This window comes from Pseudoalteromonas sp. 19-MNA-CIBAN-0066 (assembly GCF_040308705.1).
Taxonomy (GTDB): domain Bacteria; phylum Pseudomonadota; class Gammaproteobacteria; order Enterobacterales; family Alteromonadaceae; genus Pseudoalteromonas; species Pseudoalteromonas nigrifaciens.
This window is the reverse complement of record NZ_JBEONZ010000021.1, coordinates 1-57,671: the sequence shown is the minus strand read 5'-3', so window position 1 is coordinate 57,671 and position 57,671 is coordinate 1. Positions and strand designations below refer to the sequence as shown.

At 40.5% G+C, this 57,671-nt stretch carries 43 protein-coding genes and 1 pseudogene (1 of these 44 running past the window's edge); 18 read left to right on the top strand and 26 right to left on the bottom strand.

Annotation, left to right across the window (positions count from 1 at the left end; genetic code table 11):
* From AAEZ18_RS12595 to AAEZ18_RS12575, 5 genes are all read right to left on the bottom strand, one after another.
* A protein-coding gene (locus AAEZ18_RS12595; RefSeq protein WP_350594898.1) for a diguanylate cyclase domain-containing protein crosses the window boundary here: on the bottom strand, positions 1-21 show its 5' portion. 855 nt of this gene lie to the left of the window's left edge; 21 of the gene's 876 nt are visible here — the first part of the coding sequence; its start codon is at positions 19-21; its stop codon lies off the left edge, out of view.
* 182 nt (positions 22-203) lie between these two features.
* Positions 204-839, bottom strand: a complete 636-nt coding sequence (locus AAEZ18_RS12590; protein WP_089369325.1) for a methyltransferase family protein — start codon at positions 837-839, stop codon at positions 204-206.
* Positions 840-982: 143 nt separating this feature from the next.
* Positions 983-3,910, bottom strand: coding sequence for a TonB-dependent receptor (locus AAEZ18_RS12585; protein WP_339685229.1), 2,928 nt, complete (start codon positions 3,908-3,910; stop codon positions 983-985).
* A 260-nt stretch (positions 3,911-4,170) separates the two neighbouring features.
* Positions 4,171-4,944, bottom strand: coding sequence for a thiol:disulfide interchange protein DsbG (gene dsbG / locus AAEZ18_RS12580; protein WP_339685230.1), 774 nt, complete (start codon positions 4,942-4,944; stop codon positions 4,171-4,173).
* 9 nt (positions 4,945-4,953) lie between these two features.
* Positions 4,954-5,775 carry a prolipoprotein diacylglyceryl transferase family protein gene (locus AAEZ18_RS12575; protein WP_339685233.1) on the bottom strand — a complete coding sequence of 274 codons (822 nt, stop codon included), beginning with the start codon at positions 5,773-5,775 and terminating at the stop codon, positions 4,954-4,956.
* A gap of 160 nt (positions 5,776-5,935) precedes the next feature.
* Between AAEZ18_RS12575 and AAEZ18_RS12570 the strand changes: the two genes are divergently transcribed.
* Positions 5,936-6,607, top strand: coding sequence for a response regulator transcription factor (locus AAEZ18_RS12570; protein ID WP_283708927.1), 672 nt, complete (start codon positions 5,936-5,938; stop codon positions 6,605-6,607).
* Complete coding sequence (locus AAEZ18_RS12565; RefSeq protein WP_350594901.1) at positions 6,607-7,923, top strand: histidine kinase dimerization/phospho-acceptor domain-containing protein; 1,317 nt, start codon at positions 6,607-6,609, stop codon at positions 7,921-7,923. The genes AAEZ18_RS12570 and AAEZ18_RS12565 overlap by 1 nt, the downstream gene beginning before the upstream one ends.
* Before the next feature lie 215 nt (positions 7,924-8,138).
* Here the strand turns inward: AAEZ18_RS12565 and AAEZ18_RS12560 are convergent, their stop codons facing one another.
* The 5 genes from AAEZ18_RS12560 to AAEZ18_RS12540 form a co-directional block, all read right to left on the bottom strand.
* Complete coding sequence (locus AAEZ18_RS12560; RefSeq protein ID WP_179808104.1) at positions 8,139-8,393, bottom strand: YfhL family 4Fe-4S dicluster ferredoxin; 255 nt, start codon at positions 8,391-8,393, stop codon at positions 8,139-8,141.
* A gap of 335 nt (positions 8,394-8,728) precedes the next feature.
* A complete protein-coding gene (locus AAEZ18_RS12555) occupies positions 8,729-9,817 on the bottom strand; it encodes a cell division protein FtsZ (RefSeq protein ID WP_283708924.1) in 1,089 nt (362 codons plus the stop codon).
* A 74-nt stretch (positions 9,818-9,891) separates the two neighbouring features.
* The gene (locus tag AAEZ18_RS12550) at positions 9,892-10,866 is read right to left on the bottom strand and encodes a helix-turn-helix transcriptional regulator (RefSeq protein WP_350594903.1); all 975 of its coding nucleotides are present in this window, start codon (positions 10,864-10,866) and stop codon (positions 9,892-9,894) included.
* Positions 10,867-10,881: 15 nt separating this feature from the next.
* Positions 10,882-11,499 (bottom strand): hypothetical protein, encoded by a 618-nt coding sequence (locus AAEZ18_RS12545; RefSeq protein WP_076921943.1) that lies wholly within the window; start codon positions 11,497-11,499, stop codon positions 10,882-10,884.
* A gap of 51 nt (positions 11,500-11,550) precedes the next feature.
* Positions 11,551-13,569, bottom strand: coding sequence for an AAA family ATPase (locus tag AAEZ18_RS12540; RefSeq protein WP_350594907.1), 2,019 nt, complete (start codon positions 13,567-13,569; stop codon positions 11,551-11,553).
* Positions 13,570-13,795: 226 nt separating this feature from the next.
* On the opposite strand from AAEZ18_RS12540, the gene AAEZ18_RS12535 reads away from it, so the two are divergent.
* Entirely contained in the window at positions 13,796-14,437 is a 642-nt protein-coding gene (locus AAEZ18_RS12535) for a hypothetical protein (protein WP_086993292.1), read from the top strand.
* Between the two features lie 45 nt (positions 14,438-14,482).
* Positions 14,483-15,409 carry a hypothetical protein gene (locus tag AAEZ18_RS12530; RefSeq protein ID WP_350594909.1) on the top strand — a complete coding sequence of 309 codons (927 nt, stop codon included), beginning with the start codon at positions 14,483-14,485 and terminating at the stop codon, positions 15,407-15,409.
* Positions 15,410-15,675: 266 nt separating this feature from the next.
* On the opposite strand, the gene AAEZ18_RS12525 is transcribed toward AAEZ18_RS12530, so the two are convergent.
* The 6 genes and pseudogenes from AAEZ18_RS12525 to AAEZ18_RS12500 form a co-directional block, all read right to left on the bottom strand.
* A complete protein-coding gene (locus AAEZ18_RS12525; protein ID WP_350594911.1) occupies positions 15,676-16,338 on the bottom strand; it encodes a hypothetical protein in 663 nt (220 codons plus the stop codon).
* 94 nt (positions 16,339-16,432) lie between these two features.
* Positions 16,433-19,776: pseudogene (locus AAEZ18_RS12520) on the bottom strand (type I restriction endonuclease subunit R).
* Between the two features lie 59 nt (positions 19,777-19,835).
* Entirely contained in the window at positions 19,836-21,575 is a 1,740-nt protein-coding gene (locus tag AAEZ18_RS12515) for an SWIM zinc finger family protein (RefSeq protein WP_350594913.1), read from the bottom strand.
* A 24-nt stretch (positions 21,576-21,599) separates the two neighbouring features.
* Positions 21,600-21,758, bottom strand: a complete 159-nt coding sequence (locus AAEZ18_RS12510) for a hypothetical protein (RefSeq protein ID WP_176359677.1) — start codon at positions 21,756-21,758, stop codon at positions 21,600-21,602.
* A gap of 51 nt (positions 21,759-21,809) precedes the next feature.
* Complete coding sequence (locus AAEZ18_RS12505) at positions 21,810-23,369, bottom strand: restriction endonuclease subunit S (protein ID WP_350594915.1); 1,560 nt, start codon at positions 23,367-23,369, stop codon at positions 21,810-21,812.
* A gap of 86 nt (positions 23,370-23,455) precedes the next feature.
* Complete coding sequence (locus AAEZ18_RS12500; RefSeq protein ID WP_502935383.1) at positions 23,456-24,280, bottom strand: PDDEXK nuclease domain-containing protein; 825 nt, start codon at positions 24,278-24,280, stop codon at positions 23,456-23,458.
* Here AAEZ18_RS12500 and AAEZ18_RS12495 point away from each other — a divergent pair.
* The gene (locus AAEZ18_RS12495) at positions 24,263-24,643 is read left to right on the top strand and encodes an AAA family ATPase (protein ID WP_350594919.1); all 381 of its coding nucleotides are present in this window, start codon (positions 24,263-24,265) and stop codon (positions 24,641-24,643) included. The two genes, AAEZ18_RS12500 and AAEZ18_RS12495, sit on opposite strands and share 18 nt — an antisense overlap.
* A 101-nt stretch (positions 24,644-24,744) precedes the next feature.
* Positions 24,745-25,629, top strand: a complete 885-nt coding sequence (locus tag AAEZ18_RS12490) for a LysR family transcriptional regulator (RefSeq protein ID WP_011329784.1) — start codon at positions 24,745-24,747, stop codon at positions 25,627-25,629.
* Between the two features lie 79 nt (positions 25,630-25,708).
* Here the strand turns inward: AAEZ18_RS12490 and trhP are convergent, their stop codons facing one another.
* The gene (gene trhP, locus AAEZ18_RS12485) at positions 25,709-27,115 is read right to left on the bottom strand and encodes a prephenate-dependent tRNA uridine(34) hydroxylase TrhP (protein ID WP_011329783.1); all 1,407 of its coding nucleotides are present in this window, start codon (positions 27,113-27,115) and stop codon (positions 25,709-25,711) included.
* A 229-nt stretch (positions 27,116-27,344) separates the two neighbouring features.
* On the opposite strand from trhP, the gene ndk reads away from it, so the two are divergent.
* The 9 genes from ndk (at position 27,345) to der (ending at position 37,823) form a co-directional block, all read left to right on the top strand.
* Entirely contained in the window at positions 27,345-27,776 is a 432-nt protein-coding gene (gene ndk, locus AAEZ18_RS12480) for a nucleoside-diphosphate kinase (protein ID WP_011329780.1), read from the top strand.
* Positions 27,777-27,945: 169 nt separating this feature from the next.
* The gene (gene rlmN / locus AAEZ18_RS12475) at positions 27,946-29,076 is read left to right on the top strand and encodes a dual-specificity RNA methyltransferase RlmN (protein WP_086998182.1); all 1,131 of its coding nucleotides are present in this window, start codon (positions 27,946-27,948) and stop codon (positions 29,074-29,076) included.
* Between the two features lie 146 nt (positions 29,077-29,222).
* Complete coding sequence (gene pilW, locus AAEZ18_RS12470) at positions 29,223-30,965, top strand: type IV pilus biogenesis/stability protein PilW (RefSeq protein WP_086998185.1); 1,743 nt, start codon at positions 29,223-29,225, stop codon at positions 30,963-30,965.
* On the top strand, positions 30,962-31,825 hold the full coding sequence (locus AAEZ18_RS12465; protein WP_350545661.1) for a RodZ domain-containing protein: 864 nt from the start codon (positions 30,962-30,964) through the stop codon (positions 31,823-31,825). Before pilW ends, AAEZ18_RS12465 begins: the two co-directional genes overlap by 4 nt.
* Positions 31,826-31,830: 5 nt before the next feature.
* On the top strand, positions 31,831-32,949 hold the full coding sequence (gene ispG / locus AAEZ18_RS12460) for a flavodoxin-dependent (E)-4-hydroxy-3-methylbut-2-enyl-diphosphate synthase (RefSeq protein WP_086998188.1): 1,119 nt from the start codon (positions 31,831-31,833) through the stop codon (positions 32,947-32,949).
* A 179-nt stretch (positions 32,950-33,128) separates the two neighbouring features.
* Positions 33,129-34,409, top strand: coding sequence for a histidine--tRNA ligase (hisS, locus tag AAEZ18_RS12455; protein WP_011329775.1), 1,281 nt, complete (start codon positions 33,129-33,131; stop codon positions 34,407-34,409).
* 47 nt (positions 34,410-34,456) lie between these two features.
* Positions 34,457-35,077 (top strand): YfgM family protein, encoded by a 621-nt coding sequence (locus tag AAEZ18_RS12450; RefSeq protein WP_011329774.1) that lies wholly within the window; start codon positions 34,457-34,459, stop codon positions 35,075-35,077.
* Positions 35,078-35,087: 10 nt separating this feature from the next.
* Positions 35,088-36,266, top strand: a complete 1,179-nt coding sequence (gene bamB, locus AAEZ18_RS12445) for an outer membrane protein assembly factor BamB (RefSeq protein WP_011329773.1) — start codon at positions 35,088-35,090, stop codon at positions 36,264-36,266.
* Positions 36,267-36,359: 93 nt separating this feature from the next.
* The gene (gene der, locus AAEZ18_RS12440; RefSeq protein WP_011329772.1) at positions 36,360-37,823 is read left to right on the top strand and encodes a ribosome biogenesis GTPase Der; all 1,464 of its coding nucleotides are present in this window, start codon (positions 36,360-36,362) and stop codon (positions 37,821-37,823) included.
* Positions 37,824-37,912: 89 nt separating this feature from the next.
* Here der and AAEZ18_RS12435 read toward each other — a convergent pair whose 3' ends face one another.
* Positions 37,913-38,500, bottom strand: a complete 588-nt coding sequence (locus AAEZ18_RS12435; RefSeq protein ID WP_089369092.1) for a DUF4202 domain-containing protein — start codon at positions 38,498-38,500, stop codon at positions 37,913-37,915.
* A 216-nt stretch (positions 38,501-38,716) separates the two neighbouring features.
* Here AAEZ18_RS12435 and AAEZ18_RS12430 point away from each other — a divergent pair, with 216 nt between their 5' ends.
* Both AAEZ18_RS12430 and AAEZ18_RS12425 read left to right on the top strand, forming a co-directional pair.
* A complete protein-coding gene (locus AAEZ18_RS12430; RefSeq protein WP_024605507.1) occupies positions 38,717-40,444 on the top strand; it encodes a DUF885 domain-containing protein in 1,728 nt (575 codons plus the stop codon).
* 134 nt (positions 40,445-40,578) lie between these two features.
* Positions 40,579-41,898, top strand: coding sequence for a DASH family cryptochrome (locus tag AAEZ18_RS12425; protein ID WP_089369091.1), 1,320 nt, complete (start codon positions 40,579-40,581; stop codon positions 41,896-41,898).
* A 29-nt stretch (positions 41,899-41,927) separates the two neighbouring features.
* On the opposite strand, the gene AAEZ18_RS12420 is transcribed toward AAEZ18_RS12425, so the two are convergent.
* Positions 41,928-42,998 carry a YeiH family protein gene (locus AAEZ18_RS12420; protein WP_089369090.1) on the bottom strand — a complete coding sequence of 357 codons (1,071 nt, stop codon included), beginning with the start codon at positions 42,996-42,998 and terminating at the stop codon, positions 41,928-41,930.
* Between the two features lie 121 nt (positions 42,999-43,119).
* Here AAEZ18_RS12420 and AAEZ18_RS12415 point away from each other — a divergent pair, with 121 nt between their 5' ends.
* Positions 43,120-43,998: a LysR family transcriptional regulator gene (locus AAEZ18_RS12415; RefSeq protein ID WP_089369089.1), complete on the top strand. Its 879-nt coding sequence runs from the start codon at positions 43,120-43,122 to the stop codon at positions 43,996-43,998.
* A 146-nt stretch (positions 43,999-44,144) separates the two neighbouring features.
* On the opposite strand, the gene AAEZ18_RS12410 is transcribed toward AAEZ18_RS12415, so the two are convergent.
* The 7 genes from AAEZ18_RS12410 to tnpC all read right to left on the bottom strand — a co-directional run.
* Positions 44,145-45,278, bottom strand: a complete 1,134-nt coding sequence (locus tag AAEZ18_RS12410) for a DUF2971 domain-containing protein (protein WP_350594922.1) — start codon at positions 45,276-45,278, stop codon at positions 44,145-44,147.
* 183 nt (positions 45,279-45,461) lie between these two features.
* Positions 45,462-45,920, bottom strand: coding sequence for a thioredoxin family protein (locus tag AAEZ18_RS12405; protein WP_089369087.1), 459 nt, complete (start codon positions 45,918-45,920; stop codon positions 45,462-45,464).
* A gap of 94 nt (positions 45,921-46,014) precedes the next feature.
* Positions 46,015-47,961 (bottom strand): hypothetical protein, encoded by a 1,947-nt coding sequence (locus AAEZ18_RS12400; protein WP_350545648.1) that lies wholly within the window; start codon positions 47,959-47,961, stop codon positions 46,015-46,017.
* Positions 47,962-48,151: 190 nt separating this feature from the next.
* Positions 48,152-49,831: a dihydroxy-acid dehydratase gene (ilvD, locus tag AAEZ18_RS12395; protein ID WP_350594924.1), complete on the bottom strand. Its 1,680-nt coding sequence runs from the start codon at positions 49,829-49,831 to the stop codon at positions 48,152-48,154.
* 147 nt (positions 49,832-49,978) lie between these two features.
* A complete protein-coding gene (locus AAEZ18_RS12390) occupies positions 49,979-51,469 on the bottom strand; it encodes a glutamate synthase subunit beta (RefSeq protein WP_350594926.1) in 1,491 nt (496 codons plus the stop codon).
* A gap of 20 nt (positions 51,470-51,489) precedes the next feature.
* Positions 51,490-56,097, bottom strand: coding sequence for a glutamate synthase large subunit (gene gltB / locus AAEZ18_RS12385; protein WP_350594928.1), 4,608 nt, complete (start codon positions 56,095-56,097; stop codon positions 51,490-51,492).
* A gap of 459 nt (positions 56,098-56,556) precedes the next feature.
* The coding region (tnpC, locus tag AAEZ18_RS12380; RefSeq protein WP_350594930.1) for an IS66 family transposase at positions 56,557-57,671 on the bottom strand (1,115 nt) is incomplete at its 5' end.

The following is a 57,671-nucleotide window of genomic DNA, read 5'->3' as shown; positions in this document are numbered from 1 at the left end:
TATTAACTCATTTTTTGTCATACTATGTTTGCCTCTAAAGCAAGGTGAAGCTAGTTAAGTATTCAATATATTAACGTTAAAATATACTTGTAAAAATAGCAATAAATTGCTTTTGTAATCATGATTTTTTGTAGCAAAAGTAAAGTATTACTCATTGGTAGTTAAACTAAAACCCTCATTGCTGCAAAATAACGGAGTAATTATTATAACCAACGTGGTACTAATTCTTTATATTTTTTATATTGGGTGTTAAATATGCTCACTAAATGCTGCTCTTCAATCAACACCTGACGATATAACGCAGTAAGCCCAACCAGTAAACACACTAAGCTAAACACACTCGGCAATGCTAAAAAAAAGCCTAACTGCGCCGCAGCAACGCCTAAATACATAGGATTACGAGAATACGCATAAAAGCCGTTTACTTTTAGCTCATCGGGCCCTTGTGGGTCTATTCCTGAACGCCAAAGTGATGCCATATTAAAATGCACCACCATAGTTAATATAAAACCAACAGTTAATAAAGCATTACCTAGCATTACGCCTGGCCATGTATTTAACGGCACAAAAATTCCGAGGTAGTTATCGGTTGCAGGTATAAATACTCTTACAACACACACCAACCAAATAGCAGCTCTAAAAAAACGAAAAACGAAGTGATTCCACCAATTAGCGCAATATTTTGTCCCTGTAAAAATCACTCCCGATGGTGTATTGCTGTTTTTATAGAGTATTCTAACGGTGTAGAACCCCGCTACAAAGGTATAAAAAACGGCTAAATAAATGCGGGTAAATTCGATTAAGGACGCAGAGTCATTAATTAAAGGCTGATAGGTTATCAATATTAGTTACTCGCGGTGATTACTCAATTTTAATTATAAATTCATCATAGTATTCATACCGTTAAGAAACAAGGTAAACACAAATAATAAGCCAACTTTATGTTTAAGCCGGCTTATTAAAAGTTGCTTTAGGGAGCAGTTCAAAAGCTGTAGTTAAACCCCGCGTAATAACGCCTGCCCGAGTAGCTTGAGTTTAATAACCGTGCGTCACTATCATTACCTAAACGCGTAACCGACTCCGATTTGGTTAAGTTTATAATTGCTGCGGTAAAACTAAGGCCTTCGTATAAGTTAATTGAGGCATTAACATCAACTTGATCGTATGGGTCTTGGTACACGTTTAAGCCACTATTTAAGCCCAGTACCGTTTCGCCGCGCTTATTATATGAGGCACGTACGTTAAAATTGTCACCTTCAAAATAAACCGAAGTATTATATTGATACTTTGCACTGCCGATCAGTGGCGATTGCCCAAATGCTTCGCCGTCTACGGTTACTTCTGCTTTATTTGTTTTGTTATAAGTGTAGTTAGCGTAAAAACCAAAGCCGCTATCAAAGGCATGTTGCAAAAACACCTCGGCTCCTTTAGATACCGCGTTAGTGCCATTACCTACTGTGCTGTAAGGAGTAATATTTATATTACCCGCCTCTACTATACCGTCTTTACCTGCAAAGTTTTGTTGGGCGTTAATGACCACTGGTACTACAAAGTTATCAACTTTTTTATGAAACAGCGCTAAGCCAATTGCTGAGCCTTCAGCGTAATAATATTCGATAGATAAATCGGCTTGTACCGATATAAACGACTTTAAGTTTTTATTACCGCCACTGCCACTAAAGCCAGGTTGCTCGTTAAAATCGGCTCTGTCGGCTGCCCACTCGTCTGAAATATAACTAATGCGTTGCTGCGCGCCTAAATCTGCATAATCGGGGCGCGACATTACTTTAGCAACCGCGCCACGAATAACTAAGTCATCTGTGGCATCCCAGGCAATATTAAAGCTAGGCAGTACTTGGGTGTCAGTGTTTTGTTGCACTATAAGTTGGTAATCCTCTACTGAGCGATCATCACCGGTAACAGGCTCCCCTGTTTCATCATTGGTATGATCTAAAAAGTAGGTATATAAATCGGTAGAAGCACTCATGGTTTTGCTGCGTACAACCCGTACCCCTAAATTACCTCTAACTTGATTAAATTCAAAGTCACCTTGCAGATAAAAAGCCGCTATTTTTTCTTCTATATCGTATACAAAGTTGTCTTCCATACGGGTGTAAGGCACGTAGTTACTGGTAATCATATCGCGGTATTTATCCCAATCAATACTGGGCATTTGGTTTATATTAAAGCCCCCTGCAATATTGCCTTGGTTAATAAAAACATCTTGCGCTGCCGGCATACCGTTATTCCACTGGTAACTATCAAAGCGGGTTATGCCGCCCTCTTTGGCTTCCCCGGCGGCAATATCAAAACGAGGATCTAAAAAGAAGGTATTACCGGTTTCGCGGTGCAATGTGGCTTCGCGGTATTTTACGCCGGTTTTAATGGTTGTTAAAAAACCCCAATCGACGTAAAAATCCAGATCGCCTTGGTAGTAACTTTCTTCAAGCTCGCTGCGTACAAAGCTTGAGTTTGATGAACCCGGATCGCGCCCACCGCCTACGCCACTGAGTAAATTAGCCAGTGTATTTGGGTCTATATTGAGGGTTACATCGTTTTTACCAAGTTGCCAACCAGCATTTTGCGCTGCGTTTTCAATGGTTGTTGGGTTTTCGCTGGCATTTGAGCTTTTATAGGCGGCCTCCCAACTTTCTTCTGGGCCGCCTTTTGAGCGAGTATTGCCCGCAACAAAGCGCGCTTTAAAATCATCACCTTCGTAAGTTAAATTAAAATCGAAGGTATCTGAACTCGACTCCTCACGAACATAACTGCCACGCATCCACGGAAACTGCATGTCACCTTGTGCGCCACTCGCTGTAGCATCAAACTGCATACCATTAACAATCGTGCCCGATTCATCCAAGTTCACATCGGTTAGGTAATCGGGATTTAACGACCACTCTGGCATATCAATAACCGACTCAGTTCTGTTTTGCCCCAGCGTAAAGCCAAAATAGTTTAATCCTATTTCTACACGATTGGTTGGACGCCACTGCGTACTAAACTGTATGCCTTCACGTTCACGTTTTTCATTAAGTACCGAGCCGCGCACGACTTGTGGAAACCACACGCCATCATAATTATTACCATTGGTATCGGTAATTGTATCCCAACTATTATTGTTATTGACCGCGTTACCATTTACATCTACCGGTTGACCATCACCTGTGTAGCGCCATACATTGGCATCGGTGCCACCCGAGAGGGTACGATTGGTGCGTTCTTGGCGAGTATAACCCACTAAAAAGCCAAGCGTTTCGGCATCGTTTTTCCAAGAATATAAACCGGTTAGTTGTGGCTCACTGTTTTGCGTTACGTCACTGTATGTCCCTTCAACATTGAGCACTCCAGAATTTGCCTCCATGCTGAGCGGCTTACGGCTATGCATTAATACTGTGCCACCTACACCGCCTTCATCTAAACGCGCTTCGGGCGATTTATATACCTCAACACTGGCTATCATGGCTGAAGGGAGTAGCGTGTAATCAAACGAACGCGAAGGCTCACCTGGTGACGAGGCAATAAAATTACCGTTAAGCTGAGTAAAAGTAAGCTCAGACGACAAACCTCGAATACTTACCGATGCGCCTTCGCCGCCATCACGTTCAATCATTACCCCTGGTATACGTTGCAATGAGTCGGCTACGTTTTTGTCTGGAAACTTACCAATATCTTCAGCGGTTATGGCATCAACAACTGAGCTAGACATACGTTTAATGTCGAGGTTTTCGGCCATACTGGAGCGAATACCGCGTACTTCTATTACTTCTATATCGGCATTATTTTTAACAGGTATGGCTGGTTGCGCCGCATACGCGCTACCTATTGCAGATAAAACAGATAAACACAGCGCTGATTTTATAAATGTTAATGCTGGTAGTGAAAAGGGGCGATTATTGCAAGTACTCATGACAGTGTGCGGTTCCGTTTTATGCGCTTTTGATACTTAGCGGCAGCGCTATCAATAAAGGTCAATAGCGGGTCAAAAATTGCTGCTAAGTCTACAGCGCCAAACTTAATGGCCGATTAATAAAGTCGATAACTTACTGAATAGCTTATGTAAATAACAAAGTGTAACAATGTTTAACGTTATTTATAAAAAAGCCGGTAAAACTTTTACCGGCTTGACGTTGCACACTATGTACTAAGTTGGGTTTTTACTTGGTTGGCTTACTTGGTTGGCTTACTTGGCAGTGGGCCAAGGATCTCAGTCATTAATGACGCAGGCGGTAAACCCATTTGCATTTTTACCGCCCCATTAGCATCGTGATAAAAAGTAGCGGGGGTTGCTCTGGCACCAACACTCATCATTATTTGATGGTTTTTCATTAATTGCGCATTTATCTGCTCAGGGGGATTTTTTAGCGGCTGTAATGTACGCGCTAAATTATCGTTTTCAAACTTTTTTAATACTTCTTCAGGGTTACTGGCACTCATAATAGCCGCCGCTTTGCCTAAACTGTCGGCTTTTAAAATACCCACTAAAATATGGCGTATTTGTACCTCTCCCGCATCCACCCAAGGACGCGCATTTTGCCAAAACTGTCTGCAGTAAGGGCAATTGGGATCGGTGAAGGTATAAATTACTCGCTTTGCCTTGGCTGAACCATCGACTATCCAATGGCTACTCTCTAATGTTTGCCAGTCTTTTTGCGCTTTAGGGCCTGTAGCGTAGTCGTTTGCCGCTTGCTCTCCTACATTATTACCATTGGCGTCAAGCATAGGGCCGGTAAATAAATATTGCTCGTCGGCGGTGATATATAAAGTAATAACTTGGCCTTTAAAGTCGGCAACATAGCCTTTCATGTTGGCAGGCGCTGCAAACTCGCTGACTATTTCGCCACCTTGCTCAGTAACTAACTTAAGGGGTGCTGGCAGTGCTTTTTGTTGAGCCAATATGGGCGAGGTAAACGCAAGTAATGGCAATAAATAAATTAACTTCATGAGGCATCCTTATTGTGCAGACTGTTGATTTATAGCTTGCATGTAATAACGCAAACTCGCGTGTGAGAGCTCTCCCATGTGACTGGTTACTAATTTGCCATCACTGCTATAAAAAAGCGTGGTTGGTAGCCCAGCAGCTCCGGATTCACGACTTACATTACTGTTTTGATCAAAAAACACATTGCGTAAGTCGAGCTGCTCAGCATTAATAAATTTTTGTACCGTAAATAAATCCTCTCCTTGGTTAACAAAAACAAAAGCTATATTAGGATTGTTTTTTTGCGCAGCCTGTAATACCGGCATTTCTTTACGGCACGGTGGGCACCACGACGCCCAAAAGTTAATAACGACAGGTTTGCCTTTAAATGACTGTAAATCAACCTCTTTACCACGCAGGTTATATACCGCAGATTGTGGCAGCTCAACCCCAGCTTTATAAATAGAGGCAGCAAAGGTAGGCACCATAATGGTAAGCAACGCGACAATAGCCGCTATGAAATAGGTTTTCAGCACTACTTTTTTGCCTCGCGCATACAGCGCCAACACAAGCGCACCCGCCACCCAGCCATAGGTAGGCATAAAGCCGCCATCACTTATATTAATAAGTTGCCACCAGTTTTCTTGATACGCATCCCACATAATCAAAACAAACATTAATCGCGCAACAATAAAGCCCACTACAAATGCTTTAAATACAGTGTCTAAAATTGCTTTTTGCTGTGGTTGCTTACGAGTTTGTAAATAAGTAAGCAACCAAAATACGCCTAAGCCTAATAAAATAATAAGCTGCGAAATGGCAATAACAAACGGCCCGAGTGAAATACTTAACATGGCTATAAATCTTCTTTAAATACGGTTAGCCGCTATAGTATACAAAGCGTTAATTAAGCCAATATTAAGAGCAAAAATTAATAGTAAATAAACACATAGCAGTTACTTCACCAATGGAAACAGGTATTCTAGCTAGGGTATTTTAAACAGGGTAGCGAGTATGTTTGTATTGTTAGTGGAAGATGATGACGTAATAGCCGACGCTATTTGTACTTACTTAACCCACCAAGGGCTAGCCGTTGAGCACGTTAGTACACTAAGCGCAGCCACTACTTATATGCAATCGAGCAATTTTGATTTATGCATTCTTGATTTAAACCTACCCGATGGTAATGGCATTAACTGGTTAAGCCGGCTGCGTGACAATCGTTTTTCGCTACCCGTGCTTATTCTTACCGCGAGCAATACCATAGATGACAAAGTTATTGGATTAAAAAAAGGCGCCGACGACTACCTGGTAAAACCTTTTGATTTAAGAGAGTTATTAGCGCGGCTATTAAGCTTAAAGCGCCGCGCAAGCGATAGGCTCAGCAATACAATTACTCACGGCGCACTGCAATACGATTTAGAGCAACATAAAGCATTACTCAATGGCACGCTTGTTTGCTTGTCACGTAACGAGGACTTATTACTGCAAACCTTTTTAAATAGTCCGCAACAAATTTTAACCCAAAGCCAGTTAAAAAATGTACTTTATGGCGTGTGCGATGATGTAGCGAGTAACGCACTTAACGTACATATTTTTAATTTACGTAAAAAACTAGGCGCACCGGCAATAGAAACCATACGTGGCCTAGGCTTTAGATTAGGCACAATAGAGGTGAGCCACTAATGAGCTTGCGGTTACGGTTAACGGTATTGGTTGCAGCGGTATTTTTAGGCTTTTGGCTTATCGCCAGTGTGTGGATGATATCGGGGTTAAACAATAAGTTAGAGGTTAACTTTGATCAGCGCCTGCGCTCAACCGCTTTTATGTTAGGTAACATTTTAGCCCACGTACCCAAAGATGCGCTCAGTAAAAGCCTCCCTGATATTATAAATGCCAGTGGGGTAAACACTGAAAAAAGCCTAACCTGTCAAATTAGCTCCCTGCAAGGCAGTATAATTGCCAGCAGTAACAGCCAATCGTTTCCCAATCAGCCTAGCTTAAACCAAGGTTTTAGTTATTTAAGCTCTGAGCAAGCGCAGTGGCGTACATTCACCTTAATTACTGCGCAATATAAAATTACCATTGCCGATAAAGTGGCCGAGCGCGATGTGCTCTATCACGACTTGCTCATTAGCATACTCATTCCACCGGCGTTAGCTATTTTTGTTGCCCTAATATTACTTTGGTTTGCAATTGGCACAGGAATACGGCCAATAAAGTTATTAATACACGCGCTTGAAAAACGCGGCAGTCACGACTTAGAACCGATACAGTTAAACCAGCCTTTAAAAGAACTGCAACCGCTTATAACTAGCCAAAATGCCTTAATGGCCCGCTTAGCAAAAGGGATCAGCCGCGAAAAACACTTTACCAGTAATGCCGCGCATGAGCTAAGAACCCCACTAGCGGGTATTTTAGCGCAAATACAATTAGCTGAGCTTACGCAAGATACCACCCAGCAAAAAGCACTAGGGCAAGCTAAAAAAAGTGCGCATAGATTAAATACTATTTTAGACAATCTACTGGTGTTAGCCCATGTAGATGCCGACACGCCGCTAAACATTACAGAGCCTTGGGAGCTTGATTCGTTAATTACTACTGTGGTAACAGAATCAAACAACAATAACGCCCGCTTAACCTATAATATAACAGCAAGCCAGCCAGTGTACTGTATTCCCAGTGCCATGCTCACTATAGTGTGTCGTAATTTACTTGATAACGCATTTAAGTACAGCAAAGCGAATACACCAGTCATTTTAGCCGCTAATTTAACAGCCACAGCACTAAAAATAACCATTAGTAACCACGCCTATATTAACCAAGCTGACTTAGCTAATATGGCAACTCGTTTTTGGCGTAAAGGCGCAGCAAACGGCGCTGGGCTTGGCCTATCAATTGTGGCCAGCATCGCCGAAAAGTACCAAGGTTCGCTCACCCTTAAAAATAATAATGCGTTATTTATTGCCGAATTTACCGTGCCCGTTAAGGTAAATAACTAAGTTACGAAGTAACCTGATGTAACAACCTTCCTTTTACTGCATGTTTTTTTTTAAGCTAATAGCTGTTTTATTAAAATATGCTGAGCACTTGCTAATACATGCTCAGCAACCCGCACACTATCTCGCGCTAAGTACTAGCTGCGGCCAATATTATTAATAAAAACGAATATTACTAAGCGTACTGTTAATCAGCTTTAAAACAGTACGCTTAGCAGTTAGCCACAACTACTAGTTAACCTTACGTACTTATCGGCAAGCTCATCAATAGTTTCACTATGGGTTGGGTCTGGCTTAATACAATCAATTGGGCAGACACTTACGCAAGTAGGCTTATCATAATGACCTACGCATTCAGTGCATTTACTGGGATCTATTTGATATATTTTAGCCCCCATATAAATAGCCTCATTAGGGCACTCTGGATCGCACATATCGCAGTTAATGCATTTACTATTTATGAGTAGAGCCACTTTTTAGCCTTTCCAATTAAAATCCATATAAAACATATAGATAAAATAAAAACAGATGCAATTAGACTGATTTTAAAACAACTTTAGTTTAATAAAAACCACTGTTTTTCATTAAATCGTAGCACACATTCGTAACACACCATTTTATTTTTGGGTGTAAATTACAGCCGCGGATTATGCCTATTTTTCTCTGTTGCTTTGTTGATCTTAATCAATAAAAATCGCCACAAGGCCTTTACTTGTAAAGGTTATAGCAAAGCTAATAAATTTTTATCTAAATCGTCCTGTGGTAGCGCTTACACATAGCTATATACCGCTGTCTTTGCTTACAAAACCTATAAAGAGCTTTTACTAGGTGGTGCAGATTGATTTCTTATAAAAGCAGGGATATCAAAAATATCAGATGCTTTTGGCTTAGTGGTAACTACTTTAGAGCTTGACTCACTTTTAGTGTCATCAAGTATCATTTTTGAACTCGCGCCCGTAGCAATAACCAGTAGCTCATAATTGGTTGCTAAGCTTTCTATTTTTGACACACCACAAATAACTAACGCGTTTGGGCTAACCTGCTGACGCACGGTATCGGTAATGAGGTTATAACTACCCAGTGAAATTTCATCTTTGCAGTTTACTTGCACAATAACGCCAGTACTTGATGACATATCAACTTGGTTAACCAGCGGGTTGTTAAGTGCCCCATCAAGCGCAGTAGTTAGCTCGCTTTCTTCATCGCATTTACCGACACCTAATACCGCATCGCCCTGGCAATCCATAATTTTAGCAAAGTCATTTAAATCAACGTTTATTAGGCCTTGAAAGCAAAGCATATCGATTAGTGACTTGATCAGTGAGTGAAGTATTTGGTTTGAATGTTTAAACGCATCGAATAATCCTATATCGTTACCAAGCACCTCAATCAGTTGATCGTTAGGGAGCGTAATAACCGCATTAGCATGCTCTTTGAGCTCATTTAGACCAGCTTGCGCTATATTATTTCTAAACTGCCCCTCACTACTAAATGGCAATGTAGCAACAAATATAATGGGCTTACCTTGTTCATTAGCAAGTTGAGCAATATACGGGCTGGCGCCAGTCCCAGTACCGCCACCCAACCCTGTTGCACACAGAATTATATCGCAGCCATTAATAAGCGTTAAAAGCTGCTCTTTACTCTCTTCTGCCGCTTGCAGCCCAACTTTAGGGTCTGCTCCAGCACCGTAACCATGAGTGAGCTCTTCACCTATAAGTACCGCTTCATCACTTTGCGTATGCTCAAGTACAACTTTATCGGTATTTACGCTGTACAAGAATGCCTGATCAGACTCGCGTTGTTCAAAAATACTGTTAAGCGTATTACAGCCACACCCACCAATACCAAATACACCGATTGATAAACCATCATTTTGCTGAATTAATTGAAACATAACTACTCCTTAACTTTTAAAGGAGCATAACAAATAGGTGCGTCAACTTTTGACGCACCTAAGTTTGAAATTAATCAAAGATAGTTTGTAGTAGCAGCTTTAAGCTTGCTAACAATTCTTTGCCGCAGCTTTTCAGGTTTAATAACTTCCAGCCAATGTGCACATTTAAATAGCTCATCAGTGAGCTGCTCGGTATTAATAGTTTGGTAGGTAAGTAATACGTTTTTATCGTCAATCTTTTGCTTATCAGTCAGCTCCCCAAGCTCAATAAAGCCTTGATTAACCGCCGAATGAATAGGTACTTTTACAATTAACTCAATCGCTTCTTGCTTCATACCTTTATTAATCGCACTGCGTAACGATTTTAATTGCTCAGTGCTTGGCTCACGTCGTGTCTTTTGCAAAATGTGTACATTACGAATGCGGTAAACCGGCATTTGATAACACTTATCGTGAAGCGTCCCCACCATAAACTGCGCCATTAACACACCGCCTTGCTCAACTATGTTATAAAAACTCAACTCAGCAAACTTTAACCAATGTGCCTCATCGTAAAGTACTCTATAAAGCTCAGCGCTCACTGCACGCTTATACTTAATCGCATGCTCAATTTGCTCAACTAACTGAGTATCAATATTCACTTTTAAAGACGGTTTTTGAAGGGTTGCAAGCCAATCAGGTACATGGCCATTAAAACGCTTAAGAGCCTGCTCTGCTTTAGTATGCACAGAGCGTTTAACATCACTCGGGACTGATTGCGGTAGTAACTGCTCCAACAACAAATAATGCTCTGCCACTTCGCTGCTCATTACTTTTGAGTTACTACCTCTCCACTGCGCATTGATTGACCAACCATAGGGCTTACTACGGGTATCTTTTTCAAGGCCAAAACAACCTTGATCGTAAAGTGATTGTAGGTCTCGCTGGAGCATCCGAGTTGTTACTTTAAAGCCTTGATTTAGTAGCATAAGCTTCAGCTCAGAGGTTGACCTACGAAAAGGTCTAACGGGTATACAATCTAAAATAATTTCGTATCGTAAAACTTGCATGATTGATTCTATAAATTAAATACTTATACTAAAGACACTAATTAACAACTTTTCTTGGTCATCAAAACCATATGGTTGAGCATCTTCTAACAAGCTATATCTAACACTAACTTTTGCTTTACCTTCTAACTGTGTACTAAGGTAATCTAATCTTTTGTCTATTAAATCACTTGCTTTTGTACTTTTTAGAGTTTCTTTGAGGCGCCGAACACTAACGATATAGCCCGTTTGTAAACGCTTAGATCCATGTTCGGCATCCGCCAAAGTATAAATCCTCTTTGCCTCTTTCAACAATTCCTTTTGACTAATGGAGCGTTTAACTTCGATAACATGCCTTATTCTTTTTGATTTACGACTGACTATTGCTATGTCAAACTTACCACCAATTCTTAAATCTTGATCGTTGCTGGTTTCGATAAGCCCAAAACTCCCTAATACTTCTCGAACTGGTATCTCTAATCTATAGCCAAGATTTGGGAATTTATCACATAACGCATTTACTATACTCACATTAAGAAAATACTCTGGCATTTGCCTATATGTGACCCCCGTTAATTGATGCGCTTTTTCTAAACTGTCTTGAATTGAGTCTAAAATTGTATCCTGAACTTGTATCTTAGTTGCTTTAGTCATTATTCTTCCTTTGAATTGATTTTTTAAAATATCACTACACTTTAATAATAGTTAAACAAACCCAATTCTTTGCTTCCCACCTTCTTTTAGGTCGTTTTGCTCTTGTAAAATCGATAACATTCGCTCTTGAGTCATGCGCTTTTTTGAAAACTTCATTTGCCTTTTTACAATCGCAAAGTCACCTGGTGTGAGCTTTGTAAGCTTGAATAACTCATGCATTAGATGCTTATTTAACACTCCAGGACCTAATGTATCTTTAAATAATTGCTTAGCCTGTAGCGGAGTCAAATAGGTTAAACTTAAATTAAAATCAAATCGCCTCATTACCGCTTTATCTAAATTTTTAGCAAAGTTAGTTGCGGCAAAAAGTGGGAGTTGAAATTGCTCCATATAGCATAGTAATTCATTAACTGTTTGCACTTCCCAATTTGCCGTTGCTTGTTCGCGGCTGCACAACAAACCATCAGCCTCATCAATAAATATTGCACTTCCTTCTTGTGTAGCTTGTTTAAATAGTTGAGCAATATTTTGCTCACTTTCGCCAACCCACTTGCTTAATAAGTCTGATGCTTTAACTGAAATAAGTTTGAAATCAGCTTTTTCGCATAAATAATTTACAAAAGCTGTTTTACCTGTGCCTGGCGGGCCAGTTAGTAGAGTTCGTGAACTCGAATACTCAATTACAGCCTCTTCTACCTGTTCGAGTGATGCATATTCAGACTCTATATTCACCATTTTAGGGTTAAACTTTTGCGCTGCTTGATAAGTTAATTCATGAGCCGAAAAGCCGCATGCAGTTAAGGTATCTTGAATATTCTCTTCTATGCATTCACGCGCGGTTTGTGCTTTAAATCCGCATAACCTAGCTACATGTACAGCTTTAGCGATATGAGCTGGAAGTAAGTTTTGTTGAGCTGCTAATTTGCTAATAAAACTGTTACCAACACTTAAGCCTTTAACATATTTACCGATCATTTTTTCTTTAGTCGTTTTACTTAGTTCAGGAATTTCGTAAACAATATTAAATCGCCTAATAACGCTTTGTGGTAAATCCTCTAAATGATTAGTGATCCAAATACTCACTACAGGGTGATTTTCAATGTAAGTATGAAGTAATTCCTTTGAGAAGCTTTTAGAGAATAAATCACGCTCAAAAATATTTTCACACTCATCCAGTAACAGCATTGTTTTTTTACGCTTGCCAACCAACTTACTCACCACATTAAAGTGCTCTAAACGCAACTCAGAACTTGCACTTCGGCTATCGAGCTCGTTTGTTGGGCTTATTAAATTACTACCTTTAGCTTGCACCTTAAGCAACTGCGAACCACACGCTTGCGCTATATATTTCGCCAATGAAGTTTTACCCGAACCTGGCACACCATAAAATAAAATACTTAATGCTTGCCCACCCGTCTTAGTCGCATGTTGCGTAGCTTTAAGCAAAGTATTTAAATCTAAGTGAGATAAATCAGCAGCGCTAAGCTCAGAAGCTTCACAAGGAGAGACCAAGTTAGATAAAATATCACTTTCACTATTTAACTTACCCTCGAGAAGACTTTTAGCAATTGCGTTTGGTAATATTAGAAACTCATCTTCCCCAGCAAATATCTCCATATCCATTGAATACATGCCAGATTCAATAATTAATCCAATTTGCTTGTTGAGTAGTGCTTCATCAATACCAATCACATAAGCTATTTTTTCTAAAATAACGCTCGCGTAATCGTCACGTAAGTATTCGACAAGTTCGCGCAATGGCTTACTGAGCGTCATACAGCAAGAAAAAATAACTAATGGAGTTAACGCTTTTGGTAGATCAAACGCTTTACAAAATATATGCACATTTTTTTGTAACGTTTTAGGCATTGTGTTTATTGCTAAATGATCTAATCGCAAGATCAAATCATCAGCATCTAAGCCCTGTAAATTTGTATAGCTAAAGCCCGAAATGTTACATAAAGCCTTTTTAAATAGCTTATCTTGCCAAAGCTCTTCTACGTCGAACTCTTCTAATAATTCAGTGGAAAAGTGTGCCACAATACGTTTTAATTGAGGGGTTGTGTTCATGCTATGTACCTAGTTATTGTTAATCAATGAGTACATAGTAGCTGGGTGAAATATTTTTAGATCACGTAAGAAAAGCAAACACAAAACGGCATAAGCCATTGAACTTAAAGTAAATAAAAAAGGTTTTTCTTTTTTTATTTAGAAAAACAAACGTAAAAAAATAAGTGTTTGTTTTATAATGAATATTATAGCAATATACAGACTATAACGTTGAAATGGACTTTATATGGAAGAAGTTAATTTAAAACCAGGCTCGGTAGATAACCCTATTGTTTTAAAGAATAAGCATCAAAATACTAAGCTCACCCAAAAGCATCTAAAAAATAGTAAAATCTATATACATAGACCACTACTTCAAAAATATACTAAAAATAACAATGGTGAGAAAGGGTTTTCTTTTGACAAAGCTCCCGATAGTTTTGAATCTTTTACCAATAACGTGATTTCAAATCCCAATTTGAAACCTATTGATATTAAAGTAGTTTTAGGATTATTTAATATCTTGGATCAAATCAGTGCAGGTGAAGGAGTTGTTTTTATTTGCAGTACAAATGAACTTGTATATCAATATTATGGTGAAGATAATTTAGAGGTTCACTTTACAAATATGCACACCGCCGATATTGAACTGACTCCGCTTCATGAACTCATATCAAAAAAGCTCAACTCAAAAATTAGTAACGACAGCTTAAACAAGGTTTTAATTAGACTTGATAGCTTTCACTATATAAATGTCACGCCCATTACTTACCAAAATTCGGAACTTGGTATCAACGATAAATCATTAAAAAAAGGAAAAGCATATCTAAAATTTATAGAGATTAACGATATGATGAACTCTAAATGCTTAGAAAAAATTTGGATTTAGGGAAGTATTTAAACTTTATTCGAATTACATGAAAGGACACGAAATATGAACATAGATGAATCAAAATTATCAAGTAGTGAATTAGCAGCAGCTTGGTTTAGAGCTAACCCTTCTTTTGAAAAATCCAGTAATTTATTGGCTATTCATATATCTACTTACTATAAAGCAGGTACTAAAAAATGGCGTCGTGATTCACCAGTAAAAATAGTCTTTGGTAATAATGGAGAAGCTGGTCGTATTTCTGTGACTCCGAAACCTAATCAAAATAAAATAAAAGTAAGATTTGTACCTTTAAATAAAGAGGATCGAATTACCTCATTCATTGATACAGCTAGGTTCCAATCTATTGATATTTCACTTACGAAAGGTCAAAGTAAAGATCTTTCTACGATTGAATTAGTTACGCCAATTGACCATACATCATTAACTGAATCTTTGAATATGATAGATCAGATTATTAATAACTTTGACTTCAGAGACTTCGATAAAAAAAATCTAGAATTTAGCACTATGCTTAAACTTAATGAAGAGGCAATTACAGATGTTATTACTGCTACAGAAATAAGAAGAAAGTGCCCAGAATTTAATACAATGGTGTTAAATGAAGCTCAAATGGAACAACGTTTTCAACAATGGTTACAACGTCAAAATATAAAATGTAATGCTCAAGATCGTGATGGCTTATTTCGCAGAGATGTTACTTTCACAAAAGGCGATATTTACACAATTGCAGAGTTAAAACATACAAGCTCAACTAGACAAGACATTGAAGCCGCAATAGGCCAATTACTGAGATATCAGCTGTATCCATTAGCACAAAAACCAGGCGATGAATTATTGATAGTTTCCGGTAACATTCCTGAAAAAGAAGATATTCAATGGCTTAAACTAATTAAAGAAAGGTTAGACTTACCTCTATCTTTCTTATACGAGTCAGAAGGTAAGAACGATTTTTTAAGCGTTGAAGATTAATATCTAGTATCAATATCCAACCACATAAAAACCACTCCTGGTATTTAGCTAATTAATATAAATTAGCTAAATACTTTTATAAAACAGCCTCCGATGAGGATACCCCAAAAATATTGAATGTATTTGCAAATATATGAGAAGCTTAAAATAGGTACACGGTATTGAGAAACTTTCGTGGTACTTACAGTACAAATATTAAGACAGTATTATTTCATGTTGTAGTTGCGTAACTCTGTTGCCGAATGCATGCAGCAGAGCATCACTATTTAAACCCCAACGACCACTAAAAAAGGCACTACAATTAGCAAACTCTTGTCTATTTTACTCCAATATAAAGTACGCTTTTCTCCTGTATCTACTGTGATAATTTCACTTTGAATCGAGTCAACACCATCAGCACCGGCAAAGAACATTAGGAAATCCTTTAAGTAATTTACCCCTGTGCAGATAATTAGTTTTGGCTGATACTGTTTACGAAGAGCAACATAAAACGAGAAGCGATTAAAAAAACACCAGTTATTAAATAGGTATTTACTAGCAAACCCCGTTACTGTATCAAAGCCATGTTGATGCCATAAATCGTCAGCAGTAGAATTAAATGCGATAGGATATAAATTAAGCTTAAACAACTCTTTACCTGATAACTGCGCTACATTTCGATAAGACGCTAGTTGCTGGTGTTGGATAACCTGATAAAGCTTAGCAAATCTCACTCCATAGGGGTAACTAATACTATCTTCCCAGTCAAAATCTGTTTTTTTAACTGGTATAGCACTTCCTTGCATCTGCAACTTCAGACGCTCATAGTATTCATACGCAGCGGCTGACTCTAGCCCCCACTCTATACCACACAACCAAATATCAGCTTCTGGATTACCACCATCACAGCCGCTAAAAGAGCAAACCCAGGGTTTTATTTTTTCCAACATTACTTATCTCCAAAGCCCTTTTATTACGTAGTAAAAAAGTTAATACTAAAATCAGCCCTAGCTATAAAGTATTTCCCTTTCAAGTTATAAAGATCTACGCCTCTTTATTCGCTTTCACATTTTGCGCTTGCTCAAATATTTCTTTATAAACTTCATCGCGGCTAATTGGCGGGTACTTAAATTTAGCGAGTATTAAAATCAGCTCTACTTTGAGCGATGATTTAATATCATCGCGGTTATTCCAATCAACAAATTTTACCTTGTCGTCTACAATTACTTTTACCGCTTGGGCGAGCTCTATTAGCTTATCTTCGGGGTAGTCAAAGTCGTATTTAACGGCAAGTGCTTTTAACGCGTCGTAAAAGCCTTTTTCTTCAATATCAATACCTAGCTCATCACCGGCGTTCATTTCGTCGCGTACGCTGTAAATCATATCAACCATGCTTTCTGAAAAGTCATCAAGTACGCTACTTACCAGTACGTCATCTTCTTTTCGCTCGTTGTAGCGCTGTACCAGCGATTCAAAGCGTTTAGTAAAGTCGATACCTTGGGTTTGGTTTACTTTTTTAAGCTCGCCTATGGCTTTGGCTAGCATTTGTTGCAGTATTTTTATTTTGGTATTGGGGAGTTTTATTTTTTCTATTTTGGCGATGTAGTCGTCATTAAAAATGTCGATTTCGCCGCCGTCTTCATTGCCGAGTTTAAATACCTCTTCTACACCGTCGCTTTGCAGGGCTTCGCTTATCATTTCACGAACTTTGGCGTTCATTTGCGCAGTATCGGGCGCCTCACCTTTAGTTAGTTTGTAAATAATGGAGCGAATAGCAAGGTAAAAGTGAATGTGGTTACGCTCACTTTCGTTTATTTTTTCACTACCACAACAAACATCGTAAGCGGCTTTTAAACGCTTAACTAAATCCATAAAACGCTTTTGGCGTTTTTCGGTAATAAGTGCAAACTCAGCGGCGTGGTTTAAGCAATTAAGCTGTGCAACGGCTTCACCGGTAAAGTATGGGCTGCTGTCAAATTTATGAAATAGCTCTGCAAGTAACGCTAAGTGGTTTTTTACTTCTATAACCGAGGCGGTAATATCTTCAAAATTGGTTTCATCTGTTTTTGAATACTGCGCTAACGCTTTATTCATTTCAGATTTAATACCAATGTAGTCAACCACTAGGCCTTTATCTTTACCTTCAAACTGGCGATTAACCCGCGAAATAGTTTGTATTAAGCTGTGCTTTTGCAGTGGCTTATCTATGTACATGGTGTCTAAAAATGGCACGTCAAAACCGGTTAGCCACATGTCTACCACTATGGCTATTTTAAAGTTTGAGTTTTTGTTTTTAAATTGCTTATCAAGCTCTTTACGCTCGTCTTTACTGCTAAGTAAATTATATAAGCGCTCAACGTCGTCTTTGCCACGCGTCATTACCATTTTTACTTTTTCAGAGGGGGCGGCAATACGGCCTTCGCTAATAGCGCGCTTTCGCTCGGTATCCGATAAGTTTTGCGCGTTATCCTGCTCGTTTAAAGAGTCGACAACATCAAACCACTGTGGGCGCAGTTCTTCTAGTTCTTGATACAACTGATAAGCAATCCCGCGCGAGCTACACACAAACATAGCCTTACCTGCAACCGTTGAGCATTCATCAACACGTTTTTCGTAGTGCTGCACAAAATCTTTTGCTAACACTTTAATGCGATCAGGGTCGCCTAAAATGCTATTCATGTTGGCGGTGGCTTTTTTGCTGTCTTCTATTTGCAGCTCGTTACTGCCTGCATCGGCGCATTCTTTGTAGTAAGCCTCAATTTCTGCCAGCTTGCTATTGTTTAAACACACCTTGGCGGCGCGGCCTTCGTATACAATGCGTACGGTTATTTCGTCTTTAACTGACTCCGTCATGGTGTACGAGTCAACCACTTCACCAAATACATCTAAAGTCGCATCTACTGGGGTGCCTGTAAAACCAACATAGGTGGCATTGGGCAGTGAGTCGTGCAGGTACTTTGCAAAACCGAAGGTCTTTTTCACCCCCTTTTCTGTAATGGTAATTTTTTGGTCAAGATTTACTTGGCTACGATGCGCCTCATCAGAAATACAAATAACATTAGTACGGTCGGTTAGTAGCCGAGTGTCTTCGGTAAACTTATGAATAGTCGTTAAAAACACACCGCCACTGTTACGGCCCTCTAATAACTCACGTAAGTGAGTACGGCTGGTCACTGTTTTTACCGTGTCATCGCCAATATAGGTTTTAGCATTACCAAACTGCTGCGAGAGTTGATCGTCTAAATCGGTTCGGTCGGTAATTAAAATAATGGTCGGGCTTTTAAGCTCAACACTTTTCATCAGCAAGCGCGTTAAAAATTGCATGGTGTAACTTTTACCGCAACCCGTTGCACCAAAGTACGTACCGCCTTTACCATCGCCTTTTGGTTTTAAATGCCGTTTTATATTTTCGAACAGCTTATTAGCCGCGTAATATTGCGGATAACGCGGCACAATTTTTATCTCTTTTTTACCGGCGTTTTTATTGTCAGAATCAGGGAAGAATATAAAGTTGCGCATTACATCGCGCAAGCGCGCTTTGTCAAACAAGCCCTGCAATAAGGTATGTAACGAGTTAATACCCTCTTGCGTGGTGAGCTCTTGCCCCGTTATTTTTCCCCACGAGTAAAAAACTGATACGGCGCAAATAAGTTACCCATTTTGTTGTTTACGCCATCGCTTATAACGCACAAGGTATTAAATACAAATAACTGAGGAATAGCGCGTCTGTAGCGCACCGTTAACTGCTCATACGCTTCAAAAATAGGCGCTTGCTCGCGTATTGCGCTTTTAAATTCAAACACCACCAGTGGCAAGCCGTTTACATATAAAATGCCATCGGGAATACGCAGTTCAATATTGTCGTAACTGGTGGGGCTTTCTATTTCTAGCTGGGTAACAAAACGATAAATATTATCGTCTTGCAGATAAGTAACGCTTGCTTCATTCACGTTATCGAGAGCCATATTATCCAAAGCAGCCATAGCACTGCCTGCTACTAGGCTACTTTTAATGCCTTGCTCAACGTTGTCGTAATCAAGCAGCTGAATATATAAATCTTTTTGCGCCGCACTGCCTGCTACCATTCCACGCTCGCGGCTTACTTCCCGTTTAAGCAAAAACCCATCACTTAGCCACTTACAAAAGGTTTTATTACTCTCATATAAATCACTGGCAGGCAGCTTTTCGAGCTTTGCAATAATTGAGTCTACTTCGCTGGTAGTAATGTTATTTTTAGCGTAACGCTTGGTTAAAAAAGCACGGAGGTCTTCTTTAATTAATACATCGCTATGGTTGCGGTTGAGCTCACCACCGAGTAAATGCGGGTAGCCTTGCTCGCCTAATAACTCAACCACCGCTTGTTCTAATTTGGCTTCAGTAAATTTCATCTATTTAGCACCGTCCGCTGGTTTATTCATGTTAGTTATTATTTTTTAAACGTTTATTTTTAGCTACAATGCGGGAAGTATTCTCGCAACAACTTCATCATATTTCGTTTTTGCTTAAACTTCTTAGCCAATGTAGTAATCATTTCATATAATAGCGTGCAGTCGGCATTTTTGTCTTTTAAGCTTTTTTCTATTTTAATTAATAAATTAGTTGCTTCACGATAAGCGTCATTATTAGTTTGTCCAATTATGTTATTAAGTGATTTGTGATACAAGTCAATCGACTCTTGTGGGTATTGCGCCATAATTAAACCAGCCAACGTTATCAATTGACTCGACTTAACCTCATGTTTTGCAGCCCATGAACGTGCTTTTTCAATGTCATTTTGATCAATATAAAAATCCAGTAATTCACTCGGATAATTAGTAAAGCGATAAGCCCCTTGGTTTGATTTAGCCCCTTGTTCTGACAAAGAAAGCAATAGCTGCTCTACCTTTTGCACAAACTGCGCATCAATTATGCCGGTTTTTTGTTGCAATACGTGTAAATCTTTAAAGCCATTAAAAATCGGGTTATCTACAAATAACTGCCACGCGATTGCCCATGCGGCTTTAAATTCTGACAATTCAAGGCGAAGTTCTATTTCATCGCGTTTACATGCAAGCACTTCATGTGGCTTACTTGCCCGTTGATACGCTTGCTTTAAATAGTACTCGGCATCTAATAAGTCATTACGCGCTTTGCAAAGTGCAGCTATTTTTAAATAATCAGCTGAATCATGGGCTGTTAGTTTAATTAAACGCAGTTGCGCTTGCCAATCATCCTGCCCTTGCGCTTGTTTTATTAATATCGACGTAAGGCGTGTAAGCGCGCTTTTTTGCCTCCAATCATCAAAGTCAACGCCCGCGTGCAGTCGCTTTTCTATTGCAGTTGTACACAGTGCTAAAAACAAGGTATTTACACTGGGTGTTATATCAAAGTCATGCGGTACTCTCGGGAATACATCGTATTTGTAGTCTTCAAAGTGTTCAAAAATCCACTGCGCTTTTTGCTCATCAGACCAAGGCAGTTGATTAAAAAGCTCGGTCAGGTTTTGGTTAAGCTGCTCTTCTAAATCAAAGCGAAAGCCGCCGGAGTCATCAATGTCTTCAAGTACGGTGTTTAAACGCACCACGGCTTTAAAATTTAACTGCCATTGCTGATCAACGGGCCGTTTTTCTATCGCAGGAAATATCATTTCAAACAGTGAGTCAGCATCAGCAAAATAGCTACGTACTTCATTCCAGCCCCATACTGATTTTTTAGGCAAAGCTTTAGTGATAAGTTTGCTTAGCTCACCTGTACTCATGGCTTGCTTGTCGTTTGACATCATAAATACCCATTTATCGTATTCATGCTCTGACTCATCTAAAAAACCCATGATTATATCGGTAAGTTCATTAGCCGGTTTATCTAAAAACCACGCCATTAATGCCCCGCGTTCGTTGCCTTGTGTTGTAGCATCGGCGTTTGCATTGGCTAATTCAGTAGCAGATAAACTATTAACTTTGAGCGCCACGGCAATGGCATGTTTACATACCTCTTGATAATCGGCTGCGGGGCACGTACAGCTTGCCATACATTGTCCGCTTTCACTATTTTCTAAGGTGACTTTGTATTTATACTGCCCCGCCACGCTCGCCATTGCTTGATCACCCACAATAAGTAACTTACTGACATTATTTGATGCGTACAAACCATAACCCAAATCGTAAGTTTTACTGGCCACGCGTTGCTCTATTTCATTTAAATCAAACATACTCATTCTTATTCACTCATTGTGTTAATTGGCAAAGCATGTGGTTAAAAAAGCGCGTAAGCCTTCTTTAATTAATACATCGCTATTATTACGACTAAGCTCACCGCCCAATAAATGCGGGTAGCCTTGCTCGGCTAATAACTCAACCACCGCTTGTTCTAATTTGGCTTCAGTCAATTTCATCAAACATCCTTATTCTTTTTATTTTGGCCTTTCAACGCTTAGCTAAGGTTATTAATCGACTATTTCTTCATCAGTGACTACATCAGGTATTTGTAGCTCGCCAGAGATGAGTTTGGGTAACAGAGTGTCGCGGAGTTTTGTTAATTTGTAACACTCTTTTCTTAGAGTAATTTTTCGCTCATATATATCTTCTAGTAAACGATTGAATATCTCTATAGTTTTTTTGCTTGGTACTAAAAGCTTTGTAGCTAATATTCCATTTGCACTAATATTTGGCTGTGCACTTCCTTGAGCGGCACTTAAGATACCTTCCTCTACTCCAGGCTGATTTAACGCACTAAATAAAAAAGGATTTCCTTTTTCCATCTTTGGTGTAAGTTTACAGACACGTTGGTTTAAATAATAAGCTTCATTGTCCTCGCTAACTAGAACTCCAAATTTACCAACAGTTGCTCCAGTCATAGCCATTATAATATCGCCATCATTAAGCAAAAACCGCTGAAGTTTATCGATTACTTCGGGTGAAACCCTATTAACATCATTAATAGCTACAGAGCGATCTGTAGTAATATTTTTAATCTTAAGAACAGCAAAACCTGTCTCTGAAAAATCTTTTCCTTTAAAAGCATATCCACTTAGCCCATCAGCAATGTCTTTAAAAGTACCTTCTTCCCAGCCCTTAGGTATCCAGCCTAGTTGTTCGTTGTGTTCAAACTCATTAGGGAAGTGGGCGTGGGTGTTGGCGTGTTGGGTTAATATTTTAGGGTTGGCGTTTAAGTTTGCTTTAACGGGTGTTTCAGCGGCTTTTTCTGATACTTGCTCTGCTGCTTGTGTTTGCGCTTGTAATTCGTGAGCGAGCGCAATGAGTGACGCTTTGCATTGTGTCGCATTTTCTAAACTGTTCAGTGCCACTAAGCGGCGCTGTGCTTTTTGTTTTAACTCATCAGGCAAGCGGCTTTCAAGGTTGTCTAACTTAAAATCAACGCTGGCAAGTAGATTGTCGAACACCGGATCAAAATCAACAAACCAGCTTTTGAACAACGCCTGCGCCATTTGCTCTAAGGTTTGGTTGGTTTTTTGGTTCAGGGTCAATTTACTAACATAATCCATATACACTTTAACAATATAATCTTGCATTGTCCTTTCGGGTAGCTCTATCTCTAGATTTCTTACAGCTTCTTTTGTAATGGTTTTAGTTACTGAGCCATTTGCAAAACTTTTCACATAATCTTCATTGAGTTTTAAATACAAATATACAAAAGTAGAATTAGCTTTATCGTCGTCAATTCTTAGTAAAAATAAATTCATTGCAAGTGAAACAGGACAATTAAGCTCAGGCATTAAATAGCTACTACCTGCGTTAGCTATTTTATTCATTATAATATCGCCCGCCTTAACTTTTGATTTTTCTAGAAAGTTATAAGCATGTTCAGAAATATATTTTAGATTAGAGTCAAAGTTATTCTGTTCGAAATTTGTAGTCCTTATCATTACGGCATAATCGGGTTCATCGAACAACTCTACATTTTCTTTAAGCTTTTTATACGCACCGTTCGCATGATAATCCGTCAATAGAGAAAGTAAGCTCCCTAGTTTAACTTTACTCCCCATAACCCAACGCCTCCAAATTCTTACGAATGGCTTTATCAAGCTCATCGCTTTGCTTCATTCGGCTATCAACAACACCCACTATTTGTTTATTCATCATCTTGGCCTCTGGCTTGCTGGTTAAGCAACTGTGCTTGTACGCGTTCGCGTTCTTTTTGTAGTTCTATGCGCAGCTCTTCTTCGCTGGGTAAGTGGGCTAAATATTTTGCGGCAAAGAGTTGTTTTTGGTCGCTCAGTACGGAGTATTTAACAACGGCTTCGCTTTTTTCACTGCATAAGACCAAGCCAATAGTAGGGTTATCGTCGCTGCTGGTGTGTAGGTCATCGTACAAGCGAATGTAGGTATCCATTTGGCCTATATCTTGGTGTTTGAGTTTGCCAATTTTTAAGTCGAGCAATAAAAAACACTTGAGTTTAAAATTGTAAAAAACGAGGTCGATATAAAAGTCTTCGTCATCAAAACGGATGCGTTTTTGGCGCTCTACAAAAGCAAAGCCTTTACCTAGCTCTAATAAAAACTGTTGTAGGTTATTTATAATGCCTTGCTCTTGGTCGTTTTCTTGATAGCTTTTGTCTTGCAGGTTTAAAAAATCTAAAATGTAGGGATCGCGAAGGTAGTCTTTTGCGGATTCTGCCAATACTTGTGTGTTTTGTTGGGCTTCATGCTCAACGGGTTGTTTTTCTTTGCTAGACAATAAGCGTTCGTAATATAGCGTACCTATTTGACGTTCTAAGGCGCGTACACTCCAGTTTTGTTGACTGGCCTCTTGCATATACCATAAGCGAGCATTTTCATTTTCAATGCGGATAAGCGTTGAATAATGCGACCAACTCAATTTGGCAGACACTGTCTGCCATTTTGAAAAGGCTAAATAAAAACTGCGCAGTTTATAAATATGAATGACCAAAAACATATCCAACAATTTTCACAAAACAGTGAATCAATAAACACACCTAATCCATTACGCAAATTAAGAAAGGCTGAAAGTGTGCTTAATATTGTTCAAGCTGACATTCCTCAACCATGCATCATTGTACCCGCGATATTAACTGCCGGAGAGGCTACGCTACTTGCTGCCGGAGCTGGCTCTGGAAAAACCTATATATCTCAGTATATCGCTGCGTGTGTTGCTGCTGGCACTACTAGTTTTGGTAATGAGCCGTGCGAAGCTAAAAAAGTTTTGTATATTGATGCTGAATTAGGTTTGCATCAGATACAAGCACGTTTTGGCAATATTTTTAACGCGATAGGCGCTGAGACTGGCGGCCAAATTTAAATCACTACTTTTAACATCTAATGATATTTAACAGCGCCGCTGTTATGATTAAACATAACTTCAACAATAATTAAGTTTTGAAATGATAAGCGGTTTTAATAATGCCTAATTACTCTCTTGATGATTTACGTTATTTTTGCACTATAGTGAAATTAGGTAGCTTTAAAAAAGCATCCGAAAGTCTAAATCTATCATTATCAACCTTAAGCCGCAGAATACGTTTATTGGAGCAAACTCTACAGTTAACCTTACTTAATCGAGACGCTCATCGCGTTACATTAACTCATACAGGGGAGCTATATTACGCTCGCTACTGCAAACTGTTTGAGGAAGTTGACGCCATAGAGCAAGCGTTATCTGATGAGAAGCAGCAACCAAAAGGTAAAATTAGAATTTCTGCGCCAATTTACATGGGCAAGCATTTTTTAAGCGCTATTTTTTGTGATTTTTTACTGCTGTATCCAGAAATACAGTTAGATTTACGTTTTTCAAATGACTTAATTGATATCGAAAAAAAAGGCATTGATATTGCTTTTAGAGTAAGAAACCCTGCTATTGATAATTGGGTTATTAGAGAGTTGAAACTCACCCATAATATAATATGTGGCCGCCCTAACCAAACCACTCATTTAATTACCCACCCTGAGCAATTAGAAGAACAACCCAAAGTTATTTGCTTTGGATTAGCCCCGTGGCAATTAAAAAATAAACTGACTAATGAAGTGTATAACGTTGAGCCAAAAAAACACATTAGGCTTGAAGTTGATGAAATTCAAATGATGAAACATGCCGTAGAATCGGGTGTTGGCATTAGTTATATACCTGATTATATTGCATTGCCATTAATAGAGTCAGGAACGCTTGAGCGTATTCTTCCTGATTGGCAAAGTGAAGGGCAGCCTTTTTCTATGCTTTATCGCGACAGAAAACAAATCCCTCATCGTGTGAGGTTACTAATAGACTATACCTTGCAACACTTTAGCTAAAGCGCTGCAAGGTATTTTTTAATAACTCAGCCTCAGTACCATAACGCTATAAAAGTCGCTTAAAGTATTGCTGTAATTACTAAACGGCTTGCTTAAACGGATTGCGAGTATCTTGATGCTCATCAAGATTACGCATTAAAATAGCGTACGCTAAATCTAGTGCTTGAGGCAGCGCTATTTTAACAATATGGCCGGAACCTTTAGCATCGCTAATACTTTCACCCTTTTTATTTTCCATCTGCTCAAGTACAAAGCTAATATTACCTTGTGGGGTCATTAACTCTAATGAATGGCCAACACAAAACTTATTTTTTACATCAATATCAACTAAGCCGTTAGCATCTCTACCCAGCACTTCGCCAACAAACTGTTGTTTAGTTGATACCGAATGGCCGTATTCATAATTTTGATAGTCTTGGTGCGCATGGCGCTTTAAAAAGCCTTCGGTGTAGCCTCTGTGGGCTAAATTTTCTAAGGTTTTAAATAAGTTGGTATCAAACGGGCGACCAGCTACTGCGTCATCGATTGCTTTGCGATAAACCTGCGCGGTGCGTGCTACATAATAAAAAGACTTGGTGCGCCCTTCTATTTTTAAGCTATGTATACCCATTTGGGTAAGTTGCTCTACATATTGTACTGCTCGTAAATCTTTTGAGTTCATAATATAAGTACCATGCTCATCTTCATAAGCAGGCATATATTCACCGGGGCGACCTTGCTCCTCTAACATGACTATTTCGCTGCTAGGCGCGCCTTCACCAAGCGTAGGTATTATGCTTTTAGGATCGAACTTATGTACCATTTCGCCCGTTTCGTTTTCAACGCCCGGTTTTACATCGTAATCCCAACGACAAGCATTAGTGCATGTACCTTGATTTGGATCGCGTTTGTTTATGTAACCCGACAATAAACAGCGTCCAGAATACGCCATGCACAAGGCACCATGGACAAATATTTCCAGCTCGGTATTTGGGCAAAGCCTGCGTATTTCGGCAATTTCTTCTAGCGACAGTTCGCGCGATAAAATAACTCGCTCGATCCCCTGTTTTGCCCAAAATTGTACACTCGCGTAATTTACCGCATTCGCTTGTACCGATAGATGAATAGGCATAGTCGGCCATTTTTCTCGCACTAGCATAATTAACCCCGGATCAGACATGATCAGCGCATCGGGCTGCATAGCAATAACCGGCTCAATGTCGCGTAAATACGAGTTAACTTTAGCGTTATGCGGCGCAATATTAGATACCACATAAAACTTTTTATTCAGTGCATGCGCTTCATCTATGCCTATTTTTAATGTTTCAAGATCAAACTCATTATTACGTACTCTTAAGCTATAGCGTGGCTGCCCTGCATATACTGCATCGGCACCATAAGCAAAGGCATAGCGCATGTTTTTTAAGCTGCCCGCGGGCGATAATAGTTCAGGGGTAAACGCAAACGGCGGTGTATTTTTTGAAGAGTTAACAGTAGTTGATGGCATGAGCGCTCCATACATAAAACTGGTTACAAGCCAGTTGCATGAATAATTAACAAATACAATAAGTGTAGAGCGCGGCAGTATAAATGCAGCAAATTATTTGTATTTGATCGAGATCACAAAATAACAATCAAATTGGTTATTAATAATAATTAGTATTTTTACGTTAAAACGCGTATAATTCGCGCCCGTTAATATTCACACTTTCACTTAAAATTATTGGAGCATTAAGATGGCTTTAGAACGTACTTTCTCAATCGTAAAACCTGATGCAGTTGCTAAAAACCACATCGGCGCTATCTACAACCGTTTCGAAACTGCTGGCCTTAAAATCGTTGCAGCTAAAATGGTTCACCTTTCACAAGAGAAAGCTGAAGGCTTCTACGCTGAACACAGCGAACGTCCTTTCTTCGGTGCTTTAGTATCTTTCATGACATCTGGTCCAGTAATGGTTACCGTTCTTGAAGGCGAAAACGCTGTTCTTAAAAATCGTGAAATCATGGGTGCTACTAACCCTGCAGACGCACTAGCAGGCACTTTACGTGCAGACTACGCTGACAGCATCGACGAAAACGCTGTTCACGGCTCTGACGCTGTTGAATCTGCTGCTCGCGAAATCGCGTACTTCTTCGCTGACGAAGAGCTTTGTTCACGTACTCGTTAATTCGAACTCGTTAACATATTGAAAAGGGCTTTCGGGCCCTTTTTTAGTCATTATGTAAGGTATTAATCAGTAAACTTATAATGTTTTACTTAATGATTAAGCTGAGTGAATTGTGTACAATTCGTCCTCGTAAATTTTTATCTCCACCGTCACCGATTGAGGTTGTTTCATGACCGAGCAAAAAAAGATTAACTTATTAGATTTAAACCGAGAAGGGATGCGCGAGCTATTTGCATCGTTCGGTGAAAAGCCGTTTCGTAGTGACCAGGTGATGAAATGGATTTATCATTTTGGCGTAGACAACTTCGACGATATGAGCAACGTAAACAAAAAGCTTAAAGAAAAACTTAAAGCTGAATGCGAAATTGTTGCCCCAGAAATATCAGTGCGTCAACAAGCTAAAGATGGCACGATCAAATACGCATTAGTGCTTGAAGGCGGCCAAGAAGTAGAAGCTGTTTGGATCCCTGAAAAAGAACGCGCTACGTTATGTGTATCATCGCAAGTTGGTTGTGCGCTTGAATGTACTTTTTGCTCTACAGCGCAACAAGGCTTTAACCGTAACTTAAAAGTATCTGAAATTATTGGCCAGGTTTGGCGTGTAGCTAAAGATATTGGCCTTGATGGTCACAGCGAAAAACGCCCGGTAACAAACGTGGTAATGATGGGCATGGGTGAGCCACTCCTTAACGTTAAAAACGTAGTCCCCGCGATGGAACTGATGTTGGACGATTGGGGTTTTGGTTTATCTAAGCGCCGCGTTACATTAAGTACTTCAGGCGTGGTACCGGCTCTGGATTTACTAAAAGAAAAAATTGACGTAGCACTGGCTATTTCATTGCATGCTCCTGATAACGCACTGCGCGATATTTTAGTGCCCGTTAATAAAAAATACCCTATTGAAGAGTTTTTAGCGGCGTGTCGTCGTTATATCGATGGCTCTAAAGCAAATAAAGACGTAACCGTTGAATACGTTATGCTCAATGGTATTAACGACAGCACCGACCAAGCGCACGCATTGGTACAAACGCTTAAAGGCACTCCTTGTAAGGTAAACCTTATTCCGTTTAACCCATTTCCGGGTAACGAATATACGCGTTCGAGTAATAGTCGTATTGACCGTTTTTCTAAGGTTTTACAAGCAGCCGGCATTACTTGTATTGTACGTCGCCCTCGCGGTGATGATATTGATGCAGCGTGTGGTCAATTAGCTGGCGATGTTGTTGATAGAACAAAACGCTTGGCTAAAAAGAAAATGCGTGACGATAACGCGATTACCGTTAATATTCACCAAGCATAACCTCATCTCTAAATAGCAATCAGTCTTAATTAATACTTCATATCAAGACTGATTGCTTTTAAGTCGTTTATTTTTAAATAATTGATGCAACATAGATGCTTTTAGGTAAGATAGGCGCTATGGACAAAAAATAAAGAGACAAGGTAATGCGACCTTTACTAGTTTTAACTATATCTACGCTCGCCTTAGGCGGTTGCGTTACAGAAAATAGTTATAACGGCAGTGATAAACCCGTTGTCGAAAATAAAATTAATAGCGCAGGCGCAGCTCGAACTCGCATTGCCCTTGCTTTACAATATTTAAATACGGGTAATAACTCTCAAGCAAAATATAACCTTGAACGTGCCAGCGAATATGCGCCAAACCTACCCGAAGTCCACTACTCTTTAGCGTATTACTATCAACAAGTTGGTGAAAATAAACTTGCCGATTTAGCCTATCAAAAAGCACTTGCTATTAAACCTGACGATCCTAATACCTTAAATAACTATGGGGTATTTTTATGTGGTATAGATGAATACGACCGTGCTACTGATCAGTTTTTAAAAGCAATCGCAATACCCAGCTATATCCGTGTTGCCCAAAGCTACGAAAACTTAGCGTTGTGCGCTATAGAATTTGACGACTTTGATAACGCCGAAACTTATTTTCAGCAAGCAATAAATCACAGTTCTCAGCGCGCTTCAACGCTGATTAGTTTAGCGGCTTTATATTACGCTAAAAGCGATTTATACAAAGCAAGTGCACTGTTAAAGCGTTACGACGATACCGCGCAAATATCTCCGCGTGCTTTATTACTTAGTTATTTAATTAAACAGCGCATGGGTAAAATTGAAGAAGCAGAGAAAATTGCTGCAACTATCCTACAAACTTACCCAAGTAGTGAGCAGGCTTTTGCGATTAGAGATAGCCAAATAAAACAAACCGAATTTGAAGTTTTGCGCGAAAAATATCGTCAAGCGCAGCTCAATGAATTAAAACAAGATGGTAGCGAAGCGCAATTAAGTTCACAGCCTAAAATAAAAATAATTCGTAAAAAGCGTCCATCACAAAATGACTCAACAAGCTTAATTAGTGCTAATAAAACGCCCGTTGCAACAGTAACAGACCCAGCTGCAGTAATAGCAGAAGTTAAACCAGTTCTGCCATCAAGCAAAACTGTCGCACCACCAAGCCAGGCGAACGCTGTGCTTAACGCAAAACCAATAACAAACTCAACAAACCAAAGCAGTAAACAAGCTATTGTTAGCCCTTTAAGCGCGCAGCCTGAGACACCAACAAGCAACTTGCCTGCAGCACAGGCTGCAGCTAATAATAACGTTAAAATAATTTCTTTTGGTGCTCCTCAACCTGCTATTAACAGCGCTAATAAAGCAAATACAACTAACACTACTTTCAGCCAAGCGAGTGCTCAACCTAGTAATAATGGTCAGGTGGTTTTTTATAAGCCCACTAAAAATGCAGATGTATTTGCTAGCAATAACAGCAACGAACTTGACACCATAGAGCTGAGAAATGCGCCAACAAGTAACGACAATAAGCTACCTATGCTCAACCCTAAGGTTGCGCCGCTTACAGTCCCGTTTCATATTATAGAGTTTGGTGAAAACCTATTTAGCATTTCGGTACGATACAATGTTAAACTACAAAAGCTCCTATTATGGAATGGATTAAAAGAGTCAGATCGGGTAATGAATGGCAGTAAAATTTACCTTAACGATCCTAACATTTATTATGAAATTAAAGCTGGTGATACCCTTTTTGAAATAGCTACCCAGCGGCAGGTATTAATTGATGAATTAATGCGATGGAATAAATTAAGTCCTGATATAGCACTAACACCAGGGCACAATCTTTTACTAGTGGATCCAGACTCATACCTATTATGAATGAAGAAATTACTCAGCCCCAAAGCGAACAACCTTCTCTTGGGCAAATATTAAAAACACACAGAGAAAACGCTGACATTAGCCTTGCTACTATGGCAACACATTTAAAACTGACTGTGTTACAAGTACAACGCATGGAAAATGATGAATATCAGTTACTTGGCCCTACAACCTTTGTAAAAGGGTATATAAAAAATTATTGCCGAGAGCTAAAAATTGATCATACACCTATTTTGGCTATGCTACCTGCACCTACAACGCCTGAAAAACCCGTTGATATGCAGAGTTTTTCGCGTCGTACTGAAAAAGAAGCTAACGACAGTCGTTTAATGATTGCCAGCTATATTATTTTAGCCATTGTAATTGGCTCCTCTGCCTTATGGTGGTGGCAAAATTCTATGCCAATTGAAGAACAAACAAGTAATATTAATGTTGAAAACTCGATAATGAGTGAGCAACAAGAACAGGCTGCGCAAAGTAATATTGGCGCATCACAGCAGCAAGTTCAGGAAATAAATAATGTAGCATTACCGCAAAGTGAGCAATTAAGTGCGCTACCTAGCGGTAATAGTACAATTAACACCACTACTACAGCCCCTAACGAAGCAAACAATAGTAGTACTATCGTTATGCTTTTTAATGATGAGAGCTGGGTAGAAATTTATGATGCCGAAGGTGAAAAAATTGCGTTTGGAGTAAAAAAAGCAGGCTATGAAATGACCTTAACAGGCATAGCTCCTTTTTCGGTTGTGCTGGGTAAGCATGATGCAGTTAATATTACTCTAAACGGTGAAGCTGTTGACCTATCAGCTTTTCCAAAAAATCGTTTAGCTAAATTTAAATTACCACTAGCAGAGTAGCCGCTATGTTTTCAGAATCCCCAATAAAACGCAGAAAATCAACCCGTATTAATGTTGGTAATGTACCTATAGGTGATGGCGCGCCCATTGCCGTGCAGTCAATGACTAACACCGACACTATGGATGTAGATGCAACCGTAGCGCAAATTCAGGCAATACAAGATGCCGGCGCCGATATAGTGCGCGTATCTGTGCCAACTATGGACGCCGCTGAAGCGTTTAAAAGTATTAAAGAGCAAGTAACTATACCGTTAGTAGCCGATATTCACTTTGATTACCGTATTGCCTTAAAAGTAGCAAAATATGGCGTAGATTGTCTGCGTATTAACCCAGGTAATATTGGCAGCGAAGAGCGAATTAGGGCTGTGGTAGATGCGGCTCGCGAGCACAACATTCCTATTCGTATTGGTGTAAATGGCGGCTCATTAGAGCGCGATTTACAAGAAAAATACGGCGAGCCTTCGCCCGAGGCATTATTAGAGTCGGCAATGCGCCATGTAAACATATTGCGCCGTTTAGACTTTGATCAATTTAAAATATCAGTAAAAGCGTCTGACGTGTTTTTAGCTGTAGGTGCTTATCGCTTGCTAGCAAAAGAAATAGACCAACCTCTGCATTTAGGTATCACCGAAGCCGGTGGCATGCGCTCAGGCTCAGTTAAATCTGCAGTCGGTTTAGGCATGTTACTTGCCGAAGGAATTGGCGATACGCTACGTGTTTCGTTGGCAGCCGATCCGGTGCAAGAAATTAAAGTTGGTTTTGATATTTTAAAATCACTGCGTATTCGTTCTCGCGGTATTAACTTTATTGCTTGCCCTAGCTGCTCTCGCCAAGAGTTTGATGTAGTTAGCACCATGAACCAATTAGAAGAGCGCTTAGAGGATATTATTGAACCGGTTTCGGTCTCAGTGATTGGCTGTGTAGTAAACGGCCCTGGCGAAGCATTGGTAAGTGATATTGGTTTAGCCGGCGCTAGTCGTCGCTCAGGATTATATATTAATGGCGAACGCCAAAAAGCCCGCATAGATAACAATAATATTGTTGAACAACTTGAAGGCTACGTGCGCGATTTTATTGCAAAAAAACAAAACCAAACACCTATCGATATTAAAATCGTTGAGTAACACCTTTAATTAGTTAGTTTGGCCTTTATTTAAATTGTGCTATCGCTGGGTAACTTAGCAATAGCGCGCCTCTAAGCTCGCATTTACGTGTAAATTAGGGTTATAATATCGGGTCAATTTTTTTAGTTTTATGTTGTCGCAGTCAAGCATTGTACAACAACAGTTTTTAGGATTTAGCAGTGGCAAAACAAATTCAAGCAGTTCGCGGTATGAACGATTGCCTACCAGGCGATACTCAAGTTTGGCAAAAAGTAGAAAATATTTTACGCGAAACCGTTGCGTCGTTCGGTTATCAAGAAATTCGTTTTCCAATTGTAGAATCAACCGACCTATTTAAACGCTCTATTGGTGAAGTAACCGATATAGTAGAAAAAGAAATGTACACCTTTGCCGATCGTAATGGCGACTTACTTACGCTTCGCCCAGAAGGCACCGCTGTGTGTGTACGCGCAGGAAACGAAAATGGCTTACTGTATAACCAAGAGCAACGCCTTTGGTATATGGGCCCAATGTTTCGCCATGAACGTCCGCAAAAAGGCCGCTATCGCCAGTTTCACCAATTTGGTTTAGAAACCTTTGGTATTGCGAGTGCCGACATAGATGCAGAAGTTATTTTACTTACAGCGCAATTATGGGAATCGTTTGGGATTAGCGAACATGTACGTTTAGAGCTTAACTCGTTAGGTTCAAACGAAGCACGTGCCAATTACCGTGATGCACTGGTTGCCTATCTTGAGCAACACCTTGATGTACTAGACGAAGATTCAAAACGTCGCATGTATTCAAACCCGCTACGTGTACTTGATAGCAAAAACCCTGACGTGCAAGCAATTTTAATTAATGCACCTAAGCTATCTGAGCATTTAGACACTGAATCAAAAGAACATTTTGCAAATTTATGTGAACGTTTAGACGCAGCCGGCGTCAAATACACGATTAACGAAAAACTGGTACGTGGTTTAGATTATTACAACCGCACTGTGTTTGAATGGATCACCGACAGCTTAGGCGCGCAAGGTACTGTGTGTGCCGGTGGCCGTTACGATGGCTTAGTTGAGCAACTTGGTGGAAAAGCGACCCCTGCAGTAGGTTTTGCAATGGGCCTTGAGCGCTTAGTGCTACTGCTACAAGCACTTGAGTGTGTAGGTGATATTCGTCGTAATGCTGATGTATATTTAGCATCAATGGGCGACAAAGCCAGTATTCAAGCACCTATTATTGCAGCGACGCTTCGACGCGATGTGCCAAACTTACGCGTTATGGTGCATGCTGGCGGCGGCAACTTTAAAAAACAATTAAAACGTGCTGATAAAAGCGATGCACTCGTTGCCGTTATTATCGGTGAAGATGAATTAGAACAAGGCGTTGTGACCATTAAGTATTTACGCGAGCGTAAAGAACAAGTCACATTAGAATTAGAACAAGCTAAAGCGCTATTAGCAGAGCTTATTAATAGCTAATATTTTAATAAAAGCATATTAATGCCAAAGCTATCACAGAGGTAAAAATGGATATTTATTCAACAGAAGAACAACAAGCCGAAGCCATAAAGCGCTTTTTCCGTGAAAACGGCCTTTCTCTTGCACTAGGTGTAATTGTAGGTTTAGGTGGTTTATATGGCTGGAAAGCGTATAACCAAAACCAAATTACCACAGCTGAGCAAGCATCAGACGCTTACACAACATTGGTTTCAGGCGAAAGTGTATTATCGTCAGCTGATACTTTTATTAGCGAAAATAAAGATACCAACTACGCAACGTTAGCTGCATTTGTAGCGGCTAAAGATGCTGTAGAAGCAAATGACCTAGACGCCGCAAGCGAAAAGCTAAGCTGGATAGTGTCTAACGTAAAAAACGATGAATTAAAAGCCATTGCTATTACACGCCTAGCTCGCGTTCAAATTGCCCAGCAGCAGTATGATGAAGCGCTAACGTCGTTAAATGCATCATTACCTGACGCATTTTCTGCCAATGTTGCAGAGCTTAAGGGTGATATTTACACTAAGCAAGGCGACAAAAAACAAGCTCGCGCAGCATATCAAGCAGCGGTTGATGCCGGTGGACTAACCAGTAATCCACTATTACAAATTAAGTTAGATGACCTAGCAGTAACAAGCCCAGCGGCATAAGGTTTTAGCTATGAAAAAAATAACAATCGCAACGCTTGCACTTTGCATGGCAACTTTAATGGGTTGCTCGTCAAGTGATGACGAAGAAGAACTGGTTCTGCCTGAAATAGCCAACCAGTTCGAAACTAATATTGTATGGCAAGAATCAATTGGTAATGGTGTAGAGCATTATTTTTCACGCTTATCACCTGCTGTATATAAAGATACCGTATACGTTGCTAACCGCGAAGGCCAAGTAAAAGCACTTAAGCTAGAAAATGGCGATACGCTATGGAAAAGCGATGTGCGCCAAGATGTATCGTTTTGGCCATGGGCCGATAACGATAGTGCAAAATTATCGGGCGGAATATTACAAGCTTATGGTAAAATATATTTAGGTTCGGAGCATGGCTATGTTATTGCTCTAGATCGTGAAACTGGTGAAGAAGTTTGGCGTAAAAACGTACCCGGTGAAGCACTTTCAAAACCAGCTGCCGGTGACGGTTTGGTATTTGTAAATTTAGCTTCGGGTAAGTTATTAGCCCTTCATCCTGATACGGGTGAAGAACGCTGGCGCTTTGAGCAAGAAGTACCTGCGCTAACCTTACGTGGACAAAGCGCGCCTACTGTTGCAAATGGTGGTGTATTAGTTGGCCTAGAAACCGGCAAATTAAGCGTATTAATTTCAGACAGTGGTTACTCTGCATGGAGTGCCGAAATTGCAGTTGCTAAAGGTGCTTCAGAGTTTGAGCGTCTAGTTGATGTAGACACACAACCACTTATTAGCGGCCCATACGCTTATGCTATTGCTTATAATGGTAACCTAGCGGCAGTTGATATTCGTTCTGGTAATATTGTATGGAAACGTGAATACAGCAGTTACCGCGATATTGCCATGGATGCACAAAGTATTTATGTAGTAGATAGCAACGGTGTTATTTACGCATTGGATAAAGATTCAGGTATTGAACGTTGGAGCCAACCCGCTCTACGTGGTTGGTATTTAACAGGCCCTGCAGTTGCAGGTGAATATTTAGCGTTAGGTGATCAAGAAGGTAACCTACATTGGCTAAATAAAGTCACTGGCGAGCTAGTATCTCGTGAAGACTTTGACAGTTCAGGCTTTTTTGTTGAGCCTGTTGTTGCCAACGATAAACTGATTTTATATACCCGAGATGGGGAAGTTAGTGCGGTACAAATACCAAACTAACTTATGATTATTAGTATAACCCACTAATAGTTAATTATTTTTTGTAAGGCTTCGCAACGCGAAGCCTTTTGTTGTTTTTTAAAGAGGTAGTTTATGCTTCCCGTGATCGCTCTAGTTGGGCGACCCAATGTGGGCAAATCCACATTATTTAACCGTTTAACACGTACTCGTGACGCGCTCGTAGCCGATTTTCCAGGTTTAACTCGTGATAGAAAATATGGCCAAGCAAATTACGATGGCTATGAATTTATCGTGGTAGACACGGGTGGTATTGATGGTTCTGAAGAAGGCATTGAAATCGAAATGGCTGATCAGTCTCTGCTCGCCATTGAAGAAGCCGATATAGTACTGTTTTTAGTTGATGCCCGTGTAGGTATGACAGTAGCTGACCAAGCCATTGCTAATCACTTGCGCAAGCAAGAGAAAAAATGCTTTGTGGTTGCTAACAAAACCGACGGTATTGACGCCGATTCAAACTGCGCTGAGTTCTATCAATTATCGCTGGGCGAAATTCATCATATTGCTGCATCACATGGCCGCGGTATTACGTTATTACTTGAGCAAACGCTACAGCCTTTAATTGCTGAATTAGCGGCGCTTGATGAAGATGTAAGTAACGATGATGAAGAGCTTATCGATTTATACCAAGAAGACAGTGAAGATGACTCTCATCAAGCATTTGCAGACAAACCTGTAAAGCTAGCCATTATTGGTCGTCCTAACGTAGGCAAGTCAACACTTACCAACCGTATACTCGGTGAAGAACGTGTAATTGTTTACGATATGCCAGGCACAACCCGCGATTCTATTTATATTCCGATGACCCGTAACGACAAAGAATATATTTTAATCGACACAGCTGGTGTGCGTAAGCGTAAAAAAGTAAGCGACGTGGTTGAAAAGTTCTCAGTGATTAAAACCCTACAAGCAATTGAAGACTGTAACGTAGTGTTATTAGTCGTTGATGCTCGTGCGGGTATTTCTGATCAAGATTTAAGCTTATTAGGTTTTGCACTTAACTCTGGCCGTTCACTGGTTATTGCGGTGAACAAATGGGATGGCTTAGACGATTATGTTAAAGATCGTATTAAATCAGAACTAGATCGTCGCTTAGGCTTTATCGACTTTGCCCGTTTACACTTTATATCGGCATTACACGGTACTGGCGTAGGTCATTTATTTGAGTCGGTAGATGAAGCGTACGAATCAGCTACTAAGCGTATAAGCACCGCAATGTTACGTCGTATTATGGACATGGCACAAGCAGATCATCAGCCGCCACTTGTTCGTGGTCGCCGTGTTAAGCTTAAATATGCGCATGCCGGTGGTTATAACCCACCACGTATCGTTATTCATGGTAACCAAGTTCATGATTTACCTGATAGCTATAAACGCTACCTAATGAACTACTACCGTAAAGCACTGAAAATTATGGGCACACCTATCAAAATCGAATTTAGAGAAGGTGATAACCCATTTGCCGGACGTGTTAATAAAATAACACTATCGCAAAAACGTAAAATTCGTGCGTTTAGTAAAGAAAACCGTAACAAATAGGTACTAGGTACTAGGTACTAGGTACTAGGTACTAAAATATTAAATGGCGTACATTAAATGTACGCCATTTTTTTGTTTAAAATAAAGTATTACGCAACCGCTTTATGAATAAGCCCAACAAGCGGCGCCGGTAATGTAATCTTACCTGTAAGTACAAACTCATGCGCTTCATCAGACATTTTTTGCCATGTACGGCGAATGATACCCATCCATTTTTCTTCATTATAATCTGGTTTTGCATTGGCAAACCCAAGCATGTAATGCTCAATAAACACCAAACTTGCTACATCTTCTACTAATTGGCTGTCTAGATTGCGCTTAATATCTTTTTTAGCAACAGCGTTATAAACACGGTTTTGGTCTGTATCGCTAAACCCAGCTTGTTTCATTAATTCAACGACTAGTGACGCATGAAAAATATAAAGAGCACTGCGCCATTGATGATAACCCTGTTTATTCATTTCAAAATCGCTACGTGGCGACTTCCAACGCTGAATATGCTGTGCACGCACTGCAATTTGCATAAGCTCATCGGCATCAGGTTTAAAGCGAGTTAGCATTTCGCTCATACGCTGTGAGTATAAATACTCTTTTGGAAAACTTTCTCCATTGTGCTGCTCAGTATTTGGGTCTTGGTTATTCGCTTCATCAATCAGCGTTATTACTTTATTAAACATGACGACCTTTATTATAATTAGTTTTTATCATTCTAAACGCTGATAAAACAATAAACTAGTGCCCCAATCAGTTATGAAGTGAAATTTGTTCAATCAAAAAGTAAAGCCTAGAGGCACAAGTTATAAAAGTAAGCGCATTGATTAAGTTAACTTGGTACTATATTGAGCACAAATTAAAATAAAAAAGCGCGACTAACTCGCCAATAACGGATGACTATGTTTAAAAAAAGTATTTTAGCTATTTGTTTAGCTGTTGCACCACTACCAAGCCTAGCCGACAGTAACACTGATTTAAAAACGATTATTGATAACCATTGGCAAAATGCAAAAGCCGAAAAAATATTCTTTCGTACCGATCCAGACGGCTGGAAACCCAGTGGTACATTGCCACATTGGACCGAGCAAGCCATTGCGAAGCGCCAAGCTTACAACAACAGTGTGTTAAAAAACTTAGCTAGTATTGACCCTAAAACGCTCAATAGCGAGCAGCTAATGAACTATCGTTTATTTAAATATGAGCGAGAAACAGAGCAGCAAAGCTACCTTTTTCAAGATAAGTATTTTCAAGTTAACTTTTTAAGTGGCTGGCATACTTACTTTGCCGAAGCACCGGCTAATATGGCGTTTTTAACGCCTGATGATTACAACGCATTTTTAGTAAGCCTTGCCGACTACCCTCGCTTTAATCAAGAAAACATTAACTTGATGAAAGAAGGTATTGAAAAGGGTTACACGCACTACTGCAAAACATTTGAAAATTACAGCCAGAGTATTAACGCTCATATTGTTAAGCAACCTGAAAACAGCGCCTTATACGAGCCCTTTACACGCATACCAAATACATTTACAGCAGAGCAAAAGGCAACATACCAAAACAAAGCAAAAGCCTTAATTAGCTCAAAAGTAGTTCCGGCTTATCAACACTTTTACGACTTTTTTGAAAACGATTACATGCCTAACTGTAGAGCGCAGCCGGGTATTTCAAGCGTTAAAGGCGGGCTTGAGTATTACAAATATACAGTTAATTACTACACCACAACCAATGCCACACCAAAGCAAATACACGAGCTTGGCTTAAAAGAAGTGGCACGTATAAAAACACAAATGCAAAACATCATTGATAAAGTAGGCTTTGATGGCTCTTACAGCGATTTTTTAGAATTTTTAGCAACCGACGAGCAATTTTACGCAACAGACGCGCAAGACCTGCTTGAAAAAACAGCCTTTATTACGCAAAAAATGTATGGCAAGTTACCAACCTATTTTAATCATTTACCACGTAATACCTTTACTATAAAAGGCTCAGCGAGTCGCGGCGCGTTTTATATGCCACCTGCTGATAACCGCTCCCCTGGCACTTACTTTTTAGCCTCAACACCTAAATTGCAACCTTTGTATAATTTAGAAGCGCTAAGCCTGCACGAGGCAATACCAGGGCACCATTTACAAAACGCTATTGCAATGGAGTTAGATGTACCCGAATTTAGACGCACACTTAGCCATTCAGCATTTGGTGAAGGCTGGGCACTTTACACCGAACGTTTAGGTAAAGAAGCCGGCTTTTATCAAGACCCATACAGCGACTTTGGTCGTTTAGGTTACGAAATGTGGCGTGCCGTGAGACTCGTTGTTGATACCGGTATTCATGCATTTGGCTGGAGCCGCCAAAAGGCAATTGACTACTTGGCAGATCACACTGCTTTGCCACAAAGCGCGGTCGAGGATCAAATAGATCGTTATATTTCATGGCCAGGCCAAGCGCTCTCTTACAAAATGGGCGAAATAAAAATACGCGAACTACGTGCAAAAGCCGAAAAAGAGCTAGGTGCTAAGTTTGATATACGCAGCTTTCACGACACCGTAATCGGCCAAGGGTCACTCCCTATGGAAGTGCTAGAAGATGTAATAAACGATTGGATAACAGAGCAAAAATCAGCTATTTAAATTTTAATAGAGACGGCTTACTTAGCCGTCTCTATTAGTTAAGTAAACTGCCGAGCTAATTAAAATACCTAACCATTAATCCTCACCCGCTTTTGCTTCGTACCACTTTAGAGTTTAAAAACCTGAGCAAACCTATGAGCAAACGTATTTTATATTGGCTACAAAACGATTTACGAATAGACGACAACCCTATTTTAAGCGAACTTGCTACTGGGCAATGTGCGCTCGATATTGTATTTGTAATAAACCCGCACTGGTTTAAAAATAATAACCACCAACAAAAGCCATATGGCGTGCACAAACAACAGTTTTTAATGCAAAGCTTATTTGAGCTGCAACAAGCACTTATTGAACGCGGGCAAACTCTTCACGTACTTGAGGGCGAAACTTTTAGTGTTTTAAAGCAGCGCATAGCTGAGCAACACATTGACGAAGTAGTGTGCAGTGAACATGTTGGAACCTATGAGCAGCGTCAACTCGCCCGACTAAAAGCACATTGCTCACATGTCATATTTAAAACAACTCAACAAGATACTCTATTTCAACAAAGTGATCTCCCTTTTGATTTAAACGAGCTACCTAAAAGCTTTACCCCATTTAGAAAAAAAGTAGAGGCGGTAAACATACCTATAACAACCTCAACCCTGCCTAAAGGTTTACTCCCTCAACCTATAACATTATGTGCGGCCAAACCAATTGAGCTTAGTGAATATACTGATGACAACAACGCGATAATGCACGGCGGATTTAAAAGTGTGCAAGCTCATTTAGCGCAGTACTTTTCGGGCTTACTGCCAAGTACCTATAAAACAACTCGAAACGAGCTTGATGGCTTTAATAACACCACAAAATTTAGTACCTGGCTTGCCTTTGGCTGTGTAAGTGCACGGCAAGTTTATAAAGCGGTTGAAGAGTACGAACATAAACATATTGCAAACGAATCTACTTATTGGATTAAGTTTGAATTGCTATGGCGAGAGTATTTTAAATGGCATGCACTCAATGCGGGCAACAGCCTGTTTAGCTTTAAAGGCCAAAAACAAACCAAGCCCCTTACTACGTTTATGCCAAATCGCTTTGCAGCGTGGTGTAATGGCTCAACGCCCTACCCATTAGTCAATGCCATTATGAATGAGCTTAATGCTACTGGTTATATATCAAACCGAGCAAGACAAGTTGCAGCAAGTTGTTTAGTTAACGAACTTGGCCTTGATTGGCGCTATGGCGCGGCTTATTTTGAACAACAATTGATTGATTACGATGTAGCCGCTAATTGGGGTAATTGGCAATATATAGCGGGTGTAGGGGTCGACCCGCGTGGTGGTAGGCACTTTAATATTGAAAAACAAACCGCGCAGTTTGATCCGCACGCTGTTTACACTAATAAATGGCAAGGCAATGAAAATACCAGCACACAGCTGGATACTTTAAACGAAGTTGATTGGCCAATTTAAGCCGCCAATCAACTTTTACCAAATAACGTTTAAAACAGCTCAGCAATGCCTATATTAATGGCAAAGCCGCCTAACGTTAAAAACAAAAATAAACACAGCGCCAGTAACAGCGGTTTAATACCCGCTTGGCGAATTGCCCCAACATGTGTGCGTAAACCCAAAGCCACCATAGCAATAGTGAGTAATATATTATCAAACCATACAATAGCGCTTGTAACCACTTGAGGAATAATAGAGAGTGAATGCACACCACTTGCCACAATAAATAACACTGCAAACCAAGGGATGGTAATACCCGTTTTTTGCTCGCCGCCATGCACGTTATTGTTTGTTTTTGCATGCTTTTTACTTTGCCAAAACGATAAACCCACTAAAAATGGCGCAAGCATCATTACGCGTAGCATTTTTTCTATAACGGCGGTATCTGCAGCATTGGCGCTTACAGCAGTGCCCGCTGCAACCACTTGCGCTACTTCATGAATAGTTGAGCCTACAAAAATACCGTAAGCGTGTTCACTCAGTCCCATAAACTCAAACATGATTGGGTAGGCAAACATGCTTAACGTGCCAAACACCACCACCGTTGCCACCGCTACCGATACTTTATGTGCCTGCGCTTTTATAACTGGCTCGGTTGCCATTACAGCTGCTGCGCCACAAATAGAGCTACCTGCGCCAATTAATATTACTGTTTGCTCATCAAGCTTAAATACGCGCTTACCTAGCTGCACTGCCAAAATAAATGTGCCTAACAGCATTACTATATCGGTTAATAGGCCATGCCAGCCTACACCCGCTACTTGCGCAAAAGTAATTCTAAACCCAAATAAAATAACGCCCGCTTTGAGTAATATACTTTTAGCGTAATCAACACCTATATCGGTTTGCGTAGCAATACGCGAAAACACACTGTTACCCACAATAATGCCAAGCACTATACCAATAGTTAAAGAGCTAAATTGCGCACTTTGCATTATAGGTAACTTACTTAATGCAACAGATGCCCCCGCCAAAACAACCACCAGCAGCATACCTAACCACCAGCGCGCATCGCCGTATTGCATAGTATTAATACCCAAATTTTTAATAGCGCTAAGCATAATATTCTCTCAATTGAACAACGTTAAACTGTTGACTTCATTTTAAGAAAGCGCAAAATATAACTCCAATACATTAAAATCATGATTCGATAACTTAAAGTTATGTGATTTGAGAGACACAATGAACTTGCATGCACTTCGGGTGTTTTATACGGTAGCAAAGCTTGGTAGTTTTTCAGGCGCAGCTGAGGCGCTTTTTATAAGCCAGCCTGCGGTATCTAAAGCGCTAAAAGAACTTGAGTATCAGCTAAATATACAACTTATTGAGCGCGCATCTAAGGGTAAAAAACTCACCTTGAGTGAAGGCGGACAAGCACTTTTTGAACATGCTCGTAGTATTTTTGCCATTGAGAAAGCCGCCATTGAAGATATTAAATCGCGCACAGGGCTTAAGCGTGGCACGCTCGTTATAGGCACTAGTACAACCATTGCCAGCTATTGGCTACCGCCCTATTTAGCTAATTTTTGCGCGCAGTACCCCCATATTAAAGTAGAAGTACAAGTGGCTAATACCGCGCAAATTGAGCTTGCCCTACTAGAATGTACTATCGATTTAGCACTGGTTGAAGGCACACCTATCGAGCCGCATATTATAAGTAAGCACTGGCAAAACGATTTAATGAGTATCGTTATACCCAGTAACTTTAAGCCCGCTAAAAACTTAAATGCATGGTTAAACAAACAGTTTTGGCTACTGCGCGAGCCGGGCTCGGGCACTTTAGAAATGTCGGTTAAGTTATTAGCCCAACATGGCGTAATAGCAGAGCGCAGTATGCAATTGGGCAGCAACGAGGCAATAGCAAGGGCTGTTGCTCAAGGTATGGGGGTCGCTTTATTGCCAAACGTAGTTACTGAGGATTTAGTGCAGTTAGGTAAATTAACGCGCCTGAGCCAAAAAAATAACGAGCAACTCTCTCGGCCACTTTATCAACTGCATTATAAAGACAGACCGTCTTCACACGCTGCGCAAGCGTTCGAAAAAAGCCTGTTTAGTGAATAGTGATTATGTGAGTTAAACTAGAACTGATCTGTAAGTAACGAATGAGCGGTTTGAAGACACTGGTTATACCCATATCGTGGTTGTTTAAGAGCGCGCCGGAAAGCCAATTCGAAAACATGCGCTTGTTACTCCATTTATCTAATGTATTAATTCATGTTAGAGGAAGTTACACTGAGCGTATTTAAACCACTAAGTGAATTCGAAAATTCTCGACCATCTCCTACGATTGAAGTGACTAAGTCAAAAAACCAAGGGTCAGAGTGGGGAGATGTTACGACTGATTCAATGAGAGTATTTAAATCCAACTTGACAGTATATCCTGCTCTGTAGGAATCTAAGATAGATCTAATCTCTTCTGGATCTTCTGAATACGGGGCGTGTCCCCCTATGACATCATTTACAAAACCAAAGTCTCTGAAACATAAACGAAATTCATTCTCGAAAGAATATGGCATGCTTTTGCAATAAATGTGTGTTAAAAGGTTGTCGCCTCTAGCTGGCATTTGGTTTTTAAAGTCTAAGTATTCAATAAGTCCACCTAGTACAGTATAGTTTTTGTTTTTTCCTAATGATGATTTAAGTCGACCTATAGTAGACTTAATTGCAATTCCGTTGTGATGATTACAGTATAACTTCCACATATGATAAGACTCATGAGTGCTGATATTCCAGCAAGTCACATAAGAATTGTAGATGGCAGCCTCATACATATTTCTTTGTAAATCGATCTCCCTCGATTTTTGTTCGGATTGCGGAACTTGCGCCATTCCTGCTTCTGGCATTCCGCCAAACCCCTGAACTTTACTGTTACCAAAAAACTGAGGAGCAAATTTGGTATTTAGAATTCTTTCTACAAGTGATTCCCAATGTGCAGTTGGAACTTTCCCCTCCAACGGGTCAATTTCCCAGTTTTTATCTAATCTTGCAAACCAAAGGGATTGAGTTGAAAGTAAAGAAATAAACTTGCTCAAATCCATGTACTTCCAAATCACTGTATCATCATATAGGGTTTCGCCATTTGTAAATGGCTGAAAAACATTTTTGGAAATCTCTTCAGATCGCTCTGTTCGCACAAAACTAACTTCATCAGCCCACCGCTCAATATATAAAACGGTATCAGTATCACTCGCAAGTATATTGAAATTTGTTACAGAATCACCTAACGTAACTGAGACGCTGTAATGGGTATTGAGCCCCGTAATATTTCGTTCACAGTTAACCAACTCAAATTTCTCGAGAGAGTGAGTTTTTCTAAGCTGTTTGATTTGTTTTAAGTTCACCTTTACCACTCATACTAGAAGAAACAATTTATAGTGCGCCCATCATGCAAAAATCAAAGATAGCCAAATGGGTCATACCTCGACTTCACACATTAAAATACCAGGAGACTAGTTATATGAGTCCAGCAGCTACCTCATAAACCTATTTGCTAAATCGGTAAACCAAATACGAGCAAGCTGAACTTACAAACCCTGAGTTAAATCTTGCGCTAACGTACCCGTTGGTTTTTCAATTACGCGTATTAACTCTTTGCCATTTTGTTTAACAATAAACGTAGGTGTGTATTGTAAGTCGTGAGCCTGTGCAATGCCTGCATCGTCTTGCTTGTTGTAACCTACGGCCACATAGTCAATGCTTGCAAGTTGTACTTTCGATGCATCAAGTAACTTAATGAGCTTTGGCACTTCGCGCTCACTGTCGTGGCACCACGTTCCAAATAATACAATAAGCTCTTTGCCTTCTAGCTTTTGCATTAGCGCTATATCTTGCGTCGTTGGCGTAAACGCCTTGTAGTGTTCGTTAAACTTGTCGTAGTCGCTTAGCAGTGCTTGCGTACTTATCTCGCCCGAAAATGGCGCCGTAGCAGCGCAGATTATAAGCGGCATGCTTAAAGCGCACAGTAAAATTAATTGTTTAAACATAAGGTACTCTTTAAGTAGGTATTTAATTAAGTATTAAATAAAGCATTTAACGACTATACCCAATATTGAGTGTGGAGTGAACAACTCAAAACCGTTACTTTTTATCCATAAAAAAGTTAACTTGCGATAAGTTAGTTAAATATTCTCGCCTTACGTTTTTATTCTCAGCTAGCTTGTCTAAATCACCAATCAAGGTAACTAGTTTATTATGAGAATGGCTGCTTGTTTTTTTAAACTCGTCTTGCTTTTCGTCACTCTCAACACGCTCTTTTTTATTCATGTTGTAGCTGTTTTCGTTTTCTTCAAGCCAAATATCGTCAATTAAGCGAATGTTGCTTTTACTAATGGTTTGTTCTTGCATCGCCATTTGCAGCTCGTATTGATTGGTTTGCGGATTAAACTCAAACATTTTTGTATCAACATCAACCTCGTGAGACTGATCAAGCCCCACAAGTTCTTTATTTTTAACCGCAGTACCTACGTTATAACTCTCTTCTTTGTTGTAGTAATCAGGGCGACTGTATTGATAATCAAAGTGGCTACTTACATTTTTACTTTGCGTTACACCGCTAAGATCCCCTAATTGGGCTTGTTCAGTCGCTTGGCTTAGCTCAATTGTACTTTTAGGCTGATAATCGCCGTTATCAAGCGCATAAGAAAATGTAGCATCAAAATCAGCGAGCTTAGAAATACCCGCTCCTAATGTATTTGGCGCCTTATTACCAAGCCCTTGGTAACGGGCATCGTTTGTAATCATGTTATCAACCAAATCGGCAACCATGGCGCGCCCGTCATTAAAGTGCTGATCTGCAAGTGACTCCAAATTGCTATAACGCTCAGCCGCTGATGACATACTCGTAAAAGCGCCTTTAAACAATGCAAAACCTTGCTGCATTGCCTCGTCGCCTTTGCGCCCAAATGCCGACTCTTTATCGTCTTTGGTGCTGTTTACTCGGCTATCTTCTAGGCTTTGATCGAGCGACGCTAAATACCGCTGCACTTGCTGCGTGTCTTTAGCACCAATGGTCGACATATCGAGTGCAAAGTCTATTTCGTTTTGCCCACTTTCTGATTTAAACACAAGTGCTTGCTGATTCGATGCTTCATCAATTGAGTAACTTAAATCAAGCGTGTTTTCGCCTATATCAAGCACATCATTTTGCGTTGTTGAAAACGACACATTAAAACCAGATAACTGCTGATGATTAAAATCAGCTAAAAAGTCTAAGTTTATATCGCCTTGGTTTACCGGCACATAACGGCTGTTAGCATATTGACTGACTTTAAAAAACTCATCAGCCATTTCACCTACACCTGCAAGTACTTCAGTTAGCGCCTGATGCTCAGCCTCTGACAAATCCCCTTCTACTTCATAGCTAAGGCTAAAATTATCAGCCGTTTTACCAGCACTTTCATCATAACCTTGCGATGAGTTAAAGGTAATATTAATAATATCGCCTTCTTTGGTTTTTACTGATAATTGAAAGCGGTAGTTATCGTCATCCTCATGCTTGCTGCGATTAATACTCTCCATATAAGGGTTAAGCGCACGCTCAACACGCTGCTGACTAGAGGCTAAAAATGATGTTTGTTGATGCCCTAATTGCCCCAGGTTAAATAAAATATCACTGGTGTTAGCGTAAGCACCCTGAATATCTTTTACCGATTTATTTAAGCGTTGTATGAGCTTATCGCTATGCTCATTTTTAAGTAGCCCTTCTTGCTGACTCGTTATTACAGTACGTATAGCTAACTCTTCAGCGCTGTAGTGGTAGTTCGATATATTTGCTTTTTTTGCAGGAGTGATCAGCACCGAAAGTTGTTGTTGCAGTAATTGGGCAACTTTTTCGTCGCTAAACTGACTGAGAAAATCGGACGTTATTTTGGGTGATAGCTCTGTTGCTAACTCTGGTATTAATTTTGGCGCTATTTCGAGTGGGCTATGTTGCAGTTTGCTGCTAAGGGTATGGTTTGCATTATCAACTGGCAGTACTTGCTTTGTCGCTAAACTAGAGTGGTTATTTAACCCATTGTTAATCATGATCATCCTTAATCGCAAACTGCTATTAAGTATATATCGGTCGGCCAACTAAAAACTTGAGCGATTTATAACCTTGTTACTTAAATTACAAATAAAGTAACAAGGTTATCTAGGGCGTGTTGATCTTTGCGGATTAAAACTCGCTCTATTTAGGGGAGTTTAATCGCTAATTTTAGCGATTAATTGTGCCTTAACTTGGCTTATCGGTCACGGCTCCGGTAGAAGCTGAACTTACTGTTCTGGCATATTTTGCTAGTAATCCGCGGGTGTATTTTGGCGCAGGTTGTTGCCAACGTTGTTTCCTACTGGCCATTTCTTCATCAGTAATATTAAGAGTCATTTCACGGCTTTGCGCGTCAATAGTAATGCTGTCACCATTTTCTACTAGTGCAATGGCGCCGCCTTCGTAAGCTTCTGGTGTAACGTGCCCCACAACAAAACCCCTACTACCACCTGAAAAACGACCATCGGTAATAAGCGCCACATCGTTACCTAAACCTTTACCCATAATAGCTGAAGTGGGGCTTAGCATTTCACGCATACCTGGGCCACCTTTAGGACCTTCATAGCGAATTACTACAACGTCTCCGGCTACTACTTGCCCATCTATAATAGCGGCAAAGCCTTGCTCTTCTGAGTCATATACTTTTGCGTTGCCGGTAAAGCGTAAACCCTCTTTACCCGTAATTTTTGACACTGCTCCTTCTGGCGCTAAGTTGCCAGCTAATATAACTAAATGACTGTCTTTTTTAATTGGCTGATCAAAAGGTAAAATAATATTTTGCCCTGCTGGGTAATCTGCTACATCGGCTAAATTTTCGGCCATGGTTTTGCCTGTCACTGTCATACAGTCACCGTGCAGCATACCGGCATCTAATAAACGCTTCATCAGTGGTTGAATGCCACCAATTTCAATCAACTCCGACATTAAATATTGACCGCTTGGGCGCAAGTCGGCAATTACTGGTGTTTTATCGCCAATACGCACAAAGTCATCCAATGTTACTTCAACGCCTACCGCATCAGCCATAGCAATTAAATGCAGCACCGCATTGGTTGAGCCGCCTAAGGTAATGATCAGCGTAATTGCATTTTCAAACGCTTTTTTGGTCATAATATCGGAAGGTTTAATGTCATGCTCTAGCAAATAAACAATCGCTTTACCCGCATCAATACAGTCTTGTTTTTTGTTTTGTGAAATAGCATTTTGCGCAGAACTATTTGGCATACTCATGCCTAAAGCTTCAATTGCTGAGGCTAACGTATTTGCCGTGTACATACCACCACACGAACCGGCCCCTGGTATGGCTGTTTTTTCAATATGTTCTAATTGCGTAATTGGAATATCGCCTGCCGCGTAGCTGCCCACCGCTTCAAATACCGAGACTATATCGGTATGATTTTCACCGGGTAAAATTGTACCGCCGTACACAAATATAGAGGGGCGGTTTAAACGTGCTAAACCCATTAAACAACCCGGCATATTTTTATCACAACCGCCAATAGCAATAATACCGTCGTGGCCCATACCCGCCGATACCGCTTCTATTGAGTCGCAAATTACTTCGCGTGATACTAAAGAATATTTCATCCCTTCGGTGCCCATAGAAATACCATCGGATAAGGTAATGGTATTATAAATAACGCTTTTCGCACCGGCGCTATCTACGCCTTTACCTACTTCTTTGGCAAGTGTATTAATGTGCATATTGCACGGCGTTACCATAGACCATGTAGAGGCAATACCAACTTGAGACTTTTTAAAATCGTCATCATTAAAACCTACCGCTCGTAACATAGAACGACTAGGAGCCTGAGCGCTACCATCTACAATTTTTTGTGAATATTTACGTGGTTTTTCAGAAGTCATTTCTTACCTTACCTACTTTTTACAAGGTTTATTAATAGAATAAATTATAAAAACAAGCCCCACCTTGCATAATTAATGCGGTGAGGCTTGCTATAATAGATGGTTTTAACTTTTAAAGCAGTTAAAGTTTACAGACTTGTAATCGCTTTAAGGCAAATAGCTTTTACCCATTAAATAGCTGTCAACCTCACGCGCGCAACGTCGACCTTCATCTATTGCCCACACAATTAAGCTTTGTCCGCGACGACCATCGCCTGCGGCAAATACGCCAGGCTTGCTTGTAGCAAACTTATCGTACTGTGCTGCAATATTAGAGCGAGCATCCTGCTCTAAACCAAATTGTGCAACAAGGCCACCTTCTGGCCCCATAAAGCCCATAGCAATCAGTACTATATCGGCAAGAATAATCTTTTCACTGCCCGCTACTTCTTGTGGCACCATTTGCCCTTTATCGTTAAGTTGCCAAGTAATATCTACAGTGTGCACAGCTTTAACATTACCTTGCCCGTCACTTTCAATTTTTTTAGTCATCACTAAATATTGACGTGGATCTTGGCCTTGTACTGCAATAGCTTCTTTTTGGCCGTAATCAACCAACAAACGTTTTGGCCATTGTGGCCAAGGATTGCTGCTCTCGTCGCGTTGCTCGGGTGGACGAGGCATAATTTCTAGCTGAATAGCACTTTTACACTGATGGCGAAGCGCAGTACCAATACAATCGGTGCCGGTATCACCGCCACCTATAACCACTACACTTTTGCCTTTCGCATTAATGAACGCTCCGCCTTGATGTTCGCTATCGAGCAAGCTTTTGGTATTGGCTGTTAAAAAGTCCATCGCAAAATGCACACCGTTAAGCTCGCGCCCTGCAACGGGTAAGTCGCGCGGTACTGTGGCACCAATACATAACACGACTGAGTCAAAGTCAGTTTCTAACTGCGCCACACTAATGTCTTTGCCTACTTCAGTATTAGTAACAAAAACAATGCCTTCTTGGGCTAAAATATCAACCCGACGTTGCACTAATTCTTTTTGTAGCTTCATGTTTGGAATACCATACATTAGCAAGCCACCAATGCGGTCGGCGCGCTCATATACAGTAACCATATGGCCAGCTTTATTTAACTGTGCTGCAGCGGCAAGGCCCGCTGGGCCCGAACCAATTACGGCTACATTTTTACCAGTGCGAGATGCAGGTGGCTCAGCAACCACCCAACCTTGCTTAAAGGCATGATCAATAATTTCTTTTTCATGTAACTTAATAGCCACTGGATCGGCGTTAATACCCAGTACACATGCCCCCTCACAAGGGGCTGGGCATACACGCCCAGTAAACTCAGGAAAGTTATTGGTTTTATGCAATAGCTCTACTGCATCTTGCCAGCGGCCGCGATAAATTAAGTCATTCCACTCGGGTATTACATTATTTACCGGACACCCAGCTACTGCTGGTGCAAATTCTGATTTTGCCGACTGACAAAACGGCACGCCACAATCCATACAACGCGAAGCTTGCTGCTCTACATCTGCTTGTGGTATTTCTTCATATACTTCCAGCCAGTCAATTAAACGTTCACCTGCGTTACGCTCAGTTGGCAAGGCACGACCTACGTTGATAAACCCTGTTGGATTTCCCATAATATATTCTCCTTGGCAGCTTAAGCTTTAGCGCTAGCTATGTTGTTTAAATGAATGTCGAATGCTTCTACGGCAATGTCGTACTCTGAGGTGAATTTTCCGCTACTGCGTACATCATTCATATAACCTTGCATGCGTTTGTAATCAACCGGCATTACTTTAACAAAGCGCTTAACATTGCTGTTCCAATCTTTTAATAAATCACTGGCAACATCTGAACCTGTAGCATCAAAATGTTGGCTAATTAAGGCTTTTAATTCGTGGCTTTCAGCGTCGGTATCTACACTTTCAAGTGCGACCATTTCCATATTGCATTTAGCCGCAAAGTCATTATTTACATCAAGTACGTAAGCAACACCGCCCGACATACCTGCAGCAAAGTTTCGACCAGTTGCGCCCAAAATAACCACTTTACCGCCGGTCATGTATTCACAACCGTGATCCCCCACACCTTCAACAACGGCTGTTGCGCCCGAGTTACGTACACAAAAACGCTCCCCCGCTATACCGCGTATAAAGGCGCTACCCGAAGTTGCTCCAAAAAAGGCCACATTACCAATGAGGATATTTTCACTAGCAGCAAACTTAGCTTGTTTACTAGGGTACACCACTAAATTTGCGCCAGAGAGTCCTTTACCAAAGTAGTCGTTGGCATCGCCTTCAAGTTCAAAACGTAAACCCTTGGTTGAAAAACAACCAAAGCTTTGTCCCGCTGAGCCGTTAAACTTAACCTTAATAGTATCTTGCGGTAAGCCATCTGCATGGTACTTTTTAGAGATTTCGTTAGAGATCATCGCCCCTATGGTTCTGTCGGTGTTAATCACATCGTATTCAAGCGCCACACTTTGCCCAGACTCTAGTGCCGCTTGAGCATCTTTGATCATTTTGCGATCGATAATGTCGTCGATTAAATGCTTTTGCTTTATTGATTGATACAGAGTTTCGTTTTCAGCGCACTCTGCTTTGTGCAATAGTGGTGTTAAGTCAACGCCTTGATACTTCCAATGGTCAACATCTTTGCGCTGTGTAAGGCACTGAGTTTGGCCTACCATTTCTTCAATACTTCTAAAACCAAGCTCAGCCATAATTTCGCGTAAACCTTCTGCCATCATGGTAAAAAAGTTAACTAAAATATCGGCACGACCAGTAAACTTGTCGCGCAGGCCTTTATCTTGTGTGGCAATACCAACTGGGCAAGTATTTAAATGACACTTACGCATCATAATACATCCCTCAACCACCAATGCTGTGGTAGCCATACCATACTCTTCTGCACCAAGTAGCGTTGCAATGGCTAAGTCGCGTGGCGTTTTAAGTTGCCCATCGGTTTGTACCGTAATACGGCTACGCAGTTTATTACGCACCAAAGTTTGATGCGTTTCAGCCAAACCCAGTTCCCACGGTAAGCCCGTATGTTTAATTGAGCTCAGTGGTGACGCACCGGTGCCGCCATCGTGGCCCGCAATCAGTACCACATCGGCATAGGCTTTTGCCACACCCGATGCAACCGTACCTACACCCGCTTCTGATACTAATTTAACGTTAATGCGCGCGTCACGGTTGGCGTTTTTAAGATCGAAAATAAGTTGCGATAAATCTTCAATAGAATAAATATCATGGTGTGGCGGCGGCGAAATTAAGCCCACCCCTGGCGTAGAGCCACGAGTTTTACCAATCCATGCATCTACTTTATCACCTGGTAATTGCCCACCTTCGCCCGGTTTTGCGCCCTGCGCCATTTTTATTTGTAGCTCATCGGCATTCGCTAAATAATGGCTAGTAACACCAAAACGACCCGAAGCCACTTGTTTAATTCGCGAATTCATCGAATCGCCATTTTCAAGCGCAGTATAACGAATTGGGTCTTCGCCGCCCTCACCGCTGTTACTTTTACCGCCAATGCGGTTCATAGCTATAGCTAAAGTAGTGTGTGCTTCCCACGAAATTGAGCCAAACGACATGGCACCCGAGGCAAAGCGTTTGAAAATGTTGGCAACCGGTTCCACTTCGCTCAAGGCAATAGCAGGACGATCGCTATTCAATTGTAATAAACCCCGTAAGGTAAAGGCTTCTTTACTTTGATCGTCCACCGTTTTTGCATACTGCTTAAACTGCTCAACATTATTACTGGCTGTTGAATGCTGCAGTAAGCGAATTACCGTGGGATTAAATAAGTGCCGTTCACCATCATGACGCCACGAGTATTCTCCGCCCGTAGGCAGTAGTTTATCTATAGCAATGCGGTTGGCCTCAGGGAAACCCTCACGGTGGCGTAATAGCGCCTCTTGGGCAATTTGATCTAGGCTTAAGCCTTCAATACGGCTAACCGTACCGGTAAAGTACTGATCAATAACCTCAGAGTTAATGCCCAAGGCTTCAAAAACTTGCGCACCTAAATACGACTGTAGCGTTGAAATACCCATTTTAGAGAAGGTTTTCAACAAGCCGCTGCCTACCGCTTTAGTGTATTTTTGGGTAATTTGTTCATTTGTTAAGTTATTATCAAGTACGCCTTCATCACGTAAACCATACATGCTCTCTAGGGCTAAATACGGGTTAACTGCCGCAGCGCCATAACCAATAACAGTAGCAAAATGATGCGTTTCGCGTATATCACCCGACTCCAAAATTATATCGGCAGATGAGCGTAGTTTTTCACGAATTAAATAGTGATGTACCGCTGCTGTTGCCAATACCGAAGGTATAGCAACATGGTCGCTGTCTACGCCACGGTCACTTAAAATGAGTATTTCATAATCATCTTCAACGGCATTTTTGGCATATAAACAAATACGATCCAGTGCTCTTTTTAGTGCACCTGGCCCACCGCTGGCTTTAAAAGTAATGTCGATCGTTTTAGCTTGAAGATGATTGTTATCTATATACTGTAGTTTACGTAATTGCTCATTGGTCAATACAGGCTGTTCTATTTCAACCTTATGGCAATGCCCAGGTGTTTCATCGAGCAAGTTAAGTGAGCGGCCAATATAACCGCGCAACGACATAACCAATTCTTCACGAATAGGGTCGATGGGTGGGTTGGTTACTTGCGCAAATAACTGCTTAAAATAATGTGATAATTGTTGCGGGCGATGCGACAGCACTGCAAGCGGCGTGTCGGTACCCATAGCGCCTAGTGGCTCTTTAGCCGTACCAACCATACCCGCCAGTACTAGGTTAAGATCTTCGCTGGTGTAACCAAATGCTTTTTGTATTTTTCGCAGCTCTGCCAATGGCGGCTGGGCAAAAGACGCGCTAGGAACGGGTAAATTGTCTAATTCAATTTTGTTTTCAGCTAACCAACGAGCATACGGCTGAGCCGAGCTAACGTGTTGTTTTACTTCGTCATCACTAATAATGCGACCTTGCTCTAAGTCAGCAATAAATATTTTACCCGGTTGCAAACGCCCTTTTTCAACAACCGTTGATTGATCAACGCACAATGCACCGGTTTCAGAGCCCATCACTAGCGTGCCATCTTCGGTTAACAAGTAACGCGAAGGGCGCAAACCATTACGGTCAAGTGTTGCACCAATAACGTTACCATCGGTAAACGATAACGATGCTGGGCCATCCCAAGGCTCCATAATACACGCATAGTATTCATAAAATGCGCGCTTGGTGGCATCCATATTGGTTTGTGTTTGCCATGCTTCTGGCACCATCATCATCATTACTTGCGCCAAAGACCGCCCGCTGAGCACTAATAGCTCAATAGCCATATCAAGATTAGCCGAATCTGAGTTATCGTTATTACACACCGGATTTAACATATTCAATTCAGCATCGCTAAAATTAACCGAGCTAAACAATGCCTCACGAGCATTCATCCAGTTAATATTACCGCGTACCGTATTAATTTCACCATTGTGGGCTATATAACGAAACGGCTGCGCGCGGCGCCAAGCAGGAAAAGTGTTGGTTGAAAAACGAGAATGAAACATCGCCATTCCCGAAATAGTACGCTCGTCTTGCAGATCAAGGTAATACTGGCGCACTTGCTCGGTAGTAAACTGGCCTTTATAAACAATTTTGGTAGATGACATTGAGGTTACATAAAATTCGTCACGTTCGGTGAAATCTAAACCATTAATTTTATGCGAGGTGTATTTACGCAGCACAAACAGCTTACGTTCAAATTCTTGTGCGCTTAGCGCTTGCGGCTTAGCAATAAACACTTGCTCAATATTTGGCTCGCTTTCAAATGAAGCCGCGCCTAACATAGAGTTATCGCCCGGAACATCCCGATACCCTATTAAGGTTAAACCCAGTTCGGCAATATTTTGATTTAGTATTTTTTTACACGCGTCGCTAAGTGCTTTATCGCGCGGGAAAAAAATCATCCCCACACCATAGTTTAAGGCGCTTGGCAGCGTCCACCCTAGCTTTGCGGTTTCTTGACGGAAAAACTCATGAGGAATTTGAATAAGAATACCAGCACCATCACCACTTTTAACGTCAAACCCTGTTCCACCACGATGTTCCATGCAGCTGAGCATGGTGAGTGCATTTTCGATAATATCGTGTGACTTTTTACCCTTAAGGTTAGCGACAAAGCCAATGCCGCAACTGTCATGTTCAAATTCAGCGCGATAAAGACCTTGGGATTTTTTGCTCATATCATTCATTACTTATTCCTATTTCATCAGCCTATTGCTATCAGCTAAATTGTGCTTACTAATTAAGTCATATATTTTTATATACTCGAGGTATGCGCTTATCTCATTCAAAAAATCGTTAAAATGCCTAAAACAGCCACTGTAAAATCTTTTTGAATTTGTATAGTGCAGTATTTATTAGTGAAAACTTTAATCAAAGGGGGATAAAAACTAGCCGTAAAATAACGCTGAGTCAACTAAGAAATGAATATACATTCAGATTATATGAATATATATAGTCAAAAATAGTTATTAACAGCCCATTTACACTGCATTTAATAACTATGCCTTATGTTTTAAAAAAGCGCATAGTTGATTTGGATGGGTTTGGTCTTTTTAGTTATAAAAGTGCACCACTAAGGCCTGAGGGGGGAAACTAAGGGAGGATTGGTGCATCTTTAAAAAGTAAATAAGCAATAACATTTGTAACTATTCAGCCTCATCTGAAATGAATATATCAGGCAGCTGATTTTTGAATAATAACTCAAGGGCTAGGCTTGCAGATACATATTGTTTTCTGCAAGTCGATAAATAGCTTCTCAGCAAGCAGAACATTTCAGCTCCTTGCTTACTTCTAAAACACCCCGATATTTTTTGATGAACCTTGGTCATCCTAATATCATTCTCGCCTTGGTTGTTGGTAAATGGCACGCCAGTGCTCATCATGAAACGTAAAACATCATCTTGATAATCTCTTAGTCGTTCCAATAATGCTCGGGATTTGGTTCGCTTTAATCGGCCTCGCTGACCTTCCACTCGGCTACTTTTATCTGGTGGTGGACATTTAGCGTCACCTTGAAGCAATATTTTTTGATATTGCTCACGATATTTCTGTTTAGCCCCTTTATCTAGGTCGGGATTATCTATTTGAGCTTTATTCATTTCTTTAAGTAAGGTTTGCATATCCTTCGCCCATTGCATGCCGTCTTGCTCCCAAGCCCTTTCTAATTCTCGGATGTGGTGAGCATTACATAATGCATGTTGGCATTGGGTATATTGATAATATGGCTTCCAATGGTCATGACATAGCACACCGGTAAAGTGCGGTAAAATACCGGCCTCATCCATCGCTATTTTTCCTCTTTTTTCATGAGGATAAAAATAAGTCCACCAAGTCGTTGATGCACCATGAAGCCATCGCCGTTTACCGCCGATATTAATGCCAGTCTCATCAACATGCAAAGTTTGATGCGGGCTTTGTAATGCCGCTTTGATGATACCTTCTGCGCCCGATGACTTTACTAGTGCCGCTGCTTGTTCATTAAAGTTAAATAAACTGCCGGCACTGATCGGAATACCTAGTTGGTCACTAAAGTATTCTTCAATGCGGTTATAAGGGAGTAATTGATATTGTGATAAGTAAACCGCATGGGCTTTCACACCAACACCATATTGAATAGGACCGTTAACACCTTGGGGGAATTCACCAACAAACCGCTTCCCTTGCTCATTCTCAAGGATTTGAGTCTGGTATTCGGTCACCACTTTACTGATATCTATATCGACGACTTGTCGCTTTTGAAAACCCACCTCACGATAGTGAC

Bases quoted from the DNA above. Each gene is read 5' to 3' on its own strand.
- AAEZ18_RS12585 (WP_339685229.1), bottom strand. From the start codon at position 3,910: ATGAGTACTTGCAATAATCGCCCCTTTTCACTACCAGCATTAACATTT.
- dsbG (WP_339685230.1), bottom strand. From the start codon at position 4,944: ATGAAGTTAATTTATTTATTGCCATTACTTGCGTTTACCTCGCCCATA.
- AAEZ18_RS12575 (WP_339685233.1), bottom strand. From the start codon at position 5,775: ATGTTAAGTATTTCACTCGGGCCGTTTGTTATTGCCATTTCGCAGCTT.
- AAEZ18_RS12570 (WP_283708927.1), top strand. From the start codon at position 5,936: ATGTTTGTATTGTTAGTGGAAGATGATGACGTAATAGCCGACGCTATT.
- AAEZ18_RS12565 (WP_350594901.1), top strand. From the start codon at position 6,607: ATGAGCTTGCGGTTACGGTTAACGGTATTGGTTGCAGCGGTATTTTTA.
- AAEZ18_RS12555 (WP_283708924.1), bottom strand. From the start codon at position 9,817: ATGTTTCAATTAATTCAGCAAAATGATGGTTTATCAATCGGTGTATTT.
- AAEZ18_RS12550 (WP_350594903.1), bottom strand. From the start codon at position 10,866: ATGCAAGTTTTACGATACGAAATTATTTTAGATTGTATACCCGTTAGA.
- AAEZ18_RS12545 (WP_076921943.1), bottom strand. From the start codon at position 11,499: ATGACTAAAGCAACTAAGATACAAGTTCAGGATACAATTTTAGACTCA.
- AAEZ18_RS12540 (WP_350594907.1), bottom strand. From the start codon at position 13,569: ATGAACACAACCCCTCAATTAAAACGTATTGTGGCACACTTTTCCACT.
- AAEZ18_RS12535 (WP_086993292.1), top strand. From the start codon at position 13,796: ATGGAAGAAGTTAATTTAAAACCAGGCTCGGTAGATAACCCTATTGTT.
- AAEZ18_RS12530 (WP_350594909.1), top strand. From the start codon at position 14,483: ATGAACATAGATGAATCAAAATTATCAAGTAGTGAATTAGCAGCAGCT.
- AAEZ18_RS12525 (WP_350594911.1), bottom strand. From the start codon at position 16,338: ATGTTGGAAAAAATAAAACCCTGGGTTTGCTCTTTTAGCGGCTGTGAT.
- AAEZ18_RS12515 (WP_350594913.1), bottom strand. From the start codon at position 21,575: ATGTTTGATTTAAATGAAATAGAGCAACGCGTGGCCAGTAAAACTTAC.
- AAEZ18_RS12510 (WP_176359677.1), bottom strand. From the start codon at position 21,758: ATGAAATTGACTGAAGCCAAATTAGAACAAGCGGTGGTTGAGTTATTA.
- AAEZ18_RS12505 (WP_350594915.1), bottom strand. From the start codon at position 23,369: ATGGGGAGTAAAGTTAAACTAGGGAGCTTACTTTCTCTATTGACGGAT.
- AAEZ18_RS12495 (WP_350594919.1), top strand. From the start codon at position 24,263: ATGAATGACCAAAAACATATCCAACAATTTTCACAAAACAGTGAATCA.
- AAEZ18_RS12500 (WP_502935383.1), bottom strand. From the start codon at position 24,280: ATGTTTTTGGTCATTCATATTTATAAACTGCGCAGTTTTTATTTAGCC.
- AAEZ18_RS12490 (WP_011329784.1), top strand. From the start codon at position 24,745: ATGCCTAATTACTCTCTTGATGATTTACGTTATTTTTGCACTATAGTG.
- trhP (WP_011329783.1), bottom strand. From the start codon at position 27,115: ATGCCATCAACTACTGTTAACTCTTCAAAAAATACACCGCCGTTTGCG.
- ndk (WP_011329780.1), top strand. From the start codon at position 27,345: ATGGCTTTAGAACGTACTTTCTCAATCGTAAAACCTGATGCAGTTGCT.
- rlmN (WP_086998182.1), top strand. From the start codon at position 27,946: ATGACCGAGCAAAAAAAGATTAACTTATTAGATTTAAACCGAGAAGGG.
- pilW (WP_086998185.1), top strand. From the start codon at position 29,223: ATGCGACCTTTACTAGTTTTAACTATATCTACGCTCGCCTTAGGCGGT.
- AAEZ18_RS12465 (WP_350545661.1), top strand. From the start codon at position 30,962: ATGAATGAAGAAATTACTCAGCCCCAAAGCGAACAACCTTCTCTTGGG.
- ispG (WP_086998188.1), top strand. From the start codon at position 31,831: ATGTTTTCAGAATCCCCAATAAAACGCAGAAAATCAACCCGTATTAAT.
- AAEZ18_RS12450 (WP_011329774.1), top strand. From the start codon at position 34,457: ATGGATATTTATTCAACAGAAGAACAACAAGCCGAAGCCATAAAGCGC.
- bamB (WP_011329773.1), top strand. From the start codon at position 35,088: ATGAAAAAAATAACAATCGCAACGCTTGCACTTTGCATGGCAACTTTA.
- der (WP_011329772.1), top strand. From the start codon at position 36,360: ATGCTTCCCGTGATCGCTCTAGTTGGGCGACCCAATGTGGGCAAATCC.
- AAEZ18_RS12435 (WP_089369092.1), bottom strand. From the start codon at position 38,500: ATGTTTAATAAAGTAATAACGCTGATTGATGAAGCGAATAACCAAGAC.
- AAEZ18_RS12430 (WP_024605507.1), top strand. From the start codon at position 38,717: ATGTTTAAAAAAAGTATTTTAGCTATTTGTTTAGCTGTTGCACCACTA.
- AAEZ18_RS12425 (WP_089369091.1), top strand. From the start codon at position 40,579: ATGAGCAAACGTATTTTATATTGGCTACAAAACGATTTACGAATAGAC.
- AAEZ18_RS12420 (WP_089369090.1), bottom strand. From the start codon at position 42,998: ATGCTTAGCGCTATTAAAAATTTGGGTATTAATACTATGCAATACGGC.
- AAEZ18_RS12415 (WP_089369089.1), top strand. From the start codon at position 43,120: ATGAACTTGCATGCACTTCGGGTGTTTTATACGGTAGCAAAGCTTGGT.
- AAEZ18_RS12405 (WP_089369087.1), bottom strand. From the start codon at position 45,920: ATGTTTAAACAATTAATTTTACTGTGCGCTTTAAGCATGCCGCTTATA.
- AAEZ18_RS12400 (WP_350545648.1), bottom strand. From the start codon at position 47,961: ATGATTAACAATGGGTTAAATAACCACTCTAGTTTAGCGACAAAGCAA.
- ilvD (WP_350594924.1), bottom strand. From the start codon at position 49,831: ATGACTTCTGAAAAACCACGTAAATATTCACAAAAAATTGTAGATGGT.
- AAEZ18_RS12390 (WP_350594926.1), bottom strand. From the start codon at position 51,469: ATGGGAAATCCAACAGGGTTTATCAACGTAGGTCGTGCCTTGCCAACT.
- gltB (WP_350594928.1), bottom strand. From the start codon at position 56,097: ATGAATGATATGAGCAAAAAATCCCAAGGTCTTTATCGCGCTGAATTT.